Origin of the sequence: Porphyromonas catoniae ATCC 51270 (genome assembly GCF_000565015.1) — a bacterium.
In the GTDB taxonomy this organism is placed as follows: domain Bacteria; phylum Bacteroidota; class Bacteroidia; order Bacteroidales; family Porphyromonadaceae; genus Porphyromonas; species Porphyromonas catoniae.
In genome coordinates this window covers 1-56,524 of record NZ_JDFF01000008.1, presented here as the reverse complement: position 1 = coordinate 56,524, position 56,524 = coordinate 1, and the positions used below count along the sequence as shown (strand labels likewise).

59 protein-coding genes and 1 rRNA gene (1 of these 60 cut by a window edge) are annotated in these 56,524 nt (G+C 55.2%); 37 read left to right on the top strand and 23 right to left on the bottom strand.

Annotated elements, in window-relative coordinates:
• Nucleotides 1-72 carry the 5' end (the start) of a hypothetical protein gene (locus tag HMPREF0636_RS01320; protein WP_044167964.1) on the bottom strand. It extends 411 nt beyond the left edge of the window, so only the first 72 of its 483 coding nucleotides appear in the window; the start codon lies at nt 70-72; its stop codon lies off the left edge, out of view.
• A gap of 176 nt (nt 73-248) precedes the next feature.
• Between HMPREF0636_RS01320 and HMPREF0636_RS01315 the strand changes: the two genes are divergently transcribed.
• The 12 genes from HMPREF0636_RS01315 to HMPREF0636_RS08185 all read left to right on the top strand — a co-directional run bounded on the left by HMPREF0636_RS01315 (nt 249) and on the right by HMPREF0636_RS08185 (nt 7,678).
• The gene (locus HMPREF0636_RS01315; protein WP_155807260.1) at nt 249-569 is read left to right on the top strand and encodes a hypothetical protein; all 321 of its coding nucleotides are present in this window, start codon (nt 249-251) and stop codon (nt 567-569) included.
• 83 nt (nt 570-652) lie between these two features.
• Nucleotides 653-1,012 carry a hypothetical protein gene (locus HMPREF0636_RS01310; RefSeq protein ID WP_155807259.1) on the top strand — a complete coding sequence of 120 codons (360 nt, stop codon included), beginning with the start codon at nt 653-655 and terminating at the stop codon, nt 1,010-1,012.
• 15 nt (nt 1,013-1,027) lie between these two features.
• On the top strand, nt 1,028-3,121 hold the full coding sequence (locus tag HMPREF0636_RS01305) for a hypothetical protein (RefSeq protein ID WP_052328690.1): 2,094 nt from the start codon (nt 1,028-1,030) through the stop codon (nt 3,119-3,121).
• A 4-nt stretch (nt 3,122-3,125) separates the two neighbouring features.
• A complete protein-coding gene (locus HMPREF0636_RS01300; RefSeq protein WP_248616850.1) occupies nt 3,126-4,166 on the top strand; it encodes an AAA family ATPase in 1,041 nt (346 codons plus the stop codon).
• A gap of 19 nt (nt 4,167-4,185) precedes the next feature.
• Nucleotides 4,186-4,902 carry an ATP-binding protein gene (locus HMPREF0636_RS01295; RefSeq protein WP_211235757.1) on the top strand — a complete coding sequence of 239 codons (717 nt, stop codon included), beginning with the start codon at nt 4,186-4,188 and terminating at the stop codon, nt 4,900-4,902.
• The gene (locus tag HMPREF0636_RS01290; RefSeq protein ID WP_052328689.1) at nt 4,892-5,362 is read left to right on the top strand and encodes a hypothetical protein; all 471 of its coding nucleotides are present in this window, start codon (nt 4,892-4,894) and stop codon (nt 5,360-5,362) included. Before HMPREF0636_RS01295 ends, HMPREF0636_RS01290 begins: the two co-directional genes overlap by 11 nt.
• An 18-nt stretch (nt 5,363-5,380) precedes the next feature.
• A complete protein-coding gene (locus HMPREF0636_RS01285) occupies nt 5,381-5,665 on the top strand; it encodes a hypothetical protein (RefSeq protein ID WP_155807258.1) in 285 nt (94 codons plus the stop codon).
• A 26-nt stretch (nt 5,666-5,691) separates the two neighbouring features.
• On the top strand, nt 5,692-5,988 hold the full coding sequence (locus tag HMPREF0636_RS01280) for a hypothetical protein (RefSeq protein WP_044167955.1): 297 nt from the start codon (nt 5,692-5,694) through the stop codon (nt 5,986-5,988).
• 2 nt (nt 5,989-5,990) lie between these two features.
• Complete coding sequence (locus tag HMPREF0636_RS01275) at nt 5,991-6,197, top strand: hypothetical protein (protein ID WP_044167954.1); 207 nt, start codon at nt 5,991-5,993, stop codon at nt 6,195-6,197.
• A 5-nt stretch (nt 6,198-6,202) separates the two neighbouring features.
• Nucleotides 6,203-6,571: a hypothetical protein gene (locus tag HMPREF0636_RS01270; RefSeq protein WP_044167951.1), complete on the top strand. Its 369-nt coding sequence runs from the start codon at nt 6,203-6,205 to the stop codon at nt 6,569-6,571.
• A 36-nt stretch (nt 6,572-6,607) separates the two neighbouring features.
• The gene (locus HMPREF0636_RS01265; protein WP_044167949.1) at nt 6,608-7,270 is read left to right on the top strand and encodes a DUF3164 family protein; all 663 of its coding nucleotides are present in this window, start codon (nt 6,608-6,610) and stop codon (nt 7,268-7,270) included.
• Nucleotides 7,271-7,390: 120 nt separating this feature from the next.
• Nucleotides 7,391-7,678, top strand: a complete 288-nt coding sequence (locus tag HMPREF0636_RS08185) for a hypothetical protein (RefSeq protein WP_052328688.1) — start codon at nt 7,391-7,393, stop codon at nt 7,676-7,678.
• Nucleotides 7,679-7,763: 85 nt separating this feature from the next.
• On the opposite strand, the gene HMPREF0636_RS01255 is transcribed toward HMPREF0636_RS08185, so the two are convergent.
• The 8 genes from HMPREF0636_RS01255 to HMPREF0636_RS01225 all read right to left on the bottom strand — a co-directional run bounded on the left by HMPREF0636_RS01255 (nt 7,764) and on the right by HMPREF0636_RS01225 (nt 14,222).
• Complete coding sequence (locus HMPREF0636_RS01255) at nt 7,764-8,117, bottom strand: hypothetical protein (RefSeq protein WP_044167948.1); 354 nt, start codon at nt 8,115-8,117, stop codon at nt 7,764-7,766.
• Between the two features lie 29 nt (nt 8,118-8,146).
• Nucleotides 8,147-8,617, bottom strand: a complete 471-nt coding sequence (locus HMPREF0636_RS08180) for a hypothetical protein (RefSeq protein WP_052328687.1) — start codon at nt 8,615-8,617, stop codon at nt 8,147-8,149.
• Nucleotides 8,618-8,630: 13 nt separating this feature from the next.
• The gene (locus HMPREF0636_RS01245; protein ID WP_044167946.1) at nt 8,631-9,143 is read right to left on the bottom strand and encodes a phage virion morphogenesis family protein; all 513 of its coding nucleotides are present in this window, start codon (nt 9,141-9,143) and stop codon (nt 8,631-8,633) included.
• Between the two features lie 96 nt (nt 9,144-9,239).
• Nucleotides 9,240-10,604 (bottom strand): phage head morphogenesis protein, encoded by a 1,365-nt coding sequence (locus tag HMPREF0636_RS08175; RefSeq protein ID WP_052328686.1) that lies wholly within the window; start codon nt 10,602-10,604, stop codon nt 9,240-9,242.
• A 32-nt stretch (nt 10,605-10,636) separates the two neighbouring features.
• Nucleotides 10,637-11,929: a phage portal protein family protein gene (locus HMPREF0636_RS01235; protein ID WP_081748373.1), complete on the bottom strand. Its 1,293-nt coding sequence runs from the start codon at nt 11,927-11,929 to the stop codon at nt 10,637-10,639.
• A gap of 9 nt (nt 11,930-11,938) precedes the next feature.
• Complete coding sequence (locus tag HMPREF0636_RS08320) at nt 11,939-12,361, bottom strand: phage protein Gp36 family protein (protein WP_044167945.1); 423 nt, start codon at nt 12,359-12,361, stop codon at nt 11,939-11,941.
• On the bottom strand, nt 12,343-12,630 hold the full coding sequence (locus HMPREF0636_RS08405; RefSeq protein WP_052328683.1) for a hypothetical protein: 288 nt from the start codon (nt 12,628-12,630) through the stop codon (nt 12,343-12,345). The genes HMPREF0636_RS08320 and HMPREF0636_RS08405 overlap by 19 nt, the downstream gene beginning before the upstream one ends.
• Before the next feature lie 35 nt (nt 12,631-12,665).
• A complete protein-coding gene (locus HMPREF0636_RS01225) occupies nt 12,666-14,222 on the bottom strand; it encodes a hypothetical protein (protein ID WP_044167944.1) in 1,557 nt (518 codons plus the stop codon).
• Between the two features lie 144 nt (nt 14,223-14,366).
• Here HMPREF0636_RS01225 and HMPREF0636_RS01220 point away from each other — a divergent pair, with 144 nt between their 5' ends.
• The 9 genes from HMPREF0636_RS01220 to HMPREF0636_RS01180 are packed head-to-tail and all read left to right on the top strand — an operon-like array spanning nt 14,367 to nt 20,184.
• A complete protein-coding gene (locus HMPREF0636_RS01220; RefSeq protein WP_044167941.1) occupies nt 14,367-15,320 on the top strand; it encodes a hypothetical protein in 954 nt (317 codons plus the stop codon).
• 25 nt (nt 15,321-15,345) lie between these two features.
• Nucleotides 15,346-16,428 (top strand): hypothetical protein, encoded by a 1,083-nt coding sequence (locus tag HMPREF0636_RS01215; protein WP_044167940.1) that lies wholly within the window; start codon nt 15,346-15,348, stop codon nt 16,426-16,428.
• Nucleotides 16,429-16,446: 18 nt separating this feature from the next.
• Nucleotides 16,447-16,911, top strand: coding sequence for an N-acetylmuramoyl-L-alanine amidase (locus HMPREF0636_RS01210; RefSeq protein WP_044167939.1), 465 nt, complete (start codon nt 16,447-16,449; stop codon nt 16,909-16,911).
• Nucleotides 16,912-16,934: 23 nt separating this feature from the next.
• A complete protein-coding gene (locus HMPREF0636_RS01205; RefSeq protein WP_044167937.1) occupies nt 16,935-17,351 on the top strand; it encodes a hypothetical protein in 417 nt (138 codons plus the stop codon).
• On the top strand, nt 17,293-17,652 hold the full coding sequence (locus tag HMPREF0636_RS01200) for a hypothetical protein (RefSeq protein WP_044167935.1): 360 nt from the start codon (nt 17,293-17,295) through the stop codon (nt 17,650-17,652). The genes HMPREF0636_RS01205 and HMPREF0636_RS01200 overlap by 59 nt, the downstream gene beginning before the upstream one ends.
• Entirely contained in the window at nt 17,616-18,137 is a 522-nt protein-coding gene (locus HMPREF0636_RS01195) for a hypothetical protein (RefSeq protein WP_044167934.1), read from the top strand. Before HMPREF0636_RS01200 ends, HMPREF0636_RS01195 begins: the two co-directional genes overlap by 37 nt.
• Nucleotides 18,138-18,140: 3 nt before the next feature.
• On the top strand, nt 18,141-19,340 hold the full coding sequence (locus HMPREF0636_RS01190; RefSeq protein ID WP_044167931.1) for a DUF2586 family protein: 1,200 nt from the start codon (nt 18,141-18,143) through the stop codon (nt 19,338-19,340).
• An 11-nt stretch (nt 19,341-19,351) separates the two neighbouring features.
• On the top strand, nt 19,352-19,798 hold the full coding sequence (locus HMPREF0636_RS01185; protein WP_044167929.1) for a hypothetical protein: 447 nt from the start codon (nt 19,352-19,354) through the stop codon (nt 19,796-19,798).
• A 35-nt stretch (nt 19,799-19,833) separates the two neighbouring features.
• Entirely contained in the window at nt 19,834-20,184 is a 351-nt protein-coding gene (locus HMPREF0636_RS01180; protein ID WP_044167928.1) for a hypothetical protein, read from the top strand.
• 234 nt (nt 20,185-20,418) lie between these two features.
• On the opposite strand, the gene HMPREF0636_RS08400 is transcribed toward HMPREF0636_RS01180, so the two are convergent.
• Nucleotides 20,419-20,577: a hypothetical protein gene (locus HMPREF0636_RS08400; protein WP_155807257.1), complete on the bottom strand. Its 159-nt coding sequence runs from the start codon at nt 20,575-20,577 to the stop codon at nt 20,419-20,421.
• Between the two features lie 39 nt (nt 20,578-20,616).
• On the opposite strand from HMPREF0636_RS08400, the gene HMPREF0636_RS01175 reads away from it, so the two are divergent.
• The 13 genes from HMPREF0636_RS01175 to HMPREF0636_RS01115 all read left to right on the top strand — a co-directional run bounded on the left by HMPREF0636_RS01175 (nt 20,617) and on the right by HMPREF0636_RS01115 (nt 31,183).
• A complete protein-coding gene (locus HMPREF0636_RS01175) occupies nt 20,617-22,827 on the top strand; it encodes a phage tail tape measure protein (protein ID WP_044167926.1) in 2,211 nt (736 codons plus the stop codon).
• A 14-nt stretch (nt 22,828-22,841) separates the two neighbouring features.
• Nucleotides 22,842-23,387: a hypothetical protein gene (locus tag HMPREF0636_RS01170; RefSeq protein WP_044167925.1), complete on the top strand. Its 546-nt coding sequence runs from the start codon at nt 22,842-22,844 to the stop codon at nt 23,385-23,387.
• Between the two features lie 2 nt (nt 23,388-23,389).
• The gene (locus HMPREF0636_RS01165) at nt 23,390-24,325 is read left to right on the top strand and encodes a hypothetical protein (protein ID WP_044167924.1); all 936 of its coding nucleotides are present in this window, start codon (nt 23,390-23,392) and stop codon (nt 24,323-24,325) included.
• 33 nt (nt 24,326-24,358) lie between these two features.
• The gene (locus HMPREF0636_RS01160) at nt 24,359-24,565 is read left to right on the top strand and encodes a hypothetical protein (RefSeq protein ID WP_044167922.1); all 207 of its coding nucleotides are present in this window, start codon (nt 24,359-24,361) and stop codon (nt 24,563-24,565) included.
• A gap of 45 nt (nt 24,566-24,610) precedes the next feature.
• On the top strand, nt 24,611-25,081 hold the full coding sequence (locus HMPREF0636_RS01155) for a terminase gpP N-terminus-related DNA-binding protein (RefSeq protein ID WP_044167920.1): 471 nt from the start codon (nt 24,611-24,613) through the stop codon (nt 25,079-25,081).
• A gap of 18 nt (nt 25,082-25,099) precedes the next feature.
• Nucleotides 25,100-25,690, top strand: coding sequence for a DUF6046 domain-containing protein (locus tag HMPREF0636_RS01150; RefSeq protein ID WP_052328681.1), 591 nt, complete (start codon nt 25,100-25,102; stop codon nt 25,688-25,690).
• A 15-nt stretch (nt 25,691-25,705) separates the two neighbouring features.
• A complete protein-coding gene (locus HMPREF0636_RS01145) occupies nt 25,706-26,680 on the top strand; it encodes a hypothetical protein (protein WP_044167919.1) in 975 nt (324 codons plus the stop codon).
• Nucleotides 26,681-26,850: 170 nt separating this feature from the next.
• Nucleotides 26,851-27,402, top strand: a complete 552-nt coding sequence (locus HMPREF0636_RS01140) for a hypothetical protein (RefSeq protein WP_044167918.1) — start codon at nt 26,851-26,853, stop codon at nt 27,400-27,402.
• Nucleotides 27,403-27,416: 14 nt separating this feature from the next.
• Entirely contained in the window at nt 27,417-27,701 is a 285-nt protein-coding gene (locus HMPREF0636_RS01135) for a hypothetical protein (protein ID WP_044167917.1), read from the top strand.
• 12 nt (nt 27,702-27,713) lie between these two features.
• Nucleotides 27,714-28,583, top strand: coding sequence for a hypothetical protein (locus tag HMPREF0636_RS01130; RefSeq protein ID WP_044167915.1), 870 nt, complete (start codon nt 27,714-27,716; stop codon nt 28,581-28,583).
• On the top strand, nt 28,561-29,067 hold the full coding sequence (locus HMPREF0636_RS01125) for a hypothetical protein (protein WP_044167914.1): 507 nt from the start codon (nt 28,561-28,563) through the stop codon (nt 29,065-29,067). The genes HMPREF0636_RS01130 and HMPREF0636_RS01125 overlap by 23 nt, the downstream gene beginning before the upstream one ends.
• Nucleotides 29,068-29,092: 25 nt before the next feature.
• A complete protein-coding gene (locus tag HMPREF0636_RS01120) occupies nt 29,093-30,184 on the top strand; it encodes a hypothetical protein (protein WP_044167913.1) in 1,092 nt (363 codons plus the stop codon).
• A gap of 192 nt (nt 30,185-30,376) precedes the next feature.
• On the top strand, nt 30,377-31,183 hold the full coding sequence (locus HMPREF0636_RS01115) for a DNA adenine methylase (RefSeq protein WP_044167911.1): 807 nt from the start codon (nt 30,377-30,379) through the stop codon (nt 31,181-31,183).
• Between the two features lie 22 nt (nt 31,184-31,205).
• On the opposite strand, the gene HMPREF0636_RS01110 is transcribed toward HMPREF0636_RS01115, so the two are convergent.
• Both HMPREF0636_RS01110 and HMPREF0636_RS08160 read right to left on the bottom strand, forming a co-directional pair.
• A complete protein-coding gene (locus tag HMPREF0636_RS01110; RefSeq protein WP_162147884.1) occupies nt 31,206-31,769 on the bottom strand; it encodes a hypothetical protein in 564 nt (187 codons plus the stop codon).
• 1 nt (nt 31,770) lies between these two features.
• On the bottom strand, nt 31,771-32,655 hold the full coding sequence (locus HMPREF0636_RS08160; protein WP_162147883.1) for a GLPGLI family protein: 885 nt from the start codon (nt 32,653-32,655) through the stop codon (nt 31,771-31,773).
• A gap of 286 nt (nt 32,656-32,941) precedes the next feature.
• Here HMPREF0636_RS08160 and ruvA point away from each other — a divergent pair, with 286 nt between their 5' ends.
• Both ruvA and sov read left to right on the top strand, forming a co-directional pair.
• The gene (gene ruvA / locus HMPREF0636_RS01100) at nt 32,942-33,559 is read left to right on the top strand and encodes a Holliday junction branch migration protein RuvA (protein ID WP_044167908.1); all 618 of its coding nucleotides are present in this window, start codon (nt 32,942-32,944) and stop codon (nt 33,557-33,559) included.
• Between the two features lies 1 nt (nt 33,560).
• Nucleotides 33,561-40,772: a T9SS outer membrane translocon Sov/SprA gene (sov, locus tag HMPREF0636_RS01095; RefSeq protein WP_248616849.1), complete on the top strand. Its 7,212-nt coding sequence runs from the start codon at nt 33,561-33,563 to the stop codon at nt 40,770-40,772.
• Nucleotides 40,773-40,862: 90 nt separating this feature from the next.
• Here the strand turns inward: sov and HMPREF0636_RS01090 are convergent, their stop codons facing one another.
• Genes HMPREF0636_RS01090 through ychF form a run of 4 tightly spaced genes read right to left on the bottom strand, consistent with a single transcriptional unit; the run spans nt 40,863 to nt 45,797 of the window.
• The gene (locus tag HMPREF0636_RS01090) at nt 40,863-41,303 is read right to left on the bottom strand and encodes a DUF2147 domain-containing protein (protein WP_211235756.1); all 441 of its coding nucleotides are present in this window, start codon (nt 41,301-41,303) and stop codon (nt 40,863-40,865) included.
• Between the two features lie 12 nt (nt 41,304-41,315).
• Nucleotides 41,316-42,767 carry a CCA tRNA nucleotidyltransferase gene (locus tag HMPREF0636_RS01085; protein ID WP_044167906.1) on the bottom strand — a complete coding sequence of 484 codons (1,452 nt, stop codon included), beginning with the start codon at nt 42,765-42,767 and terminating at the stop codon, nt 41,316-41,318.
• 23 nt (nt 42,768-42,790) lie between these two features.
• Nucleotides 42,791-44,683 (bottom strand): tRNA uridine-5-carboxymethylaminomethyl(34) synthesis enzyme MnmG, encoded by a 1,893-nt coding sequence (gene mnmG, locus HMPREF0636_RS01080; protein WP_052328679.1) that lies wholly within the window; start codon nt 44,681-44,683, stop codon nt 42,791-42,793.
• Between the two features lie 10 nt (nt 44,684-44,693).
• On the bottom strand, nt 44,694-45,797 hold the full coding sequence (gene ychF / locus HMPREF0636_RS01075; RefSeq protein ID WP_044167903.1) for a redox-regulated ATPase YchF: 1,104 nt from the start codon (nt 45,795-45,797) through the stop codon (nt 44,694-44,696).
• 27 nt (nt 45,798-45,824) lie between these two features.
• On the opposite strand from ychF, the gene HMPREF0636_RS08395 reads away from it, so the two are divergent.
• The gene (locus tag HMPREF0636_RS08395; protein ID WP_155807255.1) at nt 45,825-45,962 is read left to right on the top strand and encodes a hypothetical protein; all 138 of its coding nucleotides are present in this window, start codon (nt 45,825-45,827) and stop codon (nt 45,960-45,962) included.
• A gap of 21 nt (nt 45,963-45,983) precedes the next feature.
• Here the strand turns inward: HMPREF0636_RS08395 and HMPREF0636_RS01070 are convergent, their stop codons facing one another.
• The 7 genes from HMPREF0636_RS01070 to rrf form a co-directional block, all read right to left on the bottom strand.
• Nucleotides 45,984-47,234, bottom strand: a complete 1,251-nt coding sequence (locus tag HMPREF0636_RS01070; RefSeq protein WP_044167902.1) for a U32 family peptidase — start codon at nt 47,232-47,234, stop codon at nt 45,984-45,986.
• A 448-nt stretch (nt 47,235-47,682) separates the two neighbouring features.
• Nucleotides 47,683-49,035, bottom strand: coding sequence for a DUF5074 domain-containing protein (locus HMPREF0636_RS01065; RefSeq protein ID WP_044167901.1), 1,353 nt, complete (start codon nt 49,033-49,035; stop codon nt 47,683-47,685).
• Between the two features lie 18 nt (nt 49,036-49,053).
• Nucleotides 49,054-50,091, bottom strand: a complete 1,038-nt coding sequence (locus HMPREF0636_RS01060) for a PKD domain-containing protein (RefSeq protein WP_248616848.1) — start codon at nt 50,089-50,091, stop codon at nt 49,054-49,056.
• A 5-nt stretch (nt 50,092-50,096) separates the two neighbouring features.
• Nucleotides 50,097-51,248 carry a YncE family protein gene (locus tag HMPREF0636_RS01055; protein WP_044167899.1) on the bottom strand — a complete coding sequence of 384 codons (1,152 nt, stop codon included), beginning with the start codon at nt 51,246-51,248 and terminating at the stop codon, nt 50,097-50,099.
• On the bottom strand, nt 51,245-53,293 hold the full coding sequence (locus HMPREF0636_RS01050; protein ID WP_407636353.1) for a TonB-dependent receptor: 2,049 nt from the start codon (nt 53,291-53,293) through the stop codon (nt 51,245-51,247). Before HMPREF0636_RS01050 ends, HMPREF0636_RS01055 begins: the two co-directional genes overlap by 4 nt.
• Before the next feature lie 82 nt (nt 53,294-53,375).
• The gene (locus tag HMPREF0636_RS01045) at nt 53,376-55,988 is read right to left on the bottom strand and encodes a glycoside hydrolase family 2 protein (RefSeq protein ID WP_044167897.1); all 2,613 of its coding nucleotides are present in this window, start codon (nt 55,986-55,988) and stop codon (nt 53,376-53,378) included.
• 428 nt (nt 55,989-56,416) lie between these two features.
• Nucleotides 56,417-56,522: ribosomal RNA gene (gene rrf / locus HMPREF0636_RS01040) — 5S ribosomal RNA — on the bottom strand.
• Nucleotides 56,523-56,524: the final 2 nt, after the last annotated feature.

The following is a 56,524-nucleotide window of genomic DNA, read 5'->3' as shown; positions in this document are numbered from 1 at the left end:
CTTATAATCTATTATCTTACCTTCCTTCTTTAGAGCATCTATAACTTGAAAGAGGCGTATACTGATATCCATTGTCTACTATTGGGTATGAATAATTAAAACTTCCAAAGCTTGTAGTTCTGGAAATTCATACTATCTTTGCTGTGTGGTTGAAGTAACACCAAATATGGTGTACATGAAACCACACCACCAAAGTTAGCGAAAAGCGAGCAGGTGAGTAAAGAGAATGAACGTAACGAGATAAAACGATGAAAAGAAAAGTCACTGAGATGGATCTACTAGCGATCCTCAAAGATGAAATTAGCAAGGGTACGCCCATCGCCTATCAAGTGGAAAAGAACGAGGTGAAGATCCTAGGTAGTCTGGATAATATCGATTTCGTTTTTGATCTCCTCTATGAAATGGAATTCCAAGGTTTGGCTGAGCGCATCGGTCACGAGATCGTAGAGCACCCTAGCTATATCAAGGGTGAGCCTATCTGGGAGTGGCTCTGGGAGCGCACAGGCGGTGTCTACACACGCATCCAAATGCAAATACCCCTAGGTATCACGCATGGCAACGAAGCGTAAGCGTACAATCATCCTCAGGTTCGCCCCTGGTCAGTCTGTCAAAGAAGTACTGGATGCATACATAGAAAAACAACGTAAGCGATATGAGAAGGCAAATCGAAATTAACGACACTCTGCGGAAGGAACTCATGCAGATATTTGGGGTAAGCACCCAATGGATCGGCAGGGCATTGCGCTATGAGAGTGAGGCGGAGTCTGCAGAGCGTATCCGCCGTATCTCCCTCGATCGAGGGGGTAAGCTCTGTATCATAGCAGTGGAGGATGAGGTCTTTGAGGATCGAGGCAACCTACTACTCCAGACCTACGCTAATGGGGCAATCTTAGAGCTGGACAAAGTCACTGGAGACGCTCGGATACTTCAGGGAGGCAAGGTATGTGCCATACACCCTAATGTAGAGGTAAGTCGTCTGCGATCACTCCAGCAACTGGCACGAGAACTCTAAGACACACTAAGGAGTATGGAGCGGATCAACGGAACACTCTGCATTAGTCGGTGCGAACTTGTCGAGGGTAGTATCATAACTGAACTAAACCTTAAGCAACTCACGCAGCGCAAGCAGGTCAAGACCGTGGTACGTGCCTGCAAGGGGCGTCCAGCGATGTACTCCGTTGATAGCTTACCTGAGCGGTTCAGAGTCGAGTGTTACAAGCGTTACGATGTACCCCCGATGGAAAGAGAGAAAAGCCTCCTTGAGCTACAGATCACGCCTCACCCCGAGGCGATGAAGTACTACCATGCTTACCGCTTGCCTGATGGGCGTTGCCTGACGCAGGATAGGATCGACCAGTATGTAGCGGAGGCGCAGATCATGGAGGCGATCAGTGCGGTGTGGATGATACACACGAGTGCTCGGGGGCGGACGTCGTGCAGGAAGCCGATGAGTAAGGGACATTTCTACCAGTGGATGGTGGATGATATTGCCACGCTACCTGTGGATGAGTACCCCCATCGCTTACCCCAGAGTGCGGACAACCTCAAGAGGAAGCACGCACGCTATAAAGCTGAAGGGCTGGAGAGCCTTGTGCATAAGGGCTACAACAACCGTAACGCCAGCAAGGTGGATACGGACGAGCAGACGAGCTACCTCCTGATGCTCCTTGGCAATAAGAACAACCTCAACAATAAGCAGGTGGCAGGGCTATACAACGAAGTCGCTGAGCAACGGGGCTGGGACACGCTGACGGCATCAGCCGTTAGCAAGATTGCCAAGGCAAACCATCTCCTCCTAGACGCTGGACGCCGTGGGCGGACGGAGTACCGCCTGAGGGTAGAGACAGCGATTAAGCGCAGTAAGCCTACCCGCTCGATGAGCTACTGGGTGCACGACGGCTGGACGGTGGAGCTCCACTACCAGAAGACCACGACCGACAAGAAGGGTGGCACGAAGACCACGTACGACTGCCGCCTAGTGGTGGTCGTTATCCTCGACGCCTCCTGCAGTTACCCCGTGGGCTATGCCATAGGCGATCGGGAGTGTCCAGCACTCATTGCCCAAGCCCTCAGAAGCGCAGCGCACCACACGGAGGAACTCTTCGGGGTGAAGTGCCACCCACGGGAGATCCAATACGACCACTATCAGGAGTCGGTACTTACCCCCCTCTACAAGGCGATGAGTAATAAGCTCAGTCCCCCGAAGGCAAAGAACGCCCGAGCCAAGCTGATTGAGCCCTACTTTGCCTACCTCAATGAGAACTACTGCAAGCTCCTGCCGAACTGGTCGGGCTATGGCATTACCTCCACGAAGGGCAAGGGGACAAACACGGACGCCCTGAACCAGCTCCGCAGTCAGACCCCGACACGAGAGGAAGTAGAGGGGCAGATCCACACGATTATAGCTGAGGAGCGGCTGAAGAAGCATGCAGCATACCTCGAGCTCTTCGATGGCGACGTGACGGACATCACACTCGACCGACAGCTCTACCTCGAGCATTGGGGAGAGACGACAGGACGCCTCATTGGGCAAAGTATCTATGGGCTTACCCCTACCATCTATGGCGAGGTACGCTACTATGAGAGCTTTGAGCTGGGGTGGAAGGCGCAGAGCCATCGTAAGTGGCGGGTGTACTATGACCCGAGCGACCTCAGCTCCGTACTGGCGGTAAGTGAGGATGGGCAGTATAAGTATCTCTTGGAGCAAAAGCACATCCAGCCTATGGCGGTGGAAGACCAGACGGAGGTGGATAAGGAACATCTACGACGCGTGCACAGCCATCATAGGGAGCTGGAGGACTGGGTGGATGATAAGTACCGTGCTATGACTGCTGTCGCCCTGGAGGTAGCAGAGGGGAGCAAGGTGGCTAAGTCCCTACTGGCGCAAGCAACGATCCCCTTCCGCAAGGGAGGGAAGAAGCCTCAGAAGCGTGCCATCGAGGATACTACCCCCGCAGAGGAAGAAGCCTACGGGCGTGAGGTGGTATCGATGATCGCCGACAGCAGGGGGCAGTGCAAGGATAACCGCTACGACCGCAAGATGGAGCGTGAGGGGCATCACTTGACCACGACGGCGGAAGAAGCCCCAAGACGGCGCAGAAGTATTCTCGAGCGAGTGTAACCAGATGGAAGAAGTAAAGGAAGTAGGACTCGACCCCTGGATGGGCAGTGAGCTGGTTTCAAGCTCCCATCTATCCTTCGATGATGTCGAAGCAGGAGGATGGCGGGCGCACAGGGACGAGATAAGAAGGCGTGCCGAAGGTGCATGCAAACGAACAGAAATAACGATACCAAGAACAGGACTAACAATGGCTATTAAGGAACAAGAACTCATCGCTGCCCGCTTGCGTGAGTATTGCCAGAAGCAGGGCGGGCAGAACAAGGCAGCGAACACCCTCAAGGGCGTAAGCTCCGCCACGATCAGTAAGATCCTCTCAGGGAGCTGGGAGACGATAGCTGAAGGGATGTGGCACAACATCAGTAAGCAGATTGGGCTCTCAAGTGAGGGCTGGACGATCGTAAGGACGGCGGTGTACGAGGAGCTCACTGAGCTACTCGAGTGCGCCCAAGCCGATAGCCAAGTGATGGCAATTGTCGGCAGCGCAGGCTGTGGCAAGAGTGCTACGATACGGCAGTATACCACGACGCATAAGGAGGTGGTGAGCATCACCTGCTCGGAATACCAGAACCGCACGAGCTGGCTCTCAGCAGTCATGGAGGCTATGGGCTTAGACCCTCGGGGCATGAGCGTAGCGGAGAAGATCGGGGCGGTGGTGCGCAAGCTCCGCCAAGCCGACAAGCCCCTCCTCATCCTCGACGAGGCGGACAAGATGAGCGACCAAGTGCTCTACTTCTTCATCTCTATATATAATGAGCTAGAAGACCACTGCGGGGTCATCCTCTCCGCCACGCAGTACCTCGACAAGCGACTGCAGAAGGGCTTACGCACGGGGCGCAAGGGCTACGAAGAGGTGTACAGCCGCATCGGTCGGCAGTGCGTCCAGCTCTCGGCACTCAGCCCTGAGGACATTGCGCTGGTCTGCGTGGCGAATGGTGTCACGGGTGACCGCAGGGTGCGCAAGATTTCGGACGAGGCGCAGTGTGACCTCCGTAGGGTGAAGCGTGCCGTCTGGCGGGAGCATCAGCTAGCAGAAGACGCTCAATAACTAGTGACTTAAAAAAGCGATGGCACGAGCGTACAGCAACGCCAATATCCGCAAGGCAAGGTTTCGCACGGCTGCCTTTGAGGGCGCGTGGCGCGATAGCATCGGCTTACCCGTTCTCCAAGGCACGTGGCTCATCTACGGGGCAAGTGGCGCAGGCAAGACGACCTACACACTACGCCTTGCGAAGTACCTCTCACAGTTTGGCAGAGTCCTCTACAACTCCCTTGAGCAGGGCTTGTCGCCCACGATGCAGTCGGCCTGGCTGAGGGAAGAGATGGCAGAGGCGGGTAGGCGGATACGCCTCCTCGATAGAGAGAGCTACGATGAGCTCTTTGAACGGCTAGCCAAACGCCAAAGCCCCGAGATCGTCATCATCGATAGTATCAACTTCCTCCGTGGTGTCCGCCTCAGCGATTACGACCTTCTGACCCGTAGGTATAGGAAAAAACTCTTTGTGGTGATTGCTCACGAGAAGGGAGGCGAGCCAAAGGGCGCACTGGCGCAGGCGATCAAGTACGATGCCGACATCAAGATCCACGTCGAGGGCTATCGGGCGATGATCACCTCACGCTACGCCACCGAAGAGGCAGGCGGGCAGGACTACATCATCTGGGCAGAGGGCGCAAAAGCCTACTGGGGGACGGACACCACCGACCCACGGGAGCGCGACCAGCGGAAGAAGAAGCAAACGAAAGGACAACCAAAAGACAAAGCAACAAACGATCATGAGAGCTAAAGGAACAAGCGAGATGGACAAGCTCCACCTCGGGGCAGTGAAGCGTTACCACACGCTCTGCTCTGCCCTCCGACTCACCCCAGAAGATAGGGAAGCCCTCCTCGCCCCCTACGGCGTCACGAGCAGTAAGGACATGGAGACGCACGACCTCGTCGACCTCTGCGGTAGCCTCGCCCTCGAGCTGGACAAGCGCACCGCGGGCGTCTCCCTCGACAAGCTCCGTAAGCGCGTGATGGCAGCCATCGGGGCGTGGCTCATCACCGAAGGAAGGTATTCGAGCGTTGCCATCATTAAGGCGATTGCCTGCCGGGCTACGGGCTACCGCTCCTTTAACAAGATCCCGAAGGAACGCCTCCGTAACCTCATCGGACTCTTTAACAATAAGAGCCGTGACAAGGCGCAGGCAGAGCAGCTCAAGACCCTCATCACCACCACGACGACAAACCAACTAGCAAACTAACCTACAATGAACGAAGAAATGGACTACAGAACGACCCAAGCCACGGACAGGGAGGCAAAGAAGCTGGCACACAAGATGGTCGAGCGGCACAGCGATGACACCGTTGCCCTCATCGTCATTTGTGCCAAGCGGATGGAGTGCGGGCGTATACGCTTTGATGCTACCTGCCATGGCAGTACTATAGATGTCCTCCATGCGCTAAGGAGTCTCATGCAGCAGATTGACGGAGGTAATGAGATGATCCTCGCTACCTCACGTCTCATCCTCGAGCGGAGAGAGGCGGAAGACAATGAAGAAGAGTAACTAACCACCATAAATAATTAACAGCTATGTTCAATATCCATCAAGACCCAGGAGTAGAGGGTGCAAGAGAAGCTGCCCTAGAGCTACTCACCCGCTACGAGGAGGGCTTCCTCATCCTCCTCTGCCAGACCAAAGACGAAGACGGTACGCTCACCATGGAGGGCGAGCTTCGGGGGCGGATGTCCGACATATTCCAAGCCTGTATCGAGACCCTTAAGAGTAATACCGTAGGGCTACGGATGATGCTCGAAGAGTCCATCGAGATCCTTAAGCGTATCCAAAGCGAGCAAGAAGACAATAACGAACAAGAAAACGAAGAATAACTATGACCTCTACACAGATTATCTGCGTCCTCCTCGGACTCATCGCCACGATCCTCCTCGACATCCTTTGTGGCACGCTGGGCTACACCCTCGCCTGGCTCTTTGCGACCTCGCTCCTCTCCGTCTCCCTCTCCATCTACTATAGGGAGCAGAGCGAACGCATGGAGCGACGCCTCCGCGACTACCACCGCAAGTACGGACAGAAGTAACCACCATGGAAGTACGTGACCTCTGGCAGCGCACCGAAGGGGAGCTCATCGACATCGCAGAAAGCTCCGATGACCCGCAGATCCTCCTCTTCCTGGCACAGAACGGCAACTCCTACGTCCGCCTTGCCCTTGCCAGTAACCCCAACGCCTGGGAAGACCTCCTCTACGACCTTGCCCTCACAGGCGACCTCCTCATGAAAATCGAGGTAGCACGTAACGAGAACTGCTCCTCAGAGCTCCTCGACGAGCTTGCCCTCTGGGACGACATCGACCTACAGGAGACCCTCCTCCAGCACCCCAACCTCTCCCCCCTCACCGAGCGGATGATCGTCCGCTACATCAAGCGGTACAACCGCGCGATGGCGGAAGCATAAACACCCCTTTAACACCTATTAAATACCCAATAAATAATGAGTGAACAGCAGATACAGGTCACCATGACCCAAGAAGAAGCCCAGGCGTTCCAAGCCTACAAGGAGCGCAGGGACAAGGAAGAGCGCGAAGCCCGCGAGAAGGCAGACCGCGACGCCTACCGCGAGCTATCCAAGGAGACCGTCGACAGGGTCTTCCCCCGCCTTGTGGAGCTTAGTGGACAACTCAAAGAAGCTAAGTCAGGCGTCTACGAGAGCTTTGGCGACCTCCTCGAGACCAAGGCAAGCGTCATGGGACAGGAGACCGCAGGACAGCGCAGCCACAGCTTCAGTAGCTCGGACGGCACAAGGCGCATCATCCTCGGCTACTACGTCCGCGACGGCTGGGACGAGACCGCCGAAGATGGCGTGGAGCTCGTCAAGCAATACGTCCGTAACCTCGCCCAAGACGCTAAGACGCAGGAGGCGGTAGACATCATCATGGAGCTCCTAGCCCGTGATGGCAAGGGCAACCTCAAGCTCGAGAACATCCTGAAACTCGAGCAGACCGCCCAGAAGTACGAAGCCGAAGACCTCAAGAAGGGCGTTGCCATCATCAAGGAAGCCTACCGCCCCGAGCGCACCAAGGACTTTGTACGCGCCCAGCAGAAGAACAGCCTAGGTAAGTGGGTGGACATTGCCCTCGGGATGACCGAAGCGTAAAGGTGTGAGGAACAAGCGAAGTAGAGGCGTGTAAAAGAAAAAGCCCCCGACCCGAAGTGAGCCGAGAGCCTTATGTGATTTGAGCAACACAAAGGTACGGAAATCAATCGGGATAAGGGGATGGCAAAGGATAGACGATATCGAAAGACGACGATGGAGAAGGCAGCACGTGTGCGGGCTATTGTGGAGCGTTACCATGAGCGTGGTAACCACCGCCGCTCGTACCCCATGATCCACCGCACCTACGTCTACCCCGTCTACCCGATGAGCCTCCGCACGATGATGCACTACCTCATGATCGCCCGAGGCGAAGCGGACACCTCGCCCGAAGTCGAGGCAGAGCCCGCCCGAGGGCTGTACCCCCTCTTCGACGCTTGGGACGCCGAACGCCACCCCTGGGATACGTAAAGACAAGCCACCAAACAAACATGAGGGACGGGCAGTGTGTCATCCGACGCACTGCCCGTCTGCTTGTGTCTGACTATACCTTATCTCAATACTCTGGGACGAAGCTCTTATGTACCTTCGTTATTCGGTAGGCTACGATCTTGTTCTCGTGGTAGAGGGCTATGGCATCTACAAGGAAGATCTTGTTAAGCTCCGCCTCATCAGTCCCCACAAACCAGTGTCTTACCTCTTCATCGAACAACAGCTTGCGGGGTCTGCGAAAGTCAAACGCCTCAATCATCCCTCCATCCTGCCGCGTGCGGCTCAGGAGGACTCGCTCCTTCGCCTCTTTGATGCGGCAGCTTTCCCCATTGATTACCACGAGGACAATGCCCTCCTGCTCTTTCCTGATACCCCTTAGCCTGAGGTACGCCTTTCGTAGACCTTCTATTATACTCATACCGATAGATTACTTCAGTGGGTACTTAATCACGGCTCAATCATCATACGGCTGGAGCGTGTGCCGTGGCTAGCTGGATACCCCACAGAGGTGGTGAACCGCTCGATGTGGTTCTGGAGTCCTGCGTGGTTGTGGTCAAGCTCGGCAGAGGTGAGCTGGAGGGCAGAGAAGCCCTCGCCCGAGAGTCCAATCAGGGCGCGCTCAATGCGCTCCAAGAGGTCAAGGTGCTGGAGTGCCTCGGGGGCATAGCCGCTTCGGTTAGGGCGTTTGGGGGCGTAGCGTGTAATGATGTGCAGCGTAATCACCACGGGGTAGCGTGGCACACCTCGAGAGACCGAAGAGAAGCTAATCGGATCAAACTCAAGGAAGACCGCTGGGGTATCGAAGATAATGCCTTGCTCGAGGTTCTCCATATTCTCGTTCCACAAGTCAAAGTACTTAATATCGGGAAGCTCTTTCTTGAGCTGAGCGCAAATGCGCTCGTAAAGGAAACGTCTCATATTATGGTTGCTTTTATAGTTCTAGGTGGGTATGCTTCTGGAGCTCCTTCACCAGCTCTTCTCCCCACCGCTGGAAGTGCTTCAGGGCGATCTTCTCGACCATCTTATCAATCTCTGGGTGGTCACCCACAAAGCGACGCTGGGGGATAACCAGCTTGCGCGTATAGGAGGAGACAGAGTGCCCACGGACGTCCACACGTCGCATCCTGCCATGCACTCGGCGCTTAGCTTTGTGCGCCTTGCGAGTGTGGGTGCGGATCGACACATTGCCCTCAAAGCCCTCATTGTGTGCCACAGCGTAGGGCATTGCCGAAGTGAAGTGCACCCCATCCTGAGAGACGTGTGCCTTAAGCGAGCGGCGGAGCTTCCCCGATACCAGAAGCAGCGACCCTCGGCGGTCGTTCCTTCGTGGCTGCCACACCTTGTCAAAGAATGCCTTACGTGTAAAGTTCCTGTCGAACTCATCCGCTAGCTTCACCTTGAGATCCTTGAGGATATCCATCCGAACCTCTTGTCCTGACTTCATCGTTTACGAATTAGTTGTATCTTTGTCGGTGAAAGAAGTAAGTCATTAATGTCAGTCTTTCCCAGGGCGTCAAGCAGGGAGCGAGCTTTTAGTGACTTACTTCTTTTCTTTTTTATCTGGTTGTCCTTCCCTTAAGTCTTTAGGTGGGTCTTTTTCCAGAGAGTAAATCACCGCACCATCATATTGCTTATGCATACGGGCATTTACGTAATAGGTTATACCTTCAATCTCTAGAGTATAATACGAGAAGTAGCGTGCCTCGTTGTGCTTACGTTGACCTTGGCTATCAGTACGACAAGGAGCCCAGCCAACATACTTAAAATCGTATCGATTGGATATATCATAAGCTGTTATCCACCTCTGTACGGCTATATCTTCACGAGCATGCTCTCTAATATCCTCAAGTGAACGACGTAGCATGATGAGGTGAGGGCTTGATTTGTCTTCAGGCTCATACCTCAGCCCATCAAAGGGCGGGATCTTCTTCCTCTGAACTTTAGCAACCTCCCTAGCCTTCTTCTGTACCTCTTCCAGCTCCCTCACCTCGAGTATCTTCTTCAGGACGTCGCAGGCGTCGCCTGTGTCGTCACCTTGGGCGTTGCGTGAGACAGCGCAGCGTGCTATGCCGCCCTTGCCGAAGTAGGGGTGCTTTTCGGGAAAGATGCGTAAGTCCTTGCCTGGGTTGCCACGAAATACCTCTTGCTTATTGCCACGGAGGGTAGCTTCGCCACGCTCACGGGCGGCGGTGCTATCGGAAACGGGGTAATCTTCGGGCAGTACTTCCACAACGTTGCAGCGACAGCGCCAGCCGTTGGGTGGGTAGTAATCACTCCAGAACTTATCCCCCTTGGGTAGGGTAATGCCCTCTAGGGCTTCGTGGTCGGGGCGCACACGGTTGTCGCCAGCGGTGCGGTATTGGAGGAGGTACTCATCACCTGAAGCCTCTTGACCCAGCCATCGGTCAGCCATGAGGGCAGATCCTACAGCGTGATCGTACTCGGCTTCTAGATAGTTCACATTATATCGGTCATGCACCTTACGGACGTCCTCGCGGAACGCATCGAAGGGGCGGATCTTCCCCTCGGAGGTGGTGAGGGATAGCCCCAGCTCACGGAGGCTGTGGTAGGTACGAAAGCCCGAGAAAACGAAGGTGTTCTCCTCCAAAGCTGAGCGCACTGCCTCGGGCGTCTCTTCGGAGAGCTTGTTTAGGGCTGGACGCAATACCTCATAGCTCTCTTCGATGGCAGCACGTATAGGCTTATCGCGGAGCATGGACGCCTTAAAGCCCTTCTTCTTGTAGATATGTCGGGCAGCACGAGCGAATACCTCCTCGTGGTAGGGACGCATTTGATTGCCCTTACCCTTGCTCTTGAGGCAGACGGGGCAGATAGCGTGATAGAGTTCTGCTAGCTCTTTATGTAGCGCAGCATATCGATTAGCCAGTTGGATAGTGGGGGACAAAGGCGCAGCTACAGACGCCTCACCTTGCCCCCTTAGGCGAAAAAATCGCTGTCCTTAGCTAATGCCGTGCTTTGTTCCTCTTGCTCTCCCCCTGCTCCAGCACCAGCCTCACCAAAGCCTAGCCCATTACTGCGCTTACCAACAATCGGCACGCCATACTTACGCACGAAGTACTCGGGGTCGACATCATAATACTGGAGGATGACACGCTCTTGCTCACGCATCTCGGCATCGGTCATCTCGTCGGAGTAGTCCCAGGCAAAGGTCAGCCCCGAGACGGGGAAGCCCGAGGCAGCCATAAGGGGGAGGAGGCGGTCGTTGATGATGTAGCCCAGACGCTTGGCATCGGAGGCACAGACGCTTTCAAAGATTTCAAGGTGCACCTCCGACTGCGACAGCGAAGAGCCGTTGTCAATCGTCATCGTCTGCGAGAGGATGATCTTACTTAGCTCCTTATCGCAGCGATCGAGTCGTTTGTCATAGACGTTGTAGGCATCGCCCCGAGAAGACTCCTGAAACGAAATCTTGGTATCCTCGGGGAAGACGCCCCAGAAGGCTGCACCCATATTGTCCATCACCTGCTCGATGCGGGCAATGTCTGCCTTGTTGGTGGCGGAGGTATTAGCAATGCGCATCGGCATGCCGAAGATTTCCCCGAAGGTATCCCAGTACGCCCCCATGTTCTTCTTGCTGATATAATAGGGTGTACACCTGATGAGTAGCCCCAAGTTATCGGGCTTGCCCACCTCGACGAGCCAACGGGCGTAGTCGCCTTCACGATAGGGTATACCCTGCGCTATGTCGTCGGAGGGATCACGAAGGATCACACCATACTCAGGGACGACGTGCTTACGGGGGATGAGCGAGGCAGAAGTAAAGTACAGCCCCTTGTCGTCGGAGAGCACCTCACCCAGCTCGATGAGGCTATGTCCCCAGAACACGGAGTCTAGAGCTAAACTCAAGAAATCATAAAACCACTCACGCTGAAAGAGGGCGGTAGCCTCGGGGGCTTCCTCGCCATCGGAGGTGAGGAGGCGGAAGGGTCGCCCGAGGGTCTTGCTCTTTCGCTGCTCGATACAGCCTGTGAGGTGTCCATCGACGAGGCTGTCCGAGTAGAGGTCGTAGAGGAAGGCACGGCGAGGGGTCTCGACGTTGATCGCCATCTGCCAAGCACGCCGCCAGGTGGCGATGTCCTTCTGCGTGAGGGCGTCGGTCTTGCGGGTAATCTCGGCAATGATGCGTCGTGCCTGTACGCTCTTGGCAAGCTGAAGGAGTTTATTGTCGGAGGCGTTTCCTCGCCTTGAGGTATTGCGGTATTGTGCCATGAGGAGCAATTAATAGTGGTAGGTATTCTTCTTCAGTCCCCCAGAGCGAATGGTCTCCAGCCCGTTAGGCTTGCCCGTCCCAGGATTGGTGGGTGAGGGGAGGTTCGGGTTGTTCACGCCCTTCTGCACGTCCACGAGCCACTGAATGGCGTTATCGTAGAGTTCCTTGTAGCGTTCGTAGCCCATTTGGTAGGGGAGGCGGTGGAGCATCTGGTAGAGGGCGAGGTGGACGATGACCTGCACGAGGAGGGGGTTACGCTCCATGCCACGCTGGGCGAAGGTTGCCTCGACGTCGTAGCGAGCGCGGAGGTAGCCCGAGGCAAGTTCGATGGCGACACGCTCGGCTGCCTGCCACTCGTCGGGATGCTCGCTAATGACCGCCTGCTCCTCGGAGGTGATGGCGGTGCGGTAGTCTACTTCAGTGATGTACATAGCTGAGGTGCGAAAGAGGGAGAGGTAAGAAAGAGGGCTTTACGGATGACCTTACTACGGGCGTGGCTAGGGATGGCGTCAAGGCGTACGGCAAGAGGGAGGAGACGTAAACGAAAGAGCCAACGCCGCTCGGTGAGGATGACGGCAGCACGCTGTCCCGTAAGCTGGGTATAGCGTAGAGCCTTGCGCTTTGCCTCCGCAAGGAGGTAATCGTAGATGAGGAGTTTGAGCGCAGTGAAGAGTCGCTTATTGAGGGTGATGATGTCCATAATGCACAGCGGTTAATGAGTAGTTAAAGGGCGATTTACCAGCGGTTACGTCCAGCGTTGGGTCGCCTACCGATGATGGGGGCGAGGTCTTGGGTGCGGCTGCGACGCTGGAGGAGCCAGATTGCGCCTTCGTCAGCATCTGGTCCGTCATCGTGAACGGAAGAGCCAGCCTCAAAGCTGAGGGTCTGCTCGATGGAGGCTGCCATGTCGGGGTCGTTGCGGTACGCCTCATTATAAAAGACCTTGCCTCGCTCCCAGAGGGGGGAGACGGCTTCGATGCGTGCGTACTTATTGGGCTTTTGGCGTTTGTCGCCCGTGATGGGGAGCTGGTAGCCACGCTGCCACCCCTCAGCCGAGAAGTCGTCAAGGAGGATATCCTGCATAAAGCTTGCCTCCATATAGATGCGGAGCGTTGCGCCTTGGCTCGTCACCCATTCGTAGACGTCATACACCCAGCGCACCATCTCGGCAATCGAACATTGACGCAGGAAGGGGCGGACGCAGTGCAGCTCGCCCCCTGCGGTTGCACCCCAGAGCTTGGCTGCCTTGTAGTCGTTCTTCTTCGTGCCTCGCCATGAGGGGTCAATGTAGAGGACAAGGTCGCTGTAGGTGGAGAGCTTGGGTAAGCGTTTGTATCTGATCCACTCTTGCCTAAAGACCGAGCCTTCAAGGATGGGGTTATTGAGGAACTCCTTATTAAAGGCGCGGTAGCCCATGAATGCCTCCAGCTCCCTGACCTCGTCGCGTGTCCACTTCGCTGCCCACGTGACGTCCCCACGGCTATTAAGGATATTGACGCGTGAGGTGTGGACACTCTTGATCTGACTGATGTTGTAGAGGACGGAGTTACGGGCGATGAGGTTACCCACCATGATGAACCGCCCCCGTCCGCCGTCGAGCGCACCGAAGAGGGCTTCACGCACCCACTCAGTGAGGCGGTTCACGCGATCCTTATTGAGTACCAGTTCGTCGTCGTCGAGGTCATCGATGACGATATAGTCGGGGCGGTGGTTGCGGTGGCGCAAGCCACGGGGTGACTGACCGCGTCCGAGGGCAAAGAAGGCAGTGCCGTCTTGGGTGACGAACCGCCCCTCCTCCCACGAGCCGAGGCTGACCTGCGTGCCAAAGTCGGCGGTGTAGCGTTGGTTATGCTCCAGCTCCGCCTGAATGTCACCTATTAGGGTCTTGGCGTTGTCGTAGCTCTTGCCAACGAGTACCATGACGTTCAGGTATCTACGCCCGAGGTAGCTCATTGCCTTGAGCCACATCGGAACAAAGATGTCCATGTGGGTGGACTTGGCGTGACCTCTCGCCCACTGAAAGACCGCCCTTAGGTTATCGTTATCGCGGATAAGGCGGGCGGCTTCGATATGGAAGGGCGCGCAGGGGGTAACCTTCCCCGTGGCTTCATTGTGCACGAAGTGAGGGAAGTAGTACTCTACGAAGGCGTTGTAATCACTGAGGAGGGAGCGAATGCGCTTGTCCCTGTCGCCTGGGGTCTCTTGGGGGAGGAAGGCGGTGGAGGAGCGCACCAGCTCACACCTGCTCTTCCACCGCTCGAGGGCGTCTTTTTTCTCTGTTGCCGTTGCCATGCTGGGGTATACCTTACAATGTCTTTTTGACTGCAAAAGTCCCCCAGAATACACCCGAAATCAATTATCCCTGCAAAGTTTGCAGCGTTTCTTTCCCTCTTCTTGCCCCCTTCTGACCTTTGCAGCAAAAACAAGCGTAAAGGCATGAAGCAAGTCATCATCTCCACCTCCGCCCTGAACTCCTACGGCACGCGTGTGCTGACTTCGGGCGTGGACATCGAGCAGTACAAGCGTAACCCCGTCCTCCTCTGGATGCATAGGCGATACGACCGCGAGGATATTCCCATCGGGCGCATGGAAGACATACACATCGAGGGGGATAAGATCATCGGGACGCCCGTGTTTGACATGACCGACGAGTTCGCTGCGAAGATTGCCCGTAAGTGGGAGCAAGGCTTCCTCCGTATGTCGTCCGCTGGGCTGACGATCCTTGAGCTAAGCGACGCCCCCGAGCATCTCCTCCCAGGGCAGACACGGATGACGATCACACGCTCTAAGCTCGATGAGGTCTCGATTGTCGACATCGGGGCAAATGACGAAGCTCTCGCCATCGATCTGTATAACGACAAGGGCGAACGCATCACCCTTGCCACGGGCGCAGCGTCGGTAGACCTCCCCCTCCTCTCCTTAAGTACACCCCCAACACCCCTAACTCCAAATAATAACGAAGAAGCAATGAACGAACAGATTTCGCTTGCCCTCGGACTGCCTAAGGAGGCTACCGAGGCGGAAGTCCTAGCCTCCATCGAGCAGCTACGCCTCAAGGCGCAGCAAGCCGAAGAGATGAGTCGCCAGATGGTCACAGGACAGATTGACGAAGCGGTACGCCTTGGCAAGATCACCGAAGCCCAGCGGCAGCACTACACCCAGATTGGACTTGCGATGGGTGCAGAGACGCTCCGTATCACCCTCAGTGACCTCACGGCTGCGCGACGCCCGTCCGAACTCCTCCACCCCTCCACGGGTCAGGTAGCCCCCACGCAGTACGCCAAGCTCTCCGACGTCCCAGCAGGCACACTGGCAAGCCTTAAGGCGGAGCAGCCGCAAGAATACGCACGCCTCTATAAGGCGGAGTACGGCATTGACCTCCCTCAGTAACAACACTAATCGATTACACAAGAAAATGAAGAAACTCTCAAGCTGGGTCGCTCCCCTTGTGGTGACCCTCGGCGTCCTCGCCATCGACGCTGCTGTTGGTGCGCTCCTCGCCCTCCTCATCGGCATCCCTGCCTGGATCGGGTCGGTCGTCCTCCTCCTTGCCCTCCTCTGTGTGGGCGTCATCTACAAGCCAGGCAACATCAACGCTGGCGTAGCACAAGAGGTCTGGACGGGCGTCATGGTGAAGAAGCTCCGTGAAGCCCTCGAACACCTCGGCTGGTACACCCGCATCCCCTCCTACGACGAGCATGTCGAGAACGACGTCATCCACTTTGTCGAGCTGGGCGGTGACCCGAAGGTGCTCATCGATAACAACACCTACCCCCTCAACGTCCAGGAGCTACAAGACGGTGACCGCGCGGTATCCCTCGCCAACTTTGAAACGGAGGCAACCGCCATCAGCGACAAGGAGCTTGATACCATCAGCTACGACAAGCTGGGGAGTGTGAAGGAACGCCACAAGGAAGCCGTCGCTGCCGAGATCATCGGTAAAGCCCTGCACGCCATCGCACCACAGACGCACAGCGAAGCGGACTCGCCCGTCTTCGTCACCTCGGGCGACACCGCCGCAGAAGGTGGACGCAAGAAGCTCACGCTCTCCGACCTCCTTCGCCTTAAAAAGTGGTTCGATGGGAAGAACATCCCTCAGGGGCAGCGCGTGCTGGTACTCTGCAGTGACCACGTGCAAGACCTCCTCTCTGTGAGCGAGACCTTCCTGCGTCAATACAACCTCGACAACGTCAATGGCATGGTGGGTCGCCTCTACGGCTTCGACATCTACGAGATGAGTTCGTCTCCCCTCTACGATGCGACTGCCAAGACGAAGCTTGCCTACGGGGCGGTAGCTCAGGCAAAGCACAAGCCTGCCTCCATCGCCTACCACGACAAGAGCATGATGCGTGCCACGGGGACTCTGAAGACCTACTCCAGCAAGGCGGAGGAAGACCCGCTGCATCACCGCAACCTCTTCAATGTCCGCCAGCGCGCCATCTGCATGCCGCTGCGCAGCAAGGGCTGTACCGCCGCCCTCGTCTCTGCCACTGCTTAGCCACCCAGAGTATTAGTCATGGCTAAGTTACGCTACCTCGTCCTCCACTGCACCGCCACCCCTGAGGGGCGGGCAGTGACCAGCGACGAGATCCGCAGATGGCACACCGCACCAGTAGCTAAGGGCGGTAGAGGCTGGAAGCAAGTCGGCTACACCGATATGATCCACCTCGATGGCAAAGTGGAGCGACTCGTCAGCAACAACGAAGATGCCGAGGTAGACCCCTGGGAGGTCACCAATGGCGCAGTGGGCTACAACCAGATCTCCCGCCACGTCGTCTACGTCGGCGGCTGTGCTAAGGATGGCAAGACCCCCAAGGACACCCGTACACCCCAGCAACTCGAAGCCTTGAAGCGGTACGTCCTTAACTTCCACGCAAAGCACCCCTGTGTCCGCATTATCGGACATAACGAGGTGGCGAAGAAGGCTTGCCCTAGCTTCGACGTGCAGCGGTGGCTAAGGTCAATCGGCATTAATCAGTAACAACGAACAGCGAAGTATCACCCATGATGGATCATATCCTACAGCTCCTGCAGTGGCTGGTGCCGACGGGGGGCGTAGGGATGCTCCTAGGGTGGCTGACCAGCACAAGGCTACGACATGCACGAGTCAATAAAGAGGTACACGATACCTACAAGGCGATGTACGAGGACGTCCACGGACAGCTCCTCCAGCTCTCCGAAGAGACCTCGGAGCTGCGCACCCTCCTCGCGCGCCTCGAGCGGGCGATTACGAAAGGCTCGAGCTGCCGCATTTGGGCTACTTGCCCTATTCGGCGTGAGCTGCAGCGTACAGAAGTCGAGCCAGACCTCCGTCAGCTCCTCCGACAGCGTCCGCGAGCGCGTCGAGATACACCAACAGCCCGTGACCATACCTCAGGAGACAGCGACGCTCCCCCAGCTCTCGATCTCGACCCTCCGTGACCTCCCCGAGGGCGCAGGCTACCACGTCAAAAAGGGACGCCTTACACTAGGTGTCTCCAAGCGCGACGGCAAGCTCGACATCACCGCGGAAGCCGACTCTGTGACCGCCCTTGTCCCCCTGAAGGTGCTCCGCAGCATCGAGCATAAGACTTTGCAGACGGAGACTACGAAGAAGGCGGACGTCCACACAGGACTCCTTGCAACGCTCACCCGCCCCCTCTCCCTCCTTATAATCGTACTACTCACCCTAACAGCAATCATATTATGGCACAAGATATTCAGACCCCTGAAGAGCAGATAAAGCCCGTGGGTCAGCCCGCAACACCCCAAGAGCCTACTGAAGCTCAAAACACAATGCCTGAAGGTACATCCGAGGATACGACCGAAGACAAGGCAAAGGCAACGAAGAAGGGAGCAAAGAATGCTCCCAAGAAGTCTACACCTGAAGAGGATGCAGACGCACCTAACGAAGAAGATGCAGCAGGTGAAGCAGGCGATGGTACAGCTGACGATAAAGAACCTCTTGAAGAAGCTGAAGAAGACGCTACAACGGCTCTTGAGAAGCTGGCGCGTGAGATTATGGAAGAGAACAGTATGGACGTCATCTTCGCTACAACCGATGGGACGCTCTTTGGCTACTACACCGATGCACGCAACCATGCCCGTAACATCAAGGACGAGACCGTCTGTTACTTCACGCGCCCTGGACTCTCCACCGAGGAGCTACAGAAGCTCGTCCCCTCGTCCCTCCTTCACCCCGAGGCAGAACAGCAAGAAACGAAGTAAGACATGAATAAGCTAACATTCCTTCGGGAGAACGGGGGCATTCCTGCCTCCCTCCCTGGGGAGGATCATATCACGGGCTACCTCGCCTATGTGACCGACCTCCCAACTGCTAAGCCTGAGGTCAAGGACGGCTTTAGTACGACTAATCGTATCCTCCCCATCTCCTCTATCGAGCGTGCCGAAGCTCTCGGTATCACTGCCGATAACGCTAAGTGGGAGCTACATGTCTTGCACTATCAGCTCTCTGAGATCTACCGACTGAACCCAGGTGTCCTCCTCTACGTTGGGCTGTTTGCAAAGCCCACAGGTGGTAATTACACCTTCGCCGAGCTGAAGCTTTTGCAACGCTACGCTGAGGGTCGCCTTCGCCAGGTGGGGATCTACCTTGGTGACGTGGCGGTGACAGCTAGCCTCCTCACGACGCTGAGTGGTGTAACAGACAACCTTTCTGTCGCTTCGATGCCCCTCTCCGTCCTCCTCGCCCCAAAGGTCACCTCCCCCGTCTCTTCCCTCCCCGCGAACCTTGCGGGCAGTGGCAAGAGCCGTGTGTCGGTGGTGATCGCCCAGGACGGCGAAGGCGTAGCTGCAAAGCTCTACACCGCAGACGCCAACAAGACGGCGAAGACCAGCGTCTCTGCCCTCGGAGCGTTCCTCGGCATCCTCTCCCGCGCCAAGGTACACCAGTCCATTGCGTGGGTGGATCAGTTCCCACTGGGGCTTTCGCTCGCTGGCTTTGGGGACGGCACACTCCTGCGTGACCTCGATGAGGCGGTGATTGACACGCTCGACAAGGCGCACTACCTCTTTGCCGTCACCTACCCCGACATCAGCGGCACGTACGCCAGCGACAGCCACACGATGGACGACGCCCTCAGCGACTACGCCTTCCTCGAACGCGTCCGCACGATGGACAAAGCCGAGCGCGGTATCCGTCGCTACCTCGTCGGCAAGCTCTCGGGGAGCATCTATATGGACGAGACGACGGGCAAGATCCAGAGCCACTCCATCGCCTACCTCGAAACCGAAGCCAACCGCGCCCTTGAGGATATGGCAAAGGCAGGCGAACTATCAGGTTATCGGGTCTACATCGACCCCGAGCAGGACGTCCTCGCCTCCTCCAAGATCGAGATCATCATCCGCTCTGTCCCCGTAGGTGTCGCCCGCAAGTTTGTCCTCAAGATCGGATACACCAACAAACTCTAATCACAGCAGTCATGGCAATAGATCACAACGGAACGCCCCTCATTAACGGCATCCTCCACAGCTGGGCATCGATCCAAGTCGCTATCCAAGGTGTCCCCCTCACGGGCATTACCTCCATCGAGTACGAGGACAAGCAGGAGATCAGCAACAAGTACGGCGCAGGACGCTACCCCGTGGGGCGTGGCGTTGGGCGCATCACCCCAACCGCCAAGCTCACCCTCTATCTCGATGAGGTGAACCTCCTGCAGGCGAAGAGCAAGACGGGCAGGTTACAAGACCTCGGGATGTTCGACGTCCTCGTTGGCTACCTCCACCCCACAACGGGACTTATCACCTACGATAAGGTGCGCAACTGCCACTTCTCCGACAACGCCCGCAAGGTCAAGGAGGGCGACACCGACATACAGGTCGAGCTGGAGCTTATCCCCTCGCACATCGAGTGGGGCATTAAGGCGTAGTTATTCACCGATTAAACACTGATTAAGCAGGTATTATGACTGAAGAAAAGAAAGAAGTGAAGACCGAACAAAAGCGTATCGGCGAGCTTACACCCGAAGCCCTCGAAGCCCTGAAGGCAAAGACCCGTGGGCGCGTCTACCTCGTGGAGATCACCGACGAAGACGAAGTGCACTGCCTCTACCTCCGCCGCCCCGACTTTAATGTCCTCAAAGCCGTCTCCGCCATGAGCAAGACGGACGAACTGGAGTCGTCGCTCGTTTTCCTCCGTAACTGCCGTGTGGCTGGTAGTGATGCTGTCCTCGAGGATGGTGTCCTTGCCCTCGCTGCAGCACAAGCTGCCGCCTCCCTCCTCACCTCCGCCAAGGCAAGCCTAAAAAACGTATAGAGGCGCACCTCCTCTCCGATGAGGACGGTCACGACGACTTCCTCAAGGGGTGTGCCCTCATTCGCGCCAACCTCGGGCTTGACCCTCACAGCCTAAACGAAGAGGACTGGGCAAGAAGCCTTGCCCAGTCCCTCTGGCTGGAGAAACGACGCGAGGGGCAGCTGCAGCGCGCCATCGCCCTTGCCCTCGGTGCAAAAGACGGAGACTCGTAAACGGGGCTAGTATGCGCCTTTACTAATCGCGCCTAAAGAAGCCTCCACGAAACAGCCCCTCCCGCCACGTCCGCGTGAAGGGATAGCAGACTAGCCCAATAAGGACAACGACCGCAAGCAGGAAGACGCTACCCATAATGAGGTAAGCGGCAATTCTAAAGAGGATATTCTCTTCGAGCATAAGTACAACGTATATCTCACCACTAAGTTAGCTCATCTTGTGAACCCCATCATCGACTACATCTGGAACGTGAAAGGCAATCTTATCGACGCGCTCGATAAGATGAAGAAGAACGTTACCGAGGTCACAGGCGAGCTCGAGAAGACCGAGGCGCAGGCGAAGAAGACGAAGAGTGCCTTCGCTCAGCTCGCCGACAAGGGCTTCCAGCTCGATAACCTCGTTAAGGGGGCGCAGCAGCTGACCGATGGGATACAAGGGCTTATCGCCCCAGGCGTTGCGCTCAATACCTCCCTTGTCGACCTCCAAGCCATCACAGGCGTCACGGGCGACAAGCTCCAGCAGATCGAGGGCTATGCCCGAGCAACAGCAAAAGCCTTCGGCATCGATGCGGCAGGAGCGGTAGAGTCGTACAAGCTCATCCTCGGGCAGCTCGCCCCCGAACTCGCCCAAAGCCCCGTAGCCCTAAAAGCGATGGGGGAGCATGTCGCCACCCTCTCCAAGCTCATGGGAGGTGACGCCACCGCCGCAGCTGAGGTGCTTAACACCGCCATGAACCAGTATGGCGTCGACCTCTCTGACCCCACCGCTGCGGCTGAGGAGATGGCACGTATGATGAACGTCATGGCTGCCGCTGGGCAGGAAGGATCTGCCGAACTCCCGCAGATCAAGGAAGCCCTCGAGCAGGCAGGGATGGCAGCCAAGGGCGCAGGCGTGTCCTTCGAGGAGACGAACGCCGCCATCCAGGTCTTGGATAAGGCAGGCAAAAAGGGCAGTGAGGGCGGTATCGCCCTCCGCAACGTCCTAGCTACGCTCGCTCAGGGGCGTTTCCTCCCCAAAGACGCCCGCAAGGAACTGGCACGCGCTGGTATCAGCGTCACCGCCCTAGGCGACAAGTCCAAGAGTCTCAAGGAGCGGCTCGACATGCTCCGCCCCGTGATGGAGGACTCCGCCCTCTTAGCGAAGCTCTTCGGCAAGGAGAACACCAACGCCGCCATGGCTCTTATCGGAGGCGCAGACGAAGTCGCAGACTACACCGATAAGATCCGTGGCACGCAGTCTGCCCACGAGCAGGCGGAGGTCGTGATGACGAGCTTCGTCGAGCGGCAGGCACGCATCCGCCAGCAGTTCGATGACCTCAAGATCTCCCTCCTGAACGCTACGGGTGACCTCGGGATGTGGAGCTCCGTCGTAGGCGAAGCCCTCGTACCTATTGCGCAGATCTTACCCCTCCTCGGCTTCATGGGAACGCTTGGCAAATACGCCTGGCAGTACCTCTCGCTCCTAGCTGGCGTCATCGCCAAGAGTACCGTCTGGCAGGGCTTCCTGAACTTCCTCGCCATCGCCCGAACACGGATGATTGCCTTTGCTGTCAGCTCGTGGATCGGCACAAAGTCCGTCGTCCTCTTTGCCCTCCGTGGTATCTGGGCGGGCATCTCCGCCCTCGGCTACTACCTCATCTCGCTCGTCACAGGCGGGGCGGCACAGATCGGCTTTGCCCTCAATGCGCAGATCGCCTTTGCCTCCTTCAGCGTCGCGGCACAGACCGCTTGCCGTGCCGTCTCTGCCGCTATTATGTCCATCCCGATTATCGGGTGGATAGCCGCTGCCATTGCTGCCCTCGTAGCTTTGGGTGTGTACTTCTGGAACACCTCCGCGAAGTTCCGCGCGGTACTTAAAGGTCTTTGGGCAGCGTGTAAGGCGATCTTTGGCGGTATCTGGGATATGGCAAAGGACGTCTTTACAGGTATTGGAGAGCTTATCCTCGCCGCCTTCAGCTTCGATGGTGACGGCATCAACAAAGCCCTCGACAAGATGACGGGGGCGATGAGTAAGTTCGGTGCAGAGACGGCGAATGCCTTCAAGTCCGCCTACGATGAGGAGATGGCACGCAGTGAAGCCGAAGCGAAAGCCGAAGAGGAGCGGAAGAAGCACGAGCAGCAAGGTGATACGCCCATCGACCTCACCCTCCCCGACCTCACGGAGCTGCTTAATGGTGGTGGAGGCGGTGGCACAACACCCCCCAAGCCCCCAAAGCCTGGCACGCTCGGCGGTGATACGTCGCTTGACACAGGCGGCAAGGGTAAAGGCAGTGGCAATGGCATCCGTAACGTCACGATCCACATCGGCAAGCTCGTTGAGAGCCTCCACATCCATACTTCAAACCTTCAGGGCGACAACTCCGAGGTCAAGGCAGCCGTTACTGAAGTCCTCCTCAGCGCAGTCAACGACGCCAACCTCGCCATACAATAGCTCTTACTCTCCCTATGCAGACGATCATACAGGGCAACGACACGACCCTTACCCTCATCCCCTACCTCCAAGAGCTGCTCCTCCCCGACAGCTCAGGCACAAGCTCCCTAGAGCGGCGCAAGGTGGACTTCGCTCTAGCACGCAACATCGCTGTGCGCCTCATCCCCTACATGCGGTGGGAGGCGGTCACCCCTCTATTCGTTGTCGAGGGGTCAGCAATACACATTGCCTTTACCGCCCCTCTTCAGAAGCCAGGGAAGTGGGATATTGAGCTGACGTGCTACCTACCCACAGGTGGCGACGCAACCACCTACACCCAGCGCACCCTCCGAGTGGAGGCGTGTGAGGTCATCCCCCGATCCCTCCTGCACCGAGTCGCCACCAGCGAAGCATTTACCATCACGGCAGACCTTGCCGTAGCCCTCAAAGGTGAAAAGGGCGACCGAGGCAAGGACGCCTACACCCACTACCTCGAGACGACCGCCGACGACCCTAAGCTCTCTGAAGCCGAGTGGGCAGACAGCTACCTCGCCTTCGCCCACCTCTTAAGACGTATCTAGTTATGCAGACCCCCGAAATCATAGCCCAAGAGTGGGAGCGCATCTACCGCGCCAAGCAAGACCTCCGCACAGCCCTCACCGAGCGTGGCGTCTCCCTCCCCAAAGACGCGCTCCTCGAAGCCTACGCCCCGAAGGTGCGCTCCGAGATCCCGCCCCTTGTCGAGATCTACAAGGAGCAGCAGTTCTTCCAGACCCCGCAGGAGCGACTACCGAAGCTCACGATTGCGGGGAGCTACTCGCCCGTGAAGCTCGCGTGGCTCTTTGGGCGGTGTCCAAACCTCCTTGAAGCCCCCGAGGTCATCGGTATTGAGCGTGCCAGCTCCCTTCATAGCCTCCTCCGTGAGAGCCGTGCCGTCCGTGGCGCGCTTGTCCTCCCTGACCTTCCCGTCTGCCTTCAGATGGATAGCCTCGTCCGAGAGTGCAGCAACATCCAGTCGGTGACGATTGGCGACGCGCCTATTTGCGAAGACGTCAATTACCTAGCTGCCCAGTGCACCCAGCTCCAGTCCCTCACAATCGGCGCGCTCCCCGTCGTGCGGAATATCGAAGCCATCCTCTACCTCTGCCCCGAGATCGAGCGGTTTGAGACGCACTTTGGCGACAAGATCACCTCCGCCGCTTGGGCATTTAACTACTGCACCAAGCTCCGCGAGATTACGGGCGTCATCGACCTCACGAAGGTCACCAACCTCAACAGCTTCATCGCCGAGTGTCCCGCCCTCGAGGAGGTACGGCTCAAAGGCATCCAGGACAACCTCATCCTCCATCAGTCCACGCACCTCTCCCTTGAGAGCGTCCGCTACCTCATCACCGAGGCGCAGCAGGTCACGGGCAAGACCATCTACCTCTCCCGCAAGCTCACCGAGCGTCACCCCTCGGAACTGGTAGAGCTCGGTAAGGCAGCCAACGCCAAGGGCTGGACAATCAGCTATCGATAACAACTTCACCCATCGTCCACCACCTATTATATAATGAGTACTAGTCCATCCATCCGCCTCATTGCCCCCGAGGGCAAGATGTACGTCTGTCGCAAGACCCAGACCATCGGGGCGATCCTCCGCCTCCCCACCGAGCAAGCCGAAGGGCTGGAGCTGCTTGACGAAGAGGACGCCCTCGCCCTTGAGCAGTCCTGGCATCCCGAGTGGTACGAGCCAGCCCCCGAGACAAGCGAGCCGTAGCCCCCGTATTATTCCCTCATACTCCTATCCCTACACTGCTATCCTATGACTACCCGAGAGCGTGAAGAAAAGAAAGAACACGCCCGACTCCTCTACATGCAGGGCGACGACCAGAAGACCATCGCCTCACGCCTCAACGTCTCCGAGGTGACCATCTCCCGCTGGGCGGCTTCAGGCGGCTGGCGTGAACTACGTGCCGCCCAGAACGTCACCCGCCCCCAGCTCATCAATAAGCTCCTCCTCTCCATCGACAAGCTCATCACCAAGGTGCAGCAGAGCGACGAGGTGAGCGACCACGTGAGCCTGATCAAGAGCCTCAAGAGCTTTGCCGACACCATCGATAAGCTCGACAAGCGGGCTAATGTCGTTGACGTCATCGAGGTCTGCACTGCCTTCGGGCGGTGGATGGAGCTACGTATGTCCATCGACCCCGAGGTGACACCCGAGTTCGTCCGTAAGGTCGTCGGCTATCAAGACCTCTACATTCAGTCCATCCTCGGCTCACAAGCCCAGTAATTCAGTCCTCCAACAGCTATGCCCCTCAATACGATTGTCCCCATCGCCCTCTCCGCTGGTAAGGTACTCCTCTATCGCTTCCCGAACCAGCCCAAGGGCGGTTTTCCTCAGCACGGCGAAGCAGGCGAGTTTACCCCCTCTGCTGTTGCTTCCCCCATCACCGACCCCGCCTACTGGGAGGGGCGGTACACGCTCTGCCCTCTGCGCCTACGCCTTGATGATGGTGCAACGCTGGAGCTACAAGATGCCGTCGTCGCCATGACCCGCACCAAGCAGATCACCACAACGCAGGTCGTCGGTATGCAGGGAACAGTCAAGGAGTACATCAGCAACGGCGACTACGATATCAACATCGTGGTGGGGCTACAAGGCACAGAGGATGGCAAGCTGGCGGACGTCTACCCCGTGGATGCCCTCCGTGAGCTACGTAAGTACCTCGAGGTCGATAAGCCCCTGCAGGTGCAGAGTGCCTTCTTCGATGTCTTCGACATCAACCGCATCGTCATACGTAGCGTCTCCATCACACAGGACACCGCCAGCAACTACCAAGAGCTGGAGATCTCCGCCCTCTCCGACAACGAGTACAACGTCGTCAGCACCGATTACTAACATCTATTGTCTGCCATGTACCGACTAACTGCCCGCGTGGAAATCGAGAGCGATCGCAAGTGGGTGATCGATAAGATTACCGCCTGCGAGATTGAGCGATCGACCGAAGAGCTGACCGACACCTGCAAGCTCACCCTCCCTAAGCGCATGCTCTGGGATCACAAGGAGGGCATCCCCCTCCGCCGTGGCGACAAGGTGCGCGTCTCCCTCGGCTATGACGGCAACCTACAGCTTGCCTTCGTGGGCTATATCCGCGAGATTGGCTTTAAGACGCCCGTTGTCCTCGAGTGCGAAGACGAGATGTACAAGCTTAAGACCCAGCCCGCCGTGCCTAAGGCTTACCGCTCGGCTACCATCGAGCAGCTCCTACGCGACCAGGGTATTACCACGCCTATTCGTGTGCTGGGGGAGCAAAGCCTCGGAGCATACCGCGTCAAAGCAGACAACGTCGCGAGCCTCCTAGGTGAACTCAAAGAGCAAGGTATCCGTAGTTTTTTTAGGTATGAGTCGGGCGAGGCAGTGCTGTACGCTGGTGTTGTCTTTGACCACGCAGAAGGATCTGCGAGCCGTCAGGTTATCTCGACGGGTATTAACCTCATCAGCGATAGTCAGCTGAAAGAACAGCACGCCGATACCCTTCGCATTAAGGTTAAGGCAATCTCCATCCAGCCTGAGGGCAGGAAGAAGCAGAAGAAGCTTAAGGTCGAAATTGGCGACAAGGACGGAGAGCTACGCACCCTCCACACCTACAATAAGACTGAAGGCGAGCTACGTAAGTGGGCAGAGCAGGAACTACAGCGGCTCAAGCGCGACGGCTTAACGGGCAGTGTCACCACCTTCGGAGGTCAGCTCATCGACAAACTCGACCACATAGGCATCCGTATCGAAGGTAAGCGCATGGGCGTCTACCAAGCCCAGAAGGTCGTCATCAAGTACGGCGCAGACGGCATCCGCCAAGAGGTCACCCTCGGCTACCGCGTAGCCGAATAACAACGTAGAAGTATATATGCAAATCCCCCCTAAAAGTGGTCTGCAGAAAACCCATATGGGTTTCCGTAAAAAGGTATATGGTTTTTGCAAAAAGGTATATGGGTTTCTACGGCGACCCTTATGCCCCTTTTTTTGACCCCCTAAAGCATCCGATAAACAGGCAAAAAACTATGAGTGAAATAGCCTCCTTAGTCAAACAGCTCGCAGGGCGTGGCGTCTCGACCCTCAAGTTCAGTGAAGTCACCAGCGTCGACCGAGCCACACGCACCATCGACTGCCAGCCCCTCGATGAGTCAGCACCCATCCTCGGCTGCACGCTGCAAGCCGATGGAGAGGGAACGCAAGGGCTTACCCTCTTCCCCAAGGTGGGTAGTCTTGTTATCGTGGGCTTAGTGGACGGTGGTGAAGCAGGCGTCACCCTCCTCTCGGATGAGCTCGACGCCCTCGAGCTGCAAATAGGCGACCAGCGCATCGAGGTCACAAAAGACGGCATTACGCTGAATGAGGGCAAGCTTGGCGGACTCATTAATATTGCTGACCTCACCAGTAAGCTCAACACCCTTGAGCGTGACCTCAACGCCCTCAAGCAAGCCCTCTCCTCTTGGACGCCCGTCCCGCAGGATGGAGGCGTAGCCCTCAAAGCCTCCGTCGCCTCATGGGCTGGGCAACAATTACAGCTCAGTCAGCGCAGAGACTACGAAGACACAAAGGTGAAACACTAGCCACACAAGGTATTATGATAGGTATACAGATTGACCACACCACAGGCGACCTCTACCTCCCCGAGGGACACATGACTCTTGGCGAGGTACGAGAGCAGACTGCCCAATTTCTCCTCGAGGGTGTCCCTGGCTCGTTCGGCGAGTACCCCACGCTGGGGCTTGCTGTGCGTCGCATGCTTGGCGCACCCTACGACCCGATGTTCCCCACCTCCGCCCTCAAGATGATGCAGTACTGCATCATCCCAGCCGAGCGCATCGTCCCCACCACGGAGGGCTACGGCATCATATTCAAGGACTAACATATTCATATTATGGCACGCTCCACACAAGACATCCGCCGCTCCATCAGCGAAGCATTCATCGCTGACCCCACCATACAAGCTGGCTACAAGCTCATCCCTGGCAAGACCTACGAGGAGCAGTTCAGTAAGGTCTCCCTCGAGTCCATCCTCTTCTGGGTCTTTGCCTCCGCCATCCACGCCCTCGAAGAGCTCTTCGACAAGCACCGCGAGGACGTCAAGGAGCTAGTTGCCGAAGCTGAGCCCCACACCCTCCGCTGGTACGCCCGAAAGGCGAAAGCCTACCTTCACGGCTACGCCCTCCTGCCTTACAGCGATAAGTACGACACTTCTGCCCTCTCCCCAGAGCAAATCGAAGAGGCTCGAGTCATCCGCTACGCTGTCGCTTCGGAGTATGGGGCAGTCGTCTACCTTAAGGTGGCAGGAGCGGATGATAAGGGTAAGCCTACCATCCTGCCAAATACGATCCTTGACCCCTTCCGTGCTTATATCCACCAAGTCAAGGACGCAGGGGTATCTATTCGCATTATCTCCGCAGCAGGCGATAAGCTCCGCCTCGCCCTTGAGGTCTACGTACAGCCTACGTTGCTCTCTATCTCGGGTGCGCCCTCCGATGAGCGTCAAGAGGAGATACGCAAGGCGGTCGAGACCAACATCACGACCCTCCCCTTCGATGGCGTATTCCGACCCTCTGACCTTGTGATTGCCCTCTCCAGCATCTCGGGGGTAGAGGCTACCGTGGTCATCTCTGCTACTGCCACACCAGCGGAGACGAATAACTGGCAGCCTATCTCAGGCTACCACCGCCCACGCTCAGGGTACTACAATATCGACTCCCTCACCATCAACTACAAGCCCTATGACACCACAACAAGCCTATAGGATCGACTGGCGTAAGATTGTCTCCGATGCCTTACCCTCTTTCTTGCGTAAGCCTCTTATTATTTCGCTCCTCCTTGCTAGCATCGCACCCCTCATCTGGCTATACCATCGCTTCTTTCAGGCACGCCTGCGTGACTTCTACAAGCTCCAGCACAACGGACAGGTGTGCTCCCTCCTTGGAGTCCTTGAGGAGCAATACCCCTCATCTCTAGGGCTACATTACCGCATCGAGGACGTCAAACGTCGTGGTACGGTCATCTACACCCACAGTGAGAAGCGAACCAACGTCCCCGTAGCCTACCCCGAGGGTAACCGCAAGGTACTCATCACAGGTAGCGAGAACCACGGCACTGACCCCTCCTCCTTTGTGGTCTACGTACCCCAGGATATCTACGACACCAAGCTCTCTGAGGTGCAGTGGCTTGTCGACCAGTATCGACTCCCAACCAAGCACCCCATCTACATCCGATTAAGCAAGCCGTAATCACTATTTAATCACTGATTAACTTATGCATACCGCCAACTACCGCACCGCAACCAATGGTGCTGGAGAGGTCGGGCAATATCCCCTCTCCACCGAGACACTCGACTTCACTCAAGACCAGATCCGTCAGCTCCATGAGCTATCAAGGATCGTGGGATACAATCGCCCCTGGGTGCTCTATTCCCCAAGTATGGAGGATGAGGGGATACTCCTCTATGCTGATGAGCTTATCACCATAGAAGTACTCGAGGATGCCCTCGAAAACGACACAGAGTACAGCATTTGCCTCCGAGAGAAGAAGGTGGATATTCAGACGCCCGATGACGTCTACAAGGCAGCACGCACCTACAAGACTGCCTACGTTGCCCCCAAGGGAACAGCTGGCGCTATTGGGCTTGTGATGTCTCGTGACTCCAATAACATCCACTCCGAGGGCTTCTACACCCTCGCTCAGCTTGCTCACCTGAATACTGCACAAGATACGTGGGAGGTGTCCAACGACACAGGCAAACTAATACTCACAAGCAATGACCTAGACTTTGAATGGCTCGGGCGTAAGATCCTCTTCACGGCTACCCACAACGCCCCTAACGTCCCTATGAGCCTTGATGAGCTAGATAACGCCTACCTCACGACCCGTCTCCTCGATCAGTCTACAAAGAGCTTCCTGCAAGAGCTCGAAACACGCCATGGCGTACGCTACCGCCGTGTATTCAAGCATCCCGACGATCATACCGACCGAGGAGAGGAGAAGTATCCAAATATCAATGCTTATGGTTGGGAGTGTCTTCCAAATCAGGTGATCGGCTCATGTAAGATCGACATCAACCCCTACGTAAGCAAGTCGACGGTCTCCTGGCAAAAGGGTGTTCTTCAGTCCGTAACGCTTACACCTCAAGGTTCTGGTCTGCTCCTCTCAGCAGCACAGCACCCCATGATGGATGTCAACAAGGCACGTATCGAGATCTCCTTCCTCCACCATGGCTATGGGACGCTCCATGCCGCAACGTTCCTACGAGACTTTATGCAGCCCTATGGTCGACACATCTACCTCGGCTTTGATGGCTCTAAGATGACCCGTACAGAGAGCATCATTGTCTCCGTAATCTCCCTATAGACAAGCAGTGGGTGGTAACAGAAAAAGCCCCCACCCACGCTATAAATAGACTCTCACCTCATACTTATAGACGACGCACGCAAGCGTGTGGATGGGGGCGTATGCCTTCTGTCCTCGCTTGCGTGCGTTGCTTTATATAAGTATGGGTGAGAGGCTACAAAGATACAACGTTTACCCCTATACACTTACATCATGCGTACCCCAATCACTTACTACGGAGGCAAGCAGACTATGCTTCAGCACATTCTGCCCCTTATCCCTAAGCACAACATCTACACCGAGGCGTTCTGTGGCGGTGCTGCCGTCTTCTTCGCCAAACAGCCAGCACCCTCCGAGGTCATAAACGACCTCAACAGCCATCTAGTGTGCTTCTACACCATGCTACAAACCGAGTACTCGATACTCAAGGAGCGTATCGATGCCACCTTGCACAGCAGGGAAGCACACGCGCACGCCGCTCATATCCTTGCCTTCCCGCAGTTCTTCACCCAGATGGATCGGGCGTGGGCGGTTTGGGTGCTAAGTAAGATGAGCTTTGCGTCCATGCTCGATGGCACATTTGGCTACGACTTCCAAGGCTCAATGACCAAGCGGCTACGCAACGCCAAGGATAGTTTTACCCAGCACCTCTCCGACCGACTCGACAACGTAACCATAGAGTGTCGTGATGCGCTCGACGTCATCGCACTCTATGATAGCCCTGAGACCTTTCACTTCGTTGACCCGCCTTACGTCGGGAGCGACTGCGGACATTACGAGGGCGTGTTCGGCGAGTTGCACCTGGTGCAACTCCTTGAGCTACTCACGCAGCTCAAGGGAAAGTTCATGCTAACCATGTTCCCTCACGACAAGATAGCCGAGTTTGCCAACAATAATGGCTGGATAACGCACACAATAGAGCGCACTATCTCAGCCAGCAAAGTCAACCGACGAAAGCAAGAAGAGTGGATCGTCTGCAACTACGAAGAGGAAGAAAAGCAACCAACGCTCTTCGAGTGATTGCGAAACATCGCAATCTGTATTATTTCAGGCGGTTTCGTTTTCCTCCTTCAGGCGGTTTCGTTTCCGAAAACCGCAATATTTCGTTTTCCCGATTATACTGGATGCCAGGAAGTTTTTTCAGCACATCCTCGATATAGCGATCCTGTGCCCCAGCGAAGGCCTTCACCCGATAGCGGAGCGTATCACCATGAGAAGTGATGGGCGGAGCTTTGATATGGACTTCTCTTAGTTTAATCTCTTCGCTCTCCAGACGTATGGTAGCCCGCTCTACCGATAGCTCGGGGCTAGCAAGTAATAACTCTCGCTTCTTGTAACCCAACAGAGCGAAGGAAAGAGCATGGTCATGAGGTAGAATGGTGAATGTAACTAGCCCTTCATGGTTGGTTTGAGCAAAGGCTGTTCGTCGGTGCGTACTATCCCATACAGAGCAAATTACATCTGATATTGCCTGCCCCGTCTCTGCACTCACGATGCGAAGGATGAGCTTACGCCCTTCACCTTGAGCCTGCACCTTCTCCCCAAGGATTGAGGCGACGACACACATCCAGAGGATAAAGAGAGAGAAGACCTTCCTCACCATCACCCTACTCCAGTTCGATGGGGTTATAGGGTATATTCTGTTTCTTGGCAGAGCCTGTGTGAGAGATGATTTTATCAGACTTATAGCCATCGGGATGAGAAGTATAGTTCTTCTTTGCCTTCAGAAGTCCAAGTCTCGTTGTGTTGAAAGTATTCTTATTCGGCTTACGATAGATATACTTCCCCTGAACTTTCTCTAACCCTACTAGGCTGTAGGAATGGTCTCTAGCAGTGTCATAAAGGCAGGTAATGAGACCAGGTAAACCTCTGAACTTATATGGTCCATAGGCAAGTGGCACCTCCTCCGTGTACCAGGCAATGTAGTCTCTTCCTCGGAAGTATGTGCTAGCCTTCTTACACGCATACCCTGCCACAATAGTATCTCCCTCGAGGAGCTTCCACTCCATCTTAGGGATAGGCTCTTTGTAGCAATAATGCTCAACAAAGATTCGATCATAGAACTCAAGGGTATCCGTCACATTGTTCAGCAATATCCAACCTGGCACTCTCACTGAATAGGACGCATTAGAGTAGGCTGTATAGAAGTCTACAAGCCTTTTACCAGCACGAATAGAAGCATCCCATATGGAGTCAGCCTGGAGGTTGCCAAGATTGGCAAAAGCATGCCACTGAGAGCCAACCTGCAAGACCTGTATCCACTTTGCCTCAGGTTGCCGCACCGATGGTATAGGGTGATAGACTTTCTCATAGTATATCTGGTACTGAGCATAATCTAGGATAACCTTTTTCACCGTATCGGGCTTTGCTATGGACTCCATTTGCTCAAGGGTCTCACGAATATTTGGATGAATACCTCCATTTTGTGCATTCATCGGTGGAGCAACAGCACAGAAGAGGAGGATTATTGTTGCCCGTAATTTAAGAGCCATAGGTTTGTACATAATGGACAGCTTAACGATGAGGGAAAAGACAGAGCTGATGGGAAACTACTTTTCTTGCATTCTTAATCATTAGGGAAGGGCTTATTCACTTCCTAACAGCAAACGTACAAAGAGTTTTCAGCAAAAGCAAACCCTGTAGTCTGATAGGGATTTTACATATTTCATCCATAAGTATACGAGTGTAGCACCCCCAGTCTTAGGGGGCTTATAACCTTAGTTTTAGCTACATTTGTGGAGAGGCTCTATCGTAGATGCCCTTCAAAACTAACGGAAGATGATTGCTTATATAAAAGGAATATTTACCGAACTTACCCCCACCGCCGTCATCATTGAATGCTCGGGTGTGGGCTACCACGTCTCTATATCCCTCTCTACCTACACTGCCCTATCCTCACAGAAGGAGGGCAAGGTACTCATCACCGAGATCATCCGAGAGGATGCCCACCTACTCTTCGGGTTCGCTACGCAGGATGAGCAGGAGCTCTTCCGGCACTTGATGAGTGTCTCGGGTGTAGGGCCCAATACAGCCCGCATTATCTTGAGCTCATATCCCCCGTATGAGCTTAACAGCATCATTACCCTCGGACAAATAGAGCCACTCAAGGCGATCAAGGGTATCGGGCTGAAAACAGCCCAGCGTATCCTCGTCGACCTACGGGGCAAACTTCCTCCAATGGAGCAGGTTGAGCAGAGCGAAGGCACCAAGGCCAAGCCCTCAAAGGCACACCCTGTACAGTCCTTGGACACTACTACCCCTCAGGAGGCCATCAGTGCGCTGAAGATGCTCGGCTATCCCGAGGCTGCGGCACAGAAGGTCGTCCGTCAGCTCATCGCCACCACCCCAACAATCCGTGTCGAAGAGCTCATCAAGCAGAGCCTGAAGCTCCTCTAGCGTGTCTCGAGGGAAGGCACTACACACCTTATTTTGCCTTGGGTACAGCCTCACGCTTTGCACCCTCAGTTTTGTCACGCCCCTATGGGCACAAACCCAGAGAAGTGTACCAAGCCATAACGCTCGCCCCTCTCCTGTATCTCCAGTCAAGGAGAAAGGGGATAGTACCCTCTTCCTCCCCCAGACAGCCGAAGACCTTAGCCCACAAGCACGACCAACCCTCTCCCTTCGCCCTCCCCAAAACGTAGAGGCTCGTTTCGTCTACGATCCCCGTACCAACCTCTACCTGCTCACCACATACCTCGGAGGCAAGCCACTCACTACTCCCATTGCCTATACTCGTGAGGAGTACATGCGCTATCGGGGGATGCGTGATGTTGCTCGCTACTGGGATGAACTGTACCAGCAGGGGAAGCTCCAGCAAGGGAAGGCACGGGGACGTAATCCCTTTGACCTTCAGTTCGACCTCTCGGCCAGCGAGCGTCTCTTCGGCAAGGGAGGCCTACGTCTACAGCTACAGGGTTCAGCAGAGCTCTCTGCAGGACTAAAGACCACACGCACCGACGATCCTTCGCTCAGCGCACAGGCCAGACGCCACACCTTCTTCGACTTCAACGAGAAAATCCAAGCCTCAGCACAAGCGACACTAGGGACGAAGCTGAGCTTTGGGATGAATTACAACACAGGGGCAACCTTCGAGACCGATGCCAAGCGACTCAAGCTCACCTTTGAGGGCGAAGAGGACGAAATCATCCGTCTCATCGAGGTGGGGAATGTCTCTATGACTCCTCGCAACTCGCTGGTGTATGGGGGTGGGACGCTCTTCGGGCTTCATTCCAAGCTCCAGGTGGGGAAGTTCCAAATGGATCTCCTCGTCAGTCAGCAGCGTAGCCAGAGCAGACGTATCTCCAGCCGAGGTGGCACACATACGGAGTCTTTCGAGCTGTCGGCAGCGGACTACGATGCCTCTCGGCACTTCTTCCTCGCCGAATACTTCCGCTCGCACTACGATGAAGCGATGAGGACGCTCCCCTATGTCCACTCCTCGGTACAGATCACACGTGTCGAGGTATGGGTAACCAATCGTCGAGGGCGGTTTGATGATGCACGCAACGTGCTTGCCTTTGCTGATCTTGGGGAGCCACAGCGGGTACATAGCCCCCACATTACCCTGAGCTCACCCCGCCTCCCTGTCCCCACTAACACTGCCAATAACCTCTATCAAACCCTCACTCTTCGCCCTGAACTCAGGCAAATAGATGCCATTACCTCCCAGCTCGCCTCCAGCTTCACGCCAGCCTCTGATTACGAGAAGGTCGAGAGCGCACGCCGTCTAGAGCCAAACGAATATACCCTGCATCCTACACTAGGCTATATCAGCCTCTCTTCCCCACTTGCCCCCGATGAGGTGCTGGCGATAGCCTACGAGTTTACCTACGCTGGGCAGGTCTATCGTGTGGGAGAATTCTCAGCTGATCGCCCAGGGCAATCGACTGAAACACTCTTCGTTAAGCTCCTGAAAGGTACCAACCTTACCCCCACAGCCCCTTACTGGGAGCTGATGATGCGTAACGTCTATAGGCTCGGCACGGGTGTAAGAGACGTGAAGCAACAGGGCTTCCGTCTCGATGTCTACTATCGAGACGATGCTGCGGGTATGGCTCTACCCTACCTCCCTGAGGGGCCACTGAAGGGTAAGCGTTTACTCTCTGTCCTTGGGCTTGATCGTCTAGACAGCCATCAGGAGGCACGTGTAGATGGTCGCTTTGACTTCGTGGAGGGCTATACAATCCGCTCTCGGGACGGGCTGATCTTCTTCCCCACAGTAGAGCCATTCGGCAAGACGCTCACCGATGCCCTAGGGGCTGGGAGCTGGTCCGACAAGTACGCCTACACCGAGCTCTACACCAAGCCTCTGGAGGTAGCGAGGCAAAGTGCCGAGAGGAATAAGTATAACCTCCGAGGAGTTTACGAGGGAACCTCTGACGGGGTTATCTCGTTAAGTACGACGAACGTTGCAGAGGGCTCTGTACGGGTGATGGCTGGGGGGCGACTCCTCAAGGAGGGGGAAGACTACAGCGTGGACTACGCACAGGGAGAGGTAAGGATACTCAACAAACAGCTCCTCGACTCCAAAACCCCTATTGACGTTTCCCTGCAGGGAGGTGACGGGCTGGGACAGCAGAGGAAGACCGTACTTGGCGTGGATATGAGCTATGAGTTCTCGAAGGACTTCCGTGTCGGAGCCACCCTCATGCATCTCTCCGAGCTACCGCTCTCCTCGAAGGTACAGCTCGGGCAGGAAAGCCTAAAGAACACCATGTGGGGGGCGAACTTCAGTTACCAAACCCAATCCCCGTGGCTAACGAAGATGCTCAATAAGCTCCCACTACTTGACCTGACCGCTCCCTCCAGCTTCAGTATCTCAGGAGAGTTTGCACATCTCATCCCTGGTCACCACGAGAATAGGTACACTAAGGGGTATAGCTCGCTGGATGACTTCGAGGCCTCTCGGAGCAGTATCGACCTGATGAATCCCCACGCTTGGCACCTCTCCTCTACCCCCGTCTCTCAGATTCCTCAGGGACTTACCCCTCAGGACTACCTCCGCTATGGTGAGCGTAGGGCCCAGCTGGCATGGTTTGCCATCGATCCTCTTTTCACCCGAGAGCGCAATAGCCTTACCCCCACCTACATCAGGAATAACCCCGACTATGTCAGCAACCACTTCGTTAGGGAAATCCCGACGAGGGAGCTCTTCCCCTTCAAGGATCAAAACCTCAGCCAGCCCAGCTACCTCTCGACGCTCTCTCTGAGCTACTACCCCGAGGAGCGCGGCCCGTACAACCTCAACGCCTCTGCCCTCACGCCCTCTGGACGCCTTGATATGCCCGAGAAGAGCTGGGCAGGCATCATGCGTAAGATCGATCAGGCGGACTTCGAGGCAGCGAACATTGAGTACCTGGAGTTTTGGCTTATGGATCCCTTCGTACACAACCCTACGGCACAGGGTGGGGAGCTGTACCTCAACCTCGGAGACATCTCGGAGGATATACTCAAAGATGGACGGAAGTTCTTCGAGAATGGACTCCCCCTTACCCCTACTCCCTCTGCTACAGAGGACGGTGTATGGGGGAAAGTACCTACTCGGCAAAGCGTGGGCTATGCCTTCGATAACGCTGCTGGGGCAAGGGCGAAGCAAGATGTGGGGCTTAATGGACTCTCCACCGAGGAAGAGCGGACCTACCCAGCCTACGCAAGCTACCTAGCAGCTCTCCGCTCTCGCCTCAATCCCTCGGTACTGAGCAACTGGCAGTCTGATCCCTTTAGCCCACTCAATGACCCAGCTGGGGACAACTTCCATCATTATCGTGGCTCGGACTACGACGCAGCACGCCTCCCCATCCTAGAGCGGTACAAGCGATACAACGGCACGGAGGGCAATTCACAAGCCTCCTCTCGAGATGACGGATATAGTGAGGCTAGTACTGTCGCTCCCGACGTAGAGGATATCAACGAAGACTATAGCCTAAACGAACAAGATCGTTACTTCGAGTATCGCCTGCCTCTCAGACCTGGGGACCTTCGTGCAGGGCGTGGGTTTATTGTCGGGGAGCGTACGGCAGAGGTGACATTTCGTAATGGACAGCAGCTCCCCGTACGTTGGTATCAGTTCAAGGTCCCCCTTCGCTCCTTTACCTCTCGTGTCGGCAGGGTGAGTGACTTTAGGAGTATCCGCTTCATGCGTCTCTACCTCACAGGCTTCACCGAGGAGACCCAGCTACGCTTTGGAGCACTACGCCTAGTGCGAGGAGACTGGCGCACCTATGAGGGAGCACTCGATGAGCACACCACCCCTTCACCCACCACAGAGCTCTCTGTGACATCGGTCAATATCGAGGAGCATGGGGATAGGTCTCCCATCAATTACGTCCTACCCCCAGGTGTATCTCGCACGCTAGATGCTGGGGCAAGCCAAAGCCTCCAGCAGAACGAGCAAGCGCTTTCCCTCCAATTCAAGACCCTTGCTCCTCAGGATGCTCGTGCTGTCTACCGCAACACCCACTATGACCTGCGCCGCTATCGACGCCTCCAGCTCTTCGCCCATGCCGAGGAGCTGGTAGATGGTGGCACCCACACTCAGGACGGCGACCTCATCCTCTTCCTTCGTCTGGGGTCAGACTACCGCAACAACTACTATGAGTATGCCCTACCCCTTCGTATCACCCCTCCAGGTGTTTACAGCTCAGACAACCCCAATGATCGGGAGCGAGTCTGGCCAAAAGAGAACCTAATTGACCTCGCCCTCGATGCCCTTGTTTCCCTCAAACGAGTGCGTAACGCTTCTCTAGATAATGGCTCTGGAGCCTCGCTCTACCAGCTCTTTACTCGCCCCAGCAGCGAGCATCCTGAGCACACATTAGGAGTGCTGGGGAACCCCTCACTCTCAAACATCCGTACCCTGCTCATCGGCGTACGCAATGCATCGGGAGTCGTGAAGAGTGCCGAAGTATGGGTCAACGAACTTCGTGTCGGGGATTACCATGAGGAGGGAGGATGGGCAGCAAACACCCAGATGGCTCTCCAGCTCTCTGACCTAGGCACAGCGAGCCTAAAGGCTCAGTATATCTCCTCTGGCTTTGGTGCCATTGACCAGCCTCTAGGGGCACGTGCTCTAGATAGCCGTCAGAACGTTAGCCTCTCCTCCAGCATCGAGCTAGGTCGCTTCTTCCCCAAGAAGGCACAGGTCTCTCTCCCCCTCTACTATTCACTCACCGACGAACTCATCACCCCCGAATACAATCCCTCGGATGAAGATGTCCGTCTAAAAGATGCCCTCGCCTCTGCCCCCAGCGATGCAGCACGAGAGGCTCTAAAGGATCGTGCCATCACACATCGTCGTACCCAAGGCTTCTCCCTCTCGGGTGTCTCCGTAGGGATACGCTCGAGAGAGACGATGCCCTATGACCCTGCCAATCTCTCTGTTTCCTTTGGGCACAACACCTCCGAGGAGCAAACACCTGAGATCGAGTACAACCGCCATCTCGACTGGCAAGCATCGCTTAGCTACGATTACACACCGAGCTTTCGCCCCCTGCGTCCCTTCCAAAAGATACGGGGGAAAAGCCCTTGGGCTGACTTCCTACGTGACTACGCCCTTACTCCATGGCCCTCTCGTCTCTCACTCCAGACCACAATGCTTCGTCGCTATGACGAGGAGCAGTTACGTCCCATCGGTAATCAAAATCTCGCCGAGCGTCTACCAGCCTCATTCGCTCAGCAGTTCCTCTGGAACAGGAAACTTGACCTCTCTTGGAGCCCAATTACTAGCCTCAGTTTCACCTTCTCTAGTGGTACAGATGCACGGATCGAGGAGCCCCACCAGCAGGTAAATCGACGTCTCAACCCCGATGGCTGGCGTGCCTGGCGAGAGAGCGTCCATGAGAGCATACGGGAGGGTGGTACCCCCATGCACTACGGGCAGAATGCCACCCTCACTTGGCAGCTCCCCACCTCCCGCCTTGCACCGCTGAACTTCCTCTCCTCCCAGCTCTCGCACACCAGCAGCTACACGTGGGACCGAGGGGCTGTACTGCCTGACCCCAATCTACGTGTAGGCAATACGCTGATGAGCCAAGGTAGCCTAGAGCTATCTACTCAGTTACTTCTCCGTCAGCTCTACCGCAAAGTACCCTACCTCACAAGGCTCGAAGAGAAGTTCGTACGAGGGCAAAGGGATACACGGGGGAGAGCAAAGGGACAGCAAAGAGGTGAAGGAGATAGCTTCCTTACTCAACTGGCTGAACGCCTCATCTACACGCTCACCTCGGTGAAGGATCTCTCATTCGTCTACCGAAGTACGACGCAGACGCTTATCCCAGGCTTCCTCCCTAACGTTGGTGCTGTGGGTGGGCAAGGTCGCTCACACGGCCTTCTATCCCCGGGCTTAGGCTTCACCTTCGGGCTTACTGACGCAGACTTTATCGATGTCCTTGCCCAGAGGGGTGATCTGCTCCTAGCCACAGAGCGTGCTACCCCTGCCACCTTCTCTCGGACAACGAGCTACGACCTTCGGGCAACTCTCCAGCCTCTACCTGACCTCACCCTTACCCTTATAGGTAACCATACCCGCACCGATCGCACCGAGGTGCAGTATATGTACTCGGGTCGTCCCCGCCTGTATGGAGGAGACTTCACGATGACTACCATCGGGCTACGTGGATTCTTCTCTAGCTCAGATGCGACTTCGGGCTATGCCTCTGAGACCTTCGCACGCTTCCTCGCAAATCGCAGAGACATTGCCCAGAGACAGAAACGCACAGCCCTCCATGGACAGCAAGGGGCAACCCTCGAAGAGAATGCCCCTGCTGTACTGATCCCAGCCTTCCGTGCTGCCTACTCTCAGGCTGGTGGTGCTACGGGTGTTAGCCTTAGGGCTCTACCTTCGCTAGCAGGGATGCTCCCCAACTGGAGCATAAACTACACTGGCCTCTCCCGAATACCTTTTCTCAAGAAGTACTTCCGCAGTATTACCCTCAGACACGCATACCGAGGCACATATACCGTTGGAGGCTTCTCGTCACTCGCTGGCTGGCAGGGTACGGATACCGATGCTCTGGGTCTCCTCACTACACCTGCCTCCGATGGCTCTGGGACACCTACGACCAAGCTTAGCTATGCCTTCGACATCGGATCGGTTGCCCTGCAGGAGAGCTTCTTCCCTCTCATCGGGCTTGACTTCAATTGGGCAAACGGACTCGGTGTGTCAGCTGCATGGAGGCGTAGCCGTGGTCTCGTGCTGAACCTCTCCGCCTTCAGCATCATTGAAACGAGCTCAAGCGAACTGACCTTTGGGGTTAACTACAAGGTCGCAGACATCAGGAGGCTTTTTCACCCTGCACCTCTGAAGCAACGGACAAGGCGAAAGAAAGCTGAAACAACCACACCACCCAAGAGCCTCATACTACGTAGCGAATATAGCTTCCGCCGCTCCCAGAGCCTCATTCGGCGTATTCAGGAAGACTTTGCTCAAGCCACCTCAGGACTCGCAGACACTCGCCTCAGCCTCAGCGTGGAGTACGAACTCAGTCGACTACTCGCTCTCAAGGCCTACTACGAGTGGACGCGCAATGTACCCCTAGTCAGCACACGCTCGTTCCCTCTCTCGACGACAAGCTATGGCCTCTCCCTGCGCTTCACGCTAGCAAACTAGTGTATTCCCCATACATTCCTCCCCAACACAGCAATCCCCATACCCTGAGAGACGGGGTATGGGGATTGTTGTATTGGGGGAGAAGGGAGATTACTCAGCCAGACGTGTCCACTTCGTTGTACGACCAAAGAGCGAGGCACCAATGAAGCCACGGACCTTGAGGTCTCCATTGTCTAAACGAGTAGCCTTACAGCTATAAGTCTTTCCCGACTCAGGATCATAGATCTTTGCGCCCTTATAATCACTACCCTCATCGTGAACAAGGTCACGCAAGATAATCTTCCCCGTTAGCTTCTTTTGCTGCTCTGCCTTATCGGGATTCTTACTATCCAGCACATCACCACGGCGTGTCCAGATAAGCGTACCATAATACTTCCCTCCCTGCTTGGAGATAGTAACCTTAGCCTTATTCCCCTCGGTCATATAGGTGCCGACAATGCGGTCAGCTGTACTCTGAGCAGAGAGACGAAGGGAGAAAATAAGGGAAAAGAGAAGAGAAAAGAGCATGAGGCTCCAGCGGTTTGTTTTCATTCTGCTATACGATTAAATGGATTGGGGAGTGAGGCCTAGTTTCTCAGCCTCACATAGCATGAAGGCATAGGCGGGCTCATACTCGTTGGGGATGGTACCATCAAGGATAGCATCCTTAATGGTATCCTTAATCAGCCCCACCTCACGGCAAGGCGAGAGAGCAAAGGTCTGCATGATGAGCTCCCCAGAGATAGGAGGCTGGAAGTTGCGGATACGGTCCTTCTCCTCGATGTCGGTGAGCTTCTGCCGTACGAGGCTATAGTTATCGAGGTACTTACGCACCTTCTGCGGGTTCTTGCTAGTGATGTCGGCCTCTACGAGGAGCATGAGGTCATCGATGTCATCACCTGCCTCGAAGAGCAGACGGCGCACAGCCGAGTCCGTCACTCCCTCGTCCACAAGCGTAGCTGGGCGCATGTGCAGATCGACGAGCTTCTCCACGTAGTGCATCTTGTGGTCTAGGGGCAGCCGCAGACGACGGAAGATACGTGAGACCATCTTCATCCCCACGTAGTTGTGGTTATGGAATGTCCAGCCTAGGCGATGGTCAAACCGCTTCGTCCGAGGCTTACCGATGTCATGCAGTAGAGCAGCCCATAGGAGCCAGAGGTCCTCCTCACGGCGAGGTCGGGAGGCAAGCGCCTTGGCCAGATTGTCTACGACCTTGTAGGTATGGGTGAGGTTGTCCTTGTGTCCGATGCCCTCACGGGTCTCTGCTCCCTTCAGCTCGAGGAGCTCAGGGAAGAGAATCTCCATCAGTCCAGTCTGCTCGAAGAGCTCCAGCCCGACAGAGGGGCGAGGGGATAGCAGGATCTTGTTGAACTCCGTAGAGATGCGCTCTGCCGAGACGATGCTGATGCGCTCCCTATTGCGTCCAATGGCAGCGAAGGTGTCAGGATCAATGAAGAAGCCCAGCTGAGAGGCGAAGCGTATGGCTCGCATCATGCGCAGAGGGTCGTCACTGAAGGTCACATCAGGATCGAGGGGGGTACGCAGGGTTAAGTTGTCCATATCATCCAGCCCGTCGAAGGGATCGACGAGCTCGCCGAAGCGGTCAGCGTTCAGGCAAAGGGCTAGAGCGTTGATGGTGAAGTCTCGCCGCTCCTGATCCTCCTGCAGCGTGCCATCCTCCACGAAGGGCTTACGGCTATCGGGGGTATAGCTCTCTCGGCGGGCACCGACGAACTCCAGCTCTATATCGCCCTTCTTGACCTGTGCAGTGCCAAAGCGGGCGAAGACCGAGAGCTTCGCACCTCGTCCGAGTCGCTCAGCCACAGCCTTCGCTAGGTCTATCCCTCTACCTACGGAGACGATGTCGATATCCTTGGAGGGGCGATAGAGGAAGAGGTCACGCACGTAGCCCCCGACCACGTAGGCCTCTACACCGAGGCTGTCAGCAGCCTCTCCAATGAGATGAAAGAGGGGGGTATCTATCTTATCGTAGATCAGATCTTCGTCTGGCATAATAAAGAAAGGGAGGATGGGCGCTATCGACCTGCAAGTACAAGCAGGACACTAACATCATGGGGTGATATACCAGGGATACGTGAAGCTTGACCAATGGTCTTAGGACGGATACGCTCTAGCTTCTGTCGAGCCTCGGTACTCAGAGCTTGGATACTGCTATAGTTGATGGCCTCGGGGATGAAGACATACTCGAGACGCTCGAGTTTCTCGGCCTGCTGTCGCTCACGCTCTATATAGCCACGATACTTGATGAGGATCTCGGCACACTCGACGATCTCCTCACGCCGTCTAGGGATACGCTCTATGGCTCGAGCCAGAGCGGGGACGAACTGGGCGAGCTGAGCAAGGCTTAGCTGGGGACGCAGGACGAGGTCTACGAGCTTGCACCCCTGACGGAGGGGGACTAGCCCCTCCTGTTCTAGGCTGGGGTTGATCTTGTCGGGGCGGATCGAGTAGCCCTCTATGAATTGTATGAGGCGGTCTCGCTCCTCTATCTTCTCCGCCAGTAGCTCTGCCCTCGCCTGGGTGGCGAGACCGAGCTCGATCGCCCGAGGGGTCAGGCGCATATCGGCATCATCCTGTCTCAGCAGGATGCGGTACTCGGCTCGTGAGGTGAACATACGGTAGGGCTCATCCACCCCCTTGGTCACGAGGTCGTCAATGAGCACACCGATATAGGCCTCGGAGCGACTGAGCGTGAAGGGTGGGAGGTCATGCACCGACTGATGGGCATTGATCCCAGCGATGAGCCCTTGGCCTGCAGCCTCCTCATAGCCGGTCGTCCCATTCACCTGTCCTGCCAGGAAGAGCCCCGACACCACCCTACTCTCCAGCGTATGGTGGAGCTGTGTGGGGTCAAAGAAGTCGTACTCGATGGCATAGCCTGGCCGATATAGACGGACGTCCCGAAGGGCGGGTATCTGACGAAGAGCCTCCAGCTGCACCTCTAGGGGCAGGGAGGAGGAGAAGCCATTGATATAATATTCGTTGGTACGCTCCCCCTCGGGCTCTAGGAAGAGCTGGTGCTGTGTCTTCTCGGCGAAGGTCACGATCTTCGTCTCTATGCTCGGGCAGTAGCGAGGGCCTATGCTCTGTATCTGTCCGTTGTAGAGGGGGGAGCGATCGAGCGCTGCACGTAGTACCTCGTGGCAGGCTTCGTTGGTATAGAGCGTATAGCAGGGGAGCTGCTTGAGGGGCGAGCGAGCGGGAGTGTCCATGAAGGAGAACTTATGATAGTCCTCCTCACCCTCCTGCACTCCGATCTCCCCCCGCTGGATGCATGCCTCTAGGTCTATGCTACGTATATCCACTCGGGGGGGAGTACCCGTCTTCATGCGGTCGGTGCGGATGCCTGCGGCACGTAGCTCCTCGGTCAGCCCATAGGTAGCGGGCTCGGAGACTCGGCCACCACTCATCTGATGCTCCCCGAAGTGCATGACCCCCGAGAGGAAGGTACCCGCCGTGAGGATCACGGCACGTGCCCCGAAGTGTACACCCAGTGCCGTCTCCACACCCTGCACCCTACCCTCCTGGATCTCCAGATGGGTCACCGTATCCTGCCATAGATCTAGGTTCGGCTCGGCGTCCAGCTCCTCTCGCCAAGCCTCCATGAAGCGCTGGCGGTCACTCTGTGCTCGGGGACTCCACATAGCGGGACCCTTACTGCGGTTGAGCATGCGGAACTGGATCGCTGTCCGATCCGTGATGAGCCCCATACGTCCCCCGAGTGCGTCTATCTCACGCACGATCTGCCCCTTGGCGATACCGCCCACAGCGGGGTTGCAACTCATCTGCCCGATCTTGTTCATATCGGGTGTGATGAGTAGCGTATGCGAGCCTAGGCGAGCAGCTGCGACGGCGGCCTCACAGCCTGCGTGCCCTGCACCTATGACGATGATGTCGTAGCTGTGCATGTAGGGGGGACTAGACGTTGAAGCGGAAGTGCATGATGTCGCCATCCTGGACGACATACTCCTTACCCTCGACAGCCATTTTCCCGGCCTCCTTGACGGCTGCTTCACTGCCGTAGTGGACGAAGTCCTCAAACTTGATCACCTCGGCACGGATGAAGCCCTTCTCGAAGTCCGTGTGAATAGCGGCTGCCGCACGGGGTGCCTTGCTCCCCTTAGTATACGTCCAGGCACGTACCTCCTGTACGCCTGCGGTGAAGTAGGTCTCTAGGTTCAGCAGGGCATAGGCAGCCTTAATGAGACGTACTACACCTGACTCCTCCAGCCCGATCTCCCCGAGGAACATCTGACGCTCCTCATAGGTCTCGAGCTCTGCGATCTCACTCTCGATCTTCGCCGCTACGACGAGTAGGTCTGCACCCTCGTCCTGGATAGCGGCACACACCTGCTCTACGTACTGATTGCCACTGAGTGCGGAGGCCTCATCGACGTTGCAGACATAGAGGACGGGCTTGCTGGTCAGCAGATAGAGCTCACGGGCGACCTTCTCTTCGTCCTTCGTCTCGAAGGTCACGGTGCGGGCATTACGTCCCTGCACAAGCGCCTCCTTGTAGCGGCTCAGCACCTCGTAGGCGAGCTTGGCAGCCTTGTCACCACCCGTCTGAGCCTGCTTGTAGACCTTCTGTAGGCGAGCCTCTACGGTCTCCAGATCCTTGAGCTGTAGCTCGGTGTCGATGACCTCCTTGTCACGTACAGGATCGACACTCCCATCGACGTGGGTGATATTGTCATCGTCGAAGCAACGCAGGACGTGTAGGATAGCATCGGTCTCACGGATATTGGCGAGGAACTTATTCCCAAGCCCTTCGCCCTTGCTTGCGCCCTTGACAAGCCCTGCGATGTCTACGATCTCGACGGTCGTGGGGACGATCCGCTGGGGGTGGACGATCTCGGCGAGCTTATTCAGACGTTCATCGGGTACTGTGATTACCCCGACATTGGGCTCGATGGTGCAGAAGGGGAAGTTAGCGGACTGTGCCTTGGCGTTGGATAGGCAATTAAATAGGGTAGACTTACCCACGTTGGGTAGGCCTACGATACCGCACTGGAGGGACATAATGCTGCTGAATTTATATACTTAATTATGAGGTGCAAAGATAGTGAAAATGCGACGAAGCCCGTGATTACACGTGGCTGGAGAAGGATTCTTCTCAATGAGGCTAGAGCCAGCGAGGTCGATACCTCTGAGAGCATCGACCTCGCTAAGTTCCCAAGGGAATAATTCGTAAAGAGAGGGATGCCCCTACTGCATGACCTTGCGATCGGTAAAGATATAGAGACGATCCCCAGGGCGTACTTTCTCGGGTACGGCTATGGAGCAGACCTGTCCCTTCGTAGCTCGATCAACCGACTGCATATCCACACGAAGCTCCTCGACGACAAAACGCACAAGCCCTGTCGTCTGACCTGTAATCAGGATTTCATCACCGACCTTGATTTCACCACTCTCTACAGCAAATTCACCCACACCAATCTTGGAGAAGTACTTGTTCGTCTTGGCGACATAGACCTTCTGTTTCGTTGCCGAAGAGCCATAGCTTGATGTCCATTCTCCGAGCCTCTGCCCAAGGTAATAGCCATCCCAAAAGCCACGATTGAATACCTCACCGAGGTGCTTATCCCATTTCTCAACGTTAGCCTCGGAGAATGTCCCTGCCAGATAGCTATCTACAGCCTCACGGTAGGCACGCACGACGGCATCAACATATTCGGGACCACGTGCACGGCCCTCGATCTTCAGCACGCGCACACCCGAGTCGAGCATCTTATTGAGGAAGTGAATCGTCTTCAGATCCTTAGGTGACATAATGTACTCGTTATCCACCGCTAGCTCGATACCAGTCTCCTTATCCCGTACCTCATAGGAGCGACGGCACACCTGTGAGCAAGAGCCACGATTGGCACTCTTGCCGTGCTCATGCAGGCTTAGGTAACACTTGCCCGAGACAGCCATGCAGAGTGCGCCATGGGCAAACATCTCAATGCGTATCGGCTGACCACTGGGGCCGAGGATAGGCTCCTCAATGATGGCTCGATGGATAGCTGCCACCTGATCCATATTTAGCTCACGTGCAAGCACGACAACATCTGCAAACTGAGCGTAGAAGCGTAGAGCCTCGACATTCGTGATATTGAGCTGGGTAGAGAGATGCACCTCCACACCAATGCTACGAGCATAGAGCATCGGTGCAACATCAGCTGCGATGATGGAGGAGACCTGAGCATCCTTAGCCGCATCGATGATACGGCGCATCAGCTCTAGATCCTCGTCGTAAATAATCGTATTGACTGTGAGGTAGCTCTTCACGCCATGCTCACGACAAATAGAGGCGATGCGGTAAAGATCCTCGGTAGTGAAGTTATTGGCACTTTTCGAGCGCATGTTCAGCCCTTCGATGCCGAAATATACGGAGTCAGCACCTGCGTTGATAGCCGCCATGAGCGACTCATACGACCCAACGGGTGCCATGATTTCATATTCGTTCCTATTCATTAGTGATAAAACAATCTTTTAGCCCACAAAGGTAGTGCAAAAAGCCCCAACAGAGGGAGGCGACGATATAATAGGACATACACCTCTCGCTACCATAAGGGTAAGGGACAAGCAAATAGTGAAGAAGGAGGAGCTGACAAGTTACCATAAGTCGCCATGACGAGTTATGGTAACTCTCCGTGACGACTTACCATAACTTTTTAAAACGAGTTACCATAACTCGTTGCCACGACTTACCACAACTCGTTAGCCCATTTTTCAGAGAACATACAAAACACTAACCATCAGCACATTACAACGACACACAAATATACCCTCCTACAAAATCACCGCCCCAGAATTCACGTAGCGCATGGGAGCTAATCAGTGGGATATAAACACCGAGCGCACACCCTTCAGCAGAAAGGTGTGCGCTCAGTAGCGATTATTCGATGTCGAGGACTAGGCTTTACTTCGTTGGGATGAAGTACCAGCCAGCAGGGAAGGAGTTCGTATTGTTCTTCTTGACGAGGACGTTGCCCTGTGGGTCGAGGACAAAGGTCATATTGGTCTTATAGTCCATCCCGAAGCCCTTAATCCCTGCGTAATAGATGTAGCCCGTCTTGGGATCCACGCCGAGGCTGTTGTAATATGTCTTCATCTCTGAGGCATAGTTGCTCTCCTGGAGATTGACAAAGAGCGTATTCGTCTTAGCTGTGAAGTCATACTTTTGGATGGAGACAGGCTTCCCCCAAGCAGCGACGGCAAAATAAAGGCTGTTGCCATAAGGTTGGATAACGGATGCCGTGGTGTAGTTATGCAATGAGGGAGTTATAGTTTGCTTATCTAGGATCTTGAAGTCCACAGGGTCTGCACTTACCTTGAGGATCTGATTGTTGTTTCCATCTTTAGAGATAGATACCCAGAGGTTCCCATCATCAGCAAGAGCAAGACCTGTGGCCTTTTCATCTAGGGCTAGCGTCTGGACAACCTGCCCCCCTTGTATCATCAGGAGCTTCTTGTCAGAGGTTGAGACAAAGACACGTTGCCCAATAGTGGCCATGCGGAGTTTCTGAGCCTTCTCTGTCCCTGCTATGATCTTGAAGCCACCATCCTCAGTACCAAGGTAAACACCATCTCCGGCACGAAGGTAGATACGGCTATCTATGACAGCGATGTGTGTAGGATCCTTTGCTTCAAGCGTAGCATCATTGAATACCTTAATCTTCTCTAGGGTATTTGCCTTCGCAATGGTCAAAAGACCTTCCCCACCATTGCGCTTCCCATTCTGTGAGATGATATAGATCTTCTCATTAGCGAATGCAAGGTCTTGGCAGACATGTCCTAGCTTTGTACCATTAACATGGATGTAGGCGCTGTCGAGGATAACCTTGCCCTTCACATCTACGTAAGTAAGTGTCCCTGTCTCTACATCGTCCGTGCCACGCCCTTCGTTGAGCAGGAAGGCTCCCTTTGTAAAGCGGGGCTCTGCCACAGTGTACTTACGTGTGATCTCACGATTACCAGCTCGTAGGATGACGGTGTAGTTACCGGGAAGAGGTGGAATGAACGTGTACTTCGCCCCCTTAGCTACCTGCTTGCCATTTACAAGCCAAGCAACTTGATCGGGAGCCGCAGTGACACGCGAGCCAGAGGCTGTAAGCTCAATCTTATCAATCTGCTGCACCTTCTCAGCATCAGTGGAAGCGGTGAGCTTGAGTTCTTCGGTAGGGGTTGAGCCGTTGTTATTAGGGTCGTCCTTCTTACACGAGGCGAAGGCGACAACGAGGGCAAGGCTTGCCCAGAGGATTTTCTTTGTCATACGTTGCGGTATGGATTATTATTTAGTTGGAATATCTTCTTTGAGGATGTGGAGATCTTGGATGCCAGCGAACTCTGTGGAGTTCTCGCCAAGCCATCCATTGACCTGTAGAACACCTGTCTGTACACGGACGAAGTCTACACCAGGTAGATGTACGGGCTTGCCGTCCCTGTCGATAGCCCAGTCGATGTCGATTGTTGCTCCCCTGTCTGTGTTGGGGACATTGTCAGCATAGCCATAGCCAAAGGCTAGACAGACGAAGAATGGGTTCTCAGCAGTCTGTTTGTTGTAGCCATTCTGTGGGAGTCGCGTACCAGAGAGCGTGTAGGAGCTCTCCTTAATCCACTGTGGATAGTAGGTCTGCTCGTGGTAGCTGTTCTTGGGTATCCATCCGCTCCCTCCCTTGTTGTCCCTCCAGCGGACGTACTCGGCTATATCCTTGGGTGTCTCGGCTGTAGGACGCTGGTACGTGACGGTGTAGTCTCGGTAAGTCTTCACGTCAAACTCCCGCCCCATCTGATCATGGTACCAAGTCTCCTTCGTGGGGTCAAGGGTGGCACTCCCTGCAATCTCGTACCATTCGTCGGTGTCGGGCTTACCATTCTTGTTCTTATCGTAAGCTACATAGACGATACCTGCCTCAGAGCCGCCTACTAAGCTATTGCCAAGGACACGGAAGTCCCGCTTACCTGCCACGTTGGCTATGGTATGGTCAAACCCTATGACGATATAGCCCCCCCAGCCCCCAAGGGTTATGACGTCACTTTTGCCCCCACTGACTAGCGCCAGAGCCTTCTTATTCATCGTCTCCTGTGTGTCTCCGTCCTTGTACTCGGGGAGTGTATTGATGAACTGCCCAGGGGCAGGACGATACTCCAGCACACGTGTGACGTGTGAGAGGGAGGGGATGCCCGGGGTGGGTGGGTTAGGGGTTGGAGGATTGGGAGTAGGCGTTGGCTTCGGCGTAGGAGGTGGTGTAGGGGTATCCGTCTTACAGCTCACAAGGGGGAGGAGAAAAACGGAGGCTAGTAGGGCGCAAAGGCTCAATCGTTTCATCTTGTTTAATCTTTTGTTCGTAAGGCAATGGTTGTGAAGGCAAAGTGTGCAGGGATGTCCCCTGTCGTGACGCTCCAGCGATGTCGTCCATCCAGCCCATAGGCATGGAGTGTCCCTGGGACGACGTAGCTCTTGGCATCGGTTAAGTAGACCTCACCCACCTCGGGGTTGATCGCTAGGCCATAGGGGGCTTTGATAGCACCTGCTGTCCCATCGGTGATGAAGCTCGGAGAGATGACCTCCATCGTGGAGGTGTTAATCAGCGGATAGGAGGTTGTGCTAGTTCCAGACTTCTTACTGAAGGAGTTGCTATAGACGTAGAGCTTGTCTTGATAGAGCTTCATATTCGATACGGGGGTCTCTAGTACCTTCAATATCTGCTCCGTCTGAGGTTCGAAGACATAGAGCCGTGAGGGGATACTCCCATAATTTCCACGTGAGGAGATCCACAGCCTGCCCTCGGGATCTACCTGTATTCGGTGTAGGTTGATGGCAATCTTGACCTTCTTCACCTCGGTGAAGGTGTCTAGGTCAATTACCGAGACCGTATCATCGTAGTTGGCTGGGTCGTAGCCACCAGAGTTGGCTACATAGAGCTTGTTGCCGAGTATCGCCATCTCCTCGGGCTGCCTGCCCACGTCGCACGTAGCGACGACCTTGAGTTCCTTCAGGTCAATCTTTGCCACGTAGCCTATGCGTCCACTCTCATTGAGAGTCCCTGCGTAGGAGGAGACGTAGGCATAGTCCCCACGGAAGACGATGTAGCGACAGTTGGGGATGGATATGGCTTGGATGTGCTTGGCCGTGCGCAGGTCCATCACCTCCACGAGGTTGGACATATTGATAACGGCATAGATACGATCTCGGTAGATCTGTAGGTCGTTACCCACATCCCCTAGCTCCTTAGTAACATTGGGGTTTCGTTCAGCATATATATTACGCATATAGAGACCAGAGCCATAGTCGAGATAGTCAAGGGTAGCTTTATTACTTCCCATGTTTCCTTCGTTCAGGAGAAAGAAACCTCGGGTCTGTAATCCAACTCGCCCCTCGGTAACCTGTACTCGGGTAGAAGGTATGATTTCCTCCTCTTTGCGACAAGCAGTAAAGGCAGAGAGGGTGACTACGAGGAGGAAGATGAATCTGAACAGTCTCATAGGAGCCACTCTAGTTTCAGTTTGACACTTGTCCCTGGCATTGGATAGGAGCGAACGACCTCGTACTGCTGGTTTAGTAGGTTGTTTACTTCGGCAGCGAGACGAAAGGTATTATCGTACAGCTTAAAGGATCTCGATAGCGAGAGGTCGTGTGTGTACCAGGGTTGGACATGATTCTCTCTGATGTTGGCACTGGCATTGTATCGTTCCCCTGTATAGATGAAGCTATAATTAACATCCCAACCTCTCCAAGCAAAGGCGAGGATTGCCGAGCCACTATGCCAGGGGATGTAAGGGATTTGATCGCCATAGTAGCTATCAGAGGGATCCGTGAGATCTTGTGCCCGCTGGTATGTATAGGTTAAGCGAGCCGAGGTCGTAAATGCACCCAGATTTAGGGCACTCTCAAGAGAAACATCTATCCCTCGTATGCGAACATGACCAAGGTTAACCATCGTCCATTGGAACTGGTTCGACGTCGGCATGGCAATAATCTTATCGTCCACATAATTAAGGTAGCCATCCACCTGTAGCTCTAAGTGACGAAATATTCCTTGCCCCCAATCTTTCGTATAGACCAAGCCCAAATCATACTGCGTGGTGTACTCTGGTTTGAGGTACTTATTCCCAATGAACGTGTAGTAGAGGTCATTGAAGGTAGGCATACGGAAAATCCGCTTGTAGAAGCCCCTCAAGGCTAGGTCTACAACAGAGGGAAAAGGCTTATAGCTGAGAACAATGGTGGGAGTCCATTCCTGCTTGGATGGCGCTACTTGATCGAGGCTCTTTGCCCAATCATGAATATAAGTATGCAGGAGGCTTGCCTGTGCCTTTAGACCACCCAGTGACCAGTCCGTAGCTAAAGCGGTAAGTACGGAGAGGCGTGTAGGATAAGCAAAGTTGTAGAGATCTGCACGGAGGGTATTCCACTGGATATCATTGGAGAGGGCAAGGTGTCCAGCTTCTGTAAGTGTCAGGTCATGGGCTGAAGAGATATAACCCTCCTGCTGGTAGTAGTGGTTATTCACGTACATCGTCGTCACGTCTAGCCGTGGATCGGAGAGGTAGTGAAGGTAGTCAAAGGCATACTTGGCACTGAAGAGGGCTGTATAACGAGGTGAGAAGGCCTTCCTCAGTGAGCCTTGAAGCAAGAAGTTGTTATCCCATTGCCGATCCTCATGGCGGAACTTACCCGGCTCCTCTCGGACGAATGCCCCAGGGTAGCCTCGCTGGGAGTTGTAGAGGTAGGCCTTAGCCTTCCAGTCGCCCTCTGCGATACGCCCGAAGAGTCCCACCTCGGCACGCAGGGCACGTACATCCCCGTTGTGACGGATGGCTGTGGTGTCGTAGCCGTCCTTTTTGCGATAGCGGAAGCGGTAACGCCCCGTAGTGTACATGTACTCACTGCTCACGGAGAGATCAACCGAGCGAGAGAGACGATGCTCCCAGAGGACAGAGGGATTTAGTGTGGAGAAAGACCCAACCTTGAGGGAGACTTTCAGGTTATCTTGTTTTGCACCCTCAAAGCTCGGTCTACGAGTAGTCATGTAGAGTGCCGAGGCAGAGGCATAGTTTTTCGCAGGTTGGAGGATTGAGCTTTTCTGTCCATTATATATGGAGACACTCTCCATGTTATCTAGGGAGAAACGCCCAAGGTCAATCTGTCCATTCTGGGCATTCCCCAGCTGGAGGCCGTCATAGAATACCCCCACATGCTGCGAGCCCATACTACGGATATTCACGGTCTTCAACCCTCCTACACCACCATAATCTTTAATCTGTATTCCAGCAAAGAACCTTAGAGCATCGGCTACACTGACAGCAGAGAGACGCTGTAAATCTCGCCCCGTCAAGCTCTGAGCAGGTATCACATCCCGTGAGAGCGTACGCGCCGTAACAACGACCTCTCGGAGGGTATGGACGCTATCAGACGGAGCCTCAGCACGCCCTAATGTGGGAGAGAGGAGCGAGAACAAACATCCGCAAGAGACAATGAATAGACGAAGACAATGATTCATCAGAGTTGGTTCTAGTTGCCTATACATGAGCCTTGGGGAGAGCTATATATACCCTTTCACAAAGCCCAATATACAGGGCAAAGATACAAATAATCAATATGTATCTCTACTACCTTGTCTGAAGATCATTAATCGATAGGAAGGAGAAACTCTCTGGTCTTAACCCCTTTGGTAGGGTATAGCCAGCCCGAGGAGTTAGGCGCAGGCACACCTCCTCCCCAGGGAGCAGGTCAAAGAAGTTGTCTGAAAGATGTACTCCTGGTATCGAACATTCGATATATAAATCTTTCCGTAGGATTGGGGAGCGTAGCCTCAAGTCATAGCTCCGACCATCCTCACTAGGCTCGAGGGAGTAGAAGAAAGAATTAGGCACGGGAAGTCGTAGTTCCTTCGGAGACTTGGCAAAGTACAGCTCCTCAGAGAGTACCGTATGTTGCTCTCCAAGAACAGTGAGTCGATAGCGCACCAAGCGGGTTGCCTTTGCCTCCTCATCAGGGAAGAACGTCCCGTACGGAACAGCTATATCCTCCTGCATAATTCCTCGGGAGAGGCACACAGCTCCGCTATGCCACTCTCGGAGCTTATTTCCATAGAAATCCAGCACCTCCGCTTCAAGCCTCACCAGCTCTTCTCCCTCCATCCGATCAGAGGTAATCCGTATGGTATCTCCCCCCTTGCTGGGGACGAGGACTACTGGCTGGAAGGCCTTCTTTGCTTGGTACTGAAGCCCCTTCCATGCACCATAATAGTCTATACTTGACCACGACACCGCTGGCCATGCATCGTTAATCTGCCAGTAGAGACTCCCCATACACTGGGGAGCCGCTGCTCGCTGCAACCTTAGCCCTAGAGCAATCCCTCGCCCTTGCATCACCTGAGACAGGTAGGTGAAGTCTCTGAATGTCTTTGGCTCTGGATACTCAGCCTTTATATAATGAAGTATGACATCATTGCCTATGGAGCTTTTCTGATGAGCTTTCATCACCTCGCTTTCAATAGCCCAATCCTCGGGGCGAGAGAAACGCTGGACGCTCGGCATCGTAGGGAAGGATTGTACCCCAAATTCGCTCATGAACCTCGGGATACGCTCCCTTAAGATCTCAAAAGACTCACACCCATACCACACGCCCCAATAGTGGCTCTCCCCAAGTCCCAGCGACGCGGGTCGCCCCCAGTTGGCTGTATCAGGGCTACTCTCGATGTATGGGCGCAGAGGATCTAGAGCCTTCAGTCTGCTGGGGATGAGCTGGCGGAACAGCTTCGTATAGCTTTGAGCAAAGAGCTGGTACGTTTCTTTGGGATATTTCTTCTGCCAGCCCCAGTATTTCATGGCCTCACGTATCTCATTATTGCCACACCAGGTCGCTAGTGAGGCATGCCTCCTTAGGCGACGGATATTATAATCCAGCTCACCTCGCACGTCTGCAAGGAATGCCTCATCACCGGGATAAGCCGTACAAGCAAACATAAAGTCTTGCCAAACCAAGATCCCTCGCTCATCAGCTAGGTCATAGAAGCGGTCATCCTCATACACACCACCACCCCATACACGGAGCATATTGAAATTACTTCCCACAACATCATCAAAGAGCTGGCTCAACTCTGCCTGAGTACGAGCAGGGAGCATAAGTGTCGGGGGGATATAGTTTGCCCCCTTGGCATAGAGGGGCTGTCCATTTACCTTAAAGTAAAAACTCCTACCCCAAGCATCCGCTTCTCTAACCAATTCTATCGTGCGCAATCCCACTCGGAAGGAGAGGCTATCACAGGGTGTCTTGGCTCGCTTCGAGTCATAGAGCAGAAACTCCGCCGTATAGAGATAAGGCTTACCCATCCCATTGGGCCACCAGAGCTGGAGGTCAGGAAGTGCATGGCAAACGTAGGGAGAGTTACCCCGTGTACCTCTGGGGAGGTTTCCCGTGTACTCATAGACAGTTTTCCCCGTAACGTCCTTCAGACGATAGCGCAGTGCGCCCTCACCCCTTCCTACAATGGTCCCCTCGGGTAACCATACCTCAATGGGCTGTTTTGCCTTGGGGTTGAAGTTAATCACAGGATAATCCTTCAGATAGGTTTCTCCACGAAGGAGCAGACGCACAGGGCGCCACGGCCCGAGGGTGAGCATACGCTCCCCCCAATCCCAACCATAGTGGTAGGGAGCCTTCCGCGTAAATACTGAGAGTCGGGTCTCGGCATGGTCATTATCCGCAGGGTAGTTAATCCGCCCTGAGGCTTCGTAGAGCGGCAGAGCAGAGCGAAGCGGTGAAGCAAAGGTAATCTCTAGCTCATTCTCACCTCTCACTAGCCCCTTAACATCGACCTCATGCCCTACAAACATGTTCTTGGACTGAAGGATGACCTTCCCATTGAGTTTTACCGTAGCATACGTGTCAAGCCCCTCGAAGAGTAGATGGATGTTTGGTCTCAGAAGCTGTGCCTCCGTGAGCACAAACGATGTGCGGTACACCCAATCTCGCTCTCCAACCCATTGGATAGAGTCTTCGGCGAGCCTATAATAAGGATCAGGCAATTTACCATGGCGAATAAGGTCCATCTGCACCACTCCTGGCACAGTAGCAGCTAGAGGGACACCTTCAGAGGTTTCGGTGAACGTCCACCCCCTATTTAGAGTAATTGTGTCCGTTCCGCCAGCATAGGCTGGGGCATCATTAAGGCAACACATAGCCATCAGTCCCACTAGGATAGAGAAGTAATATCGCATAGATTATCATATCGTCTTTCCCACAAATATAGGGGCTTTTTCCGGCTGGAGTGCCAAGAAGCGGTTCCATCGCTATTATCATCCCCAGCAAATACCCCCGACCAACTCTTGGCTAATCGGAGGTGTAGCGCTTAACTAGTTGGAGGGTGTTGTGCTTAAATAGAGCAGGGATCTAGTAATCGTGTACAGGGGGATAGTGGTCGTGTATTATAATGTATTGTGGCGTATCATACTTTCCCCCACTCACTAACACCTCACTCACTATATAGCTCCCTCTCTATACGCCTTCTCTCTGTACCCTCCCCCACTTACTCCCTCACTCACTTACTTACTCCCACATCACAGCTGGTACCACCCAAGGGCACCCGAGGTCTATAAACGCAAATCGGGTGTGACTGCTTAGCGCAATCGCACCCGATCTCTTCCTAAAACGGCGGCTACCTACTCTCCCACTCTCGCAGTACCATCGGCACAATTGGGCTTAACTTCTCTGTTCGGAATGGGAAGAGGTGGAACCCCAACGTTATAACCACCTA

Coding starts and splice junctions, on each gene's coding strand:
- HMPREF0636_RS01055 (WP_044167899.1), bottom strand. CDS start 51,248: ATGAGACTGTTCAGATTCATCTTCCTCCTCGTAGTCACCCTCTCTGCC.
- HMPREF0636_RS01135 (WP_044167917.1), top strand. CDS start 27,417: ATGATAGGTATACAGATTGACCACACCACAGGCGACCTCTACCTCCCC.
- HMPREF0636_RS01090 (WP_211235756.1), bottom strand. CDS start 41,303: ATGAAAACAAACCGCTGGAGCCTCATGCTCTTTTCTCTTCTCTTTTCC.
- HMPREF0636_RS01275 (WP_044167954.1), top strand. CDS start 5,991: ATGACCTCTACACAGATTATCTGCGTCCTCCTCGGACTCATCGCCACG.
- HMPREF0636_RS01130 (WP_044167915.1), top strand. CDS start 27,714: ATGGCACGCTCCACACAAGACATCCGCCGCTCCATCAGCGAAGCATTC.
- HMPREF0636_RS01190 (WP_044167931.1), top strand. CDS start 18,141: ATGAATAAGCTAACATTCCTTCGGGAGAACGGGGGCATTCCTGCCTCC.
- HMPREF0636_RS01085 (WP_044167906.1), bottom strand. CDS start 42,767: ATGCCAGACGAAGATCTGATCTACGATAAGATAGATACCCCCCTCTTT.
- HMPREF0636_RS01150 (WP_052328681.1), top strand. CDS start 25,100: ATGCCCCTCAATACGATTGTCCCCATCGCCCTCTCCGCTGGTAAGGTA.
- HMPREF0636_RS01065 (WP_044167901.1), bottom strand. CDS start 49,035: ATGACAAAGAAAATCCTCTGGGCAAGCCTTGCCCTCGTTGTCGCCTTC.
- HMPREF0636_RS01315 (WP_155807260.1), top strand. CDS start 249: ATGAAAAGAAAAGTCACTGAGATGGATCTACTAGCGATCCTCAAAGAT.
- HMPREF0636_RS08395 (WP_155807255.1), top strand. CDS start 45,825: ATGAGGTGCAAAGATAGTGAAAATGCGACGAAGCCCGTGATTACACGT.
- HMPREF0636_RS01185 (WP_044167929.1), top strand. CDS start 19,352: ATGGCAATAGATCACAACGGAACGCCCCTCATTAACGGCATCCTCCAC.
- HMPREF0636_RS01115 (WP_044167911.1), top strand. CDS start 30,377: ATGCGTACCCCAATCACTTACTACGGAGGCAAGCAGACTATGCTTCAG.
- HMPREF0636_RS01280 (WP_044167955.1), top strand. CDS start 5,692: ATGTTCAATATCCATCAAGACCCAGGAGTAGAGGGTGCAAGAGAAGCT.
- HMPREF0636_RS08400 (WP_155807257.1), bottom strand. CDS start 20,577: ATGCTCGAAGAGAATATCCTCTTTAGAATTGCCGCTTACCTCATTATG.
- HMPREF0636_RS08180 (WP_052328687.1), bottom strand. CDS start 8,617: ATGAGACGTTTCCTTTACGAGCGCATTTGCGCTCAGCTCAAGAAAGAG.
- HMPREF0636_RS01205 (WP_044167937.1), top strand. CDS start 16,935: ATGATGGATCATATCCTACAGCTCCTGCAGTGGCTGGTGCCGACGGGG.
- HMPREF0636_RS01285 (WP_155807258.1), top strand. CDS start 5,381: ATGGACTACAGAACGACCCAAGCCACGGACAGGGAGGCAAAGAAGCTG.
- ruvA (WP_044167908.1), top strand. CDS start 32,942: ATGATTGCTTATATAAAAGGAATATTTACCGAACTTACCCCCACCGCC.
- HMPREF0636_RS01180 (WP_044167928.1), top strand. CDS start 19,834: ATGACTGAAGAAAAGAAAGAAGTGAAGACCGAACAAAAGCGTATCGGC.
- HMPREF0636_RS01145 (WP_044167919.1), top strand. CDS start 25,706: ATGTACCGACTAACTGCCCGCGTGGAAATCGAGAGCGATCGCAAGTGG.
- HMPREF0636_RS01310 (WP_155807259.1), top strand. CDS start 653: ATGAGAAGGCAAATCGAAATTAACGACACTCTGCGGAAGGAACTCATG.
- HMPREF0636_RS01305 (WP_052328690.1), top strand. CDS start 1,028: ATGGAGCGGATCAACGGAACACTCTGCATTAGTCGGTGCGAACTTGTC.
- HMPREF0636_RS01215 (WP_044167940.1), top strand. CDS start 15,346: ATGAAGAAACTCTCAAGCTGGGTCGCTCCCCTTGTGGTGACCCTCGGC.
- HMPREF0636_RS01220 (WP_044167941.1), top strand. CDS start 14,367: ATGAAGCAAGTCATCATCTCCACCTCCGCCCTGAACTCCTACGGCACG.
- HMPREF0636_RS01195 (WP_044167934.1), top strand. CDS start 17,616: ATGGCACAAGATATTCAGACCCCTGAAGAGCAGATAAAGCCCGTGGGT.
- HMPREF0636_RS08160 (WP_162147883.1), bottom strand. CDS start 32,655: ATGGCTCTTAAATTACGGGCAACAATAATCCTCCTCTTCTGTGCTGTT.
- HMPREF0636_RS01235 (WP_081748373.1), bottom strand. CDS start 11,929: ATGGCACAATACCGCAATACCTCAAGGCGAGGAAACGCCTCCGACAAT.
- HMPREF0636_RS01160 (WP_044167922.1), top strand. CDS start 24,359: ATGAGTACTAGTCCATCCATCCGCCTCATTGCCCCCGAGGGCAAGATG.
- HMPREF0636_RS01245 (WP_044167946.1), bottom strand. CDS start 9,143: ATGAAGTCAGGACAAGAGGTTCGGATGGATATCCTCAAGGATCTCAAG.
- HMPREF0636_RS01120 (WP_044167913.1), top strand. CDS start 29,093: ATGCATACCGCCAACTACCGCACCGCAACCAATGGTGCTGGAGAGGTC.
- HMPREF0636_RS01070 (WP_044167902.1), bottom strand. CDS start 47,234: ATGAATAGGAACGAATATGAAATCATGGCACCCGTTGGGTCGTATGAG.
- HMPREF0636_RS08320 (WP_044167945.1), bottom strand. CDS start 12,361: ATGTACATCACTGAAGTAGACTACCGCACCGCCATCACCTCCGAGGAG.
- HMPREF0636_RS01225 (WP_044167944.1), bottom strand. CDS start 14,222: ATGGCAACGGCAACAGAGAAAAAAGACGCCCTCGAGCGGTGGAAGAGC.
- HMPREF0636_RS01255 (WP_044167948.1), bottom strand. CDS start 8,117: ATGAGTATAATAGAAGGTCTACGAAAGGCGTACCTCAGGCTAAGGGGT.
- HMPREF0636_RS01300 (WP_248616850.1), top strand. CDS start 3,126: ATGGAAGAAGTAAAGGAAGTAGGACTCGACCCCTGGATGGGCAGTGAG.
- HMPREF0636_RS01155 (WP_044167920.1), top strand. CDS start 24,611: ATGACTACCCGAGAGCGTGAAGAAAAGAAAGAACACGCCCGACTCCTC.
- HMPREF0636_RS01290 (WP_052328689.1), top strand. CDS start 4,892: ATGAGAGCTAAAGGAACAAGCGAGATGGACAAGCTCCACCTCGGGGCA.
- HMPREF0636_RS01165 (WP_044167924.1), top strand. CDS start 23,390: ATGCAGACCCCCGAAATCATAGCCCAAGAGTGGGAGCGCATCTACCGC.
- HMPREF0636_RS01140 (WP_044167918.1), top strand. CDS start 26,851: ATGAGTGAAATAGCCTCCTTAGTCAAACAGCTCGCAGGGCGTGGCGTC.
- HMPREF0636_RS01060 (WP_248616848.1), bottom strand. CDS start 50,091: ATGAAACGATTGAGCCTTTGCGCCCTACTAGCCTCCGTTTTTCTCCTC.
- HMPREF0636_RS01050 (WP_407636353.1), bottom strand. CDS start 53,293: ATGTATAGGCAACTAGAACCAACTCTGATGAATCATTGTCTTCGTCTA.
- ychF (WP_044167903.1), bottom strand. CDS start 45,797: ATGTCCCTCCAGTGCGGTATCGTAGGCCTACCCAACGTGGGTAAGTCT.
- HMPREF0636_RS01295 (WP_211235757.1), top strand. CDS start 4,186: ATGGCACGAGCGTACAGCAACGCCAATATCCGCAAGGCAAGGTTTCGC.
- HMPREF0636_RS08185 (WP_052328688.1), top strand. CDS start 7,391: ATGGCAAAGGATAGACGATATCGAAAGACGACGATGGAGAAGGCAGCA.
- HMPREF0636_RS01125 (WP_044167914.1), top strand. CDS start 28,561: ATGACACCACAACAAGCCTATAGGATCGACTGGCGTAAGATTGTCTCC.
- HMPREF0636_RS08405 (WP_052328683.1), bottom strand. CDS start 12,630: ATGGACATCATCACCCTCAATAAGCGACTCTTCACTGCGCTCAAACTC.
- HMPREF0636_RS01210 (WP_044167939.1), top strand. CDS start 16,447: ATGGCTAAGTTACGCTACCTCGTCCTCCACTGCACCGCCACCCCTGAG.
- mnmG (WP_052328679.1), bottom strand. CDS start 44,683: ATGCACAGCTACGACATCATCGTCATAGGTGCAGGGCACGCAGGCTGT.
- HMPREF0636_RS01045 (WP_044167897.1), bottom strand. CDS start 55,988: ATGCGATATTACTTCTCTATCCTAGTGGGACTGATGGCTATGTGTTGC.
- HMPREF0636_RS01270 (WP_044167951.1), top strand. CDS start 6,203: ATGGAAGTACGTGACCTCTGGCAGCGCACCGAAGGGGAGCTCATCGAC.
- HMPREF0636_RS01170 (WP_044167925.1), top strand. CDS start 22,842: ATGCAGACGATCATACAGGGCAACGACACGACCCTTACCCTCATCCCC.
- HMPREF0636_RS01265 (WP_044167949.1), top strand. CDS start 6,608: ATGAGTGAACAGCAGATACAGGTCACCATGACCCAAGAAGAAGCCCAG.